General features: G+C 72.3%; 56 protein-coding genes. 30 read left to right on the top strand and 26 right to left on the bottom strand.

What is annotated here, in order from left to right; all coding sequences use genetic code 11:
- Positions 1-44: 44 nt before the first annotated feature.
- Positions 45-1,511, bottom strand: coding sequence for a sigma-70 family RNA polymerase sigma factor (locus tag ACIBKX_RS15380; RefSeq protein ID WP_363276151.1), 1,467 nt, complete (start codon positions 1,509-1,511; stop codon positions 45-47).
- Positions 1,512-1,719: 208 nt separating this feature from the next.
- Between ACIBKX_RS15380 and ACIBKX_RS15375 the strand changes: the two genes are divergently transcribed.
- Both ACIBKX_RS15375 and ACIBKX_RS15370 read left to right on the top strand, forming a co-directional pair.
- Positions 1,720-2,133 (top strand): SsgA family sporulation/cell division regulator, encoded by a 414-nt coding sequence (locus ACIBKX_RS15375; RefSeq protein ID WP_363276150.1) that lies wholly within the window; start codon positions 1,720-1,722, stop codon positions 2,131-2,133.
- An 84-nt stretch (positions 2,134-2,217) separates the two neighbouring features.
- Entirely contained in the window at positions 2,218-2,949 is a 732-nt protein-coding gene (locus ACIBKX_RS15370; protein ID WP_363276149.1) for a siderophore-interacting protein, read from the top strand.
- Here the strand turns inward: ACIBKX_RS15370 and ACIBKX_RS15365 are convergent.
- Positions 2,946-4,133 (bottom strand): serine hydrolase, encoded by a 1,188-nt coding sequence (locus ACIBKX_RS15365; protein WP_363276148.1) that lies wholly within the window; start codon positions 4,131-4,133, stop codon positions 2,946-2,948. The two genes, ACIBKX_RS15370 and ACIBKX_RS15365, sit on opposite strands and share 4 nt — an antisense overlap.
- Before the next feature lie 154 nt (positions 4,134-4,287).
- On the opposite strand from ACIBKX_RS15365, the gene ACIBKX_RS15360 reads away from it, so the two are divergent.
- Positions 4,288-4,569: a hypothetical protein gene (locus tag ACIBKX_RS15360; RefSeq protein ID WP_363276147.1), complete on the top strand. Its 282-nt coding sequence runs from the start codon at positions 4,288-4,290 to the stop codon at positions 4,567-4,569.
- A 16-nt stretch (positions 4,570-4,585) separates the two neighbouring features.
- On the opposite strand, the gene ACIBKX_RS15355 is transcribed toward ACIBKX_RS15360, so the two are convergent.
- Complete coding sequence (locus ACIBKX_RS15355) at positions 4,586-5,077, bottom strand: glutathione peroxidase (RefSeq protein ID WP_363276146.1); 492 nt, start codon at positions 5,075-5,077, stop codon at positions 4,586-4,588.
- Between the two features lie 97 nt (positions 5,078-5,174).
- Positions 5,175-5,957: an ABC transporter permease gene (locus ACIBKX_RS15350; protein WP_363276145.1), complete on the bottom strand. Its 783-nt coding sequence runs from the start codon at positions 5,955-5,957 to the stop codon at positions 5,175-5,177.
- Between the two features lie 139 nt (positions 5,958-6,096).
- Between ACIBKX_RS15350 and ACIBKX_RS15345 the strand changes: the two genes are divergently transcribed.
- The 3 genes from ACIBKX_RS15345 to ACIBKX_RS15335 all read left to right on the top strand — a co-directional run bounded on the left by ACIBKX_RS15345 (position 6,097) and on the right by ACIBKX_RS15335 (position 8,749).
- The gene (locus ACIBKX_RS15345) at positions 6,097-7,182 is read left to right on the top strand and encodes an S-(hydroxymethyl)mycothiol dehydrogenase (protein WP_363276144.1); all 1,086 of its coding nucleotides are present in this window, start codon (positions 6,097-6,099) and stop codon (positions 7,180-7,182) included.
- The gene (locus ACIBKX_RS15340) at positions 7,182-7,829 is read left to right on the top strand and encodes an MBL fold metallo-hydrolase (RefSeq protein ID WP_363276143.1); all 648 of its coding nucleotides are present in this window, start codon (positions 7,182-7,184) and stop codon (positions 7,827-7,829) included. The genes ACIBKX_RS15345 and ACIBKX_RS15340 overlap by 1 nt, the downstream gene beginning before the upstream one ends.
- Before the next feature lie 200 nt (positions 7,830-8,029).
- Positions 8,030-8,749, top strand: coding sequence for a DUF2470 domain-containing protein (locus tag ACIBKX_RS15335; protein WP_363276142.1), 720 nt, complete (start codon positions 8,030-8,032; stop codon positions 8,747-8,749).
- On the opposite strand, the gene ACIBKX_RS15330 is transcribed toward ACIBKX_RS15335, so the two are convergent.
- The gene (locus ACIBKX_RS15330; RefSeq protein WP_363276141.1) at positions 8,720-9,019 is read right to left on the bottom strand and encodes a DUF1232 domain-containing protein; all 300 of its coding nucleotides are present in this window, start codon (positions 9,017-9,019) and stop codon (positions 8,720-8,722) included. The genes ACIBKX_RS15335 and ACIBKX_RS15330 overlap by 30 nt on opposite strands.
- A 221-nt stretch (positions 9,020-9,240) precedes the next feature.
- On the opposite strand from ACIBKX_RS15330, the gene ACIBKX_RS15325 reads away from it, so the two are divergent.
- Both ACIBKX_RS15325 and ACIBKX_RS15320 read left to right on the top strand, forming a co-directional pair.
- Complete coding sequence (locus tag ACIBKX_RS15325; protein ID WP_363276140.1) at positions 9,241-10,464, top strand: amidohydrolase family protein; 1,224 nt, start codon at positions 9,241-9,243, stop codon at positions 10,462-10,464.
- Positions 10,457-11,038, top strand: a complete 582-nt coding sequence (locus ACIBKX_RS15320) for an isochorismatase family protein (protein WP_363276139.1) — start codon at positions 10,457-10,459, stop codon at positions 11,036-11,038. The genes ACIBKX_RS15325 and ACIBKX_RS15320 overlap by 8 nt, the downstream gene beginning before the upstream one ends.
- 22 nt (positions 11,039-11,060) lie before the next feature.
- Here the strand turns inward: ACIBKX_RS15320 and ACIBKX_RS15315 are convergent, their stop codons facing one another.
- Together ACIBKX_RS15315 and ACIBKX_RS15310 are read right to left on the bottom strand one after the other, a co-directional pair.
- The gene (locus ACIBKX_RS15315) at positions 11,061-11,858 is read right to left on the bottom strand and encodes an SDR family NAD(P)-dependent oxidoreductase (RefSeq protein ID WP_363276138.1); all 798 of its coding nucleotides are present in this window, start codon (positions 11,856-11,858) and stop codon (positions 11,061-11,063) included.
- Between the two features lie 8 nt (positions 11,859-11,866).
- On the bottom strand, positions 11,867-12,553 hold the full coding sequence (locus ACIBKX_RS15310; RefSeq protein ID WP_363276137.1) for a helix-turn-helix domain-containing protein: 687 nt from the start codon (positions 12,551-12,553) through the stop codon (positions 11,867-11,869).
- A 126-nt stretch (positions 12,554-12,679) separates the two neighbouring features.
- On the opposite strand from ACIBKX_RS15310, the gene ACIBKX_RS15305 reads away from it, so the two are divergent.
- On the top strand, positions 12,680-13,348 hold the full coding sequence (locus tag ACIBKX_RS15305) for a hypothetical protein (protein WP_363276136.1): 669 nt from the start codon (positions 12,680-12,682) through the stop codon (positions 13,346-13,348).
- On the opposite strand, the gene ACIBKX_RS15300 is transcribed toward ACIBKX_RS15305, so the two are convergent.
- The gene (locus ACIBKX_RS15300; RefSeq protein ID WP_363276135.1) at positions 13,345-14,520 is read right to left on the bottom strand and encodes a lactonase family protein; all 1,176 of its coding nucleotides are present in this window, start codon (positions 14,518-14,520) and stop codon (positions 13,345-13,347) included. The genes ACIBKX_RS15305 and ACIBKX_RS15300 overlap by 4 nt on opposite strands.
- A gap of 482 nt (positions 14,521-15,002) precedes the next feature.
- On the opposite strand from ACIBKX_RS15300, the gene ACIBKX_RS15295 reads away from it, so the two are divergent.
- The gene (locus ACIBKX_RS15295; RefSeq protein WP_363276134.1) at positions 15,003-15,353 is read left to right on the top strand and encodes an STAS domain-containing protein; all 351 of its coding nucleotides are present in this window, start codon (positions 15,003-15,005) and stop codon (positions 15,351-15,353) included.
- 46 nt (positions 15,354-15,399) lie between these two features.
- Here ACIBKX_RS15295 and ACIBKX_RS15290 read toward each other — a convergent pair whose 3' ends face one another.
- Positions 15,400-17,043, bottom strand: coding sequence for an amidohydrolase (locus ACIBKX_RS15290; protein ID WP_363276133.1), 1,644 nt, complete (start codon positions 17,041-17,043; stop codon positions 15,400-15,402).
- A 104-nt stretch (positions 17,044-17,147) separates the two neighbouring features.
- A complete protein-coding gene (locus ACIBKX_RS15285; protein ID WP_363276132.1) occupies positions 17,148-17,324 on the bottom strand; it encodes a hypothetical protein in 177 nt (58 codons plus the stop codon).
- 90 nt (positions 17,325-17,414) lie between these two features.
- Between ACIBKX_RS15285 and ACIBKX_RS15280 the strand changes: the two genes are divergently transcribed.
- Complete coding sequence (locus tag ACIBKX_RS15280; protein WP_363276131.1) at positions 17,415-18,872, top strand: cytosine permease; 1,458 nt, start codon at positions 17,415-17,417, stop codon at positions 18,870-18,872.
- A gap of 243 nt (positions 18,873-19,115) precedes the next feature.
- Complete coding sequence (locus ACIBKX_RS15275; protein ID WP_363276130.1) at positions 19,116-19,490, top strand: STAS domain-containing protein; 375 nt, start codon at positions 19,116-19,118, stop codon at positions 19,488-19,490.
- Between the two features lie 77 nt (positions 19,491-19,567).
- Here the strand turns inward: ACIBKX_RS15275 and ACIBKX_RS15270 are convergent, their stop codons facing one another.
- Positions 19,568-21,928 carry a LuxR C-terminal-related transcriptional regulator gene (locus ACIBKX_RS15270; protein WP_363276129.1) on the bottom strand — a complete coding sequence of 787 codons (2,361 nt, stop codon included), beginning with the start codon at positions 21,926-21,928 and terminating at the stop codon, positions 19,568-19,570.
- 272 nt (positions 21,929-22,200) lie between these two features.
- Between ACIBKX_RS15270 and ACIBKX_RS15265 the strand changes: the two genes are divergently transcribed.
- Together ACIBKX_RS15265 and ACIBKX_RS15260 are read left to right on the top strand one after the other, a co-directional pair.
- Complete coding sequence (locus ACIBKX_RS15265) at positions 22,201-22,872, top strand: TNT domain-containing protein (RefSeq protein ID WP_363276184.1); 672 nt, start codon at positions 22,201-22,203, stop codon at positions 22,870-22,872.
- Between the two features lie 7 nt (positions 22,873-22,879).
- Positions 22,880-23,137, top strand: coding sequence for a hypothetical protein (locus ACIBKX_RS15260; protein ID WP_363276128.1), 258 nt, complete (start codon positions 22,880-22,882; stop codon positions 23,135-23,137).
- Here ACIBKX_RS15260 and ACIBKX_RS15255 read toward each other — a convergent pair.
- Genes ACIBKX_RS15255 through ACIBKX_RS15245 form a run of 3 tightly spaced genes read right to left on the bottom strand, consistent with a single transcriptional unit; the run spans position 23,126 to position 25,183 of the window.
- A complete protein-coding gene (locus tag ACIBKX_RS15255) occupies positions 23,126-24,292 on the bottom strand; it encodes a GTP-binding protein (RefSeq protein WP_363276127.1) in 1,167 nt (388 codons plus the stop codon). The genes ACIBKX_RS15260 and ACIBKX_RS15255 overlap by 12 nt on opposite strands.
- 5 nt (positions 24,293-24,297) lie before the next feature.
- Positions 24,298-24,468 carry a 50S ribosomal protein L32 gene (gene rpmF / locus ACIBKX_RS15250; protein WP_363276126.1) on the bottom strand — a complete coding sequence of 57 codons (171 nt, stop codon included), beginning with the start codon at positions 24,466-24,468 and terminating at the stop codon, positions 24,298-24,300.
- A gap of 58 nt (positions 24,469-24,526) precedes the next feature.
- Entirely contained in the window at positions 24,527-25,183 is a 657-nt protein-coding gene (locus ACIBKX_RS15245; RefSeq protein WP_363276125.1) for an SDR family NAD(P)-dependent oxidoreductase, read from the bottom strand.
- A 150-nt stretch (positions 25,184-25,333) separates the two neighbouring features.
- Here ACIBKX_RS15245 and ACIBKX_RS15240 point away from each other — a divergent pair, with 150 nt between their 5' ends.
- Together ACIBKX_RS15240 and ACIBKX_RS15235 are read left to right on the top strand one after the other, a co-directional pair.
- Positions 25,334-25,711 (top strand): MerR family transcriptional regulator, encoded by a 378-nt coding sequence (locus ACIBKX_RS15240; protein WP_363276124.1) that lies wholly within the window; start codon positions 25,334-25,336, stop codon positions 25,709-25,711.
- Between the two features lie 50 nt (positions 25,712-25,761).
- Complete coding sequence (locus tag ACIBKX_RS15235; RefSeq protein ID WP_363276123.1) at positions 25,762-27,243, top strand: membrane-associated oxidoreductase; 1,482 nt, start codon at positions 25,762-25,764, stop codon at positions 27,241-27,243.
- On the opposite strand, the gene ACIBKX_RS15230 is transcribed toward ACIBKX_RS15235, so the two are convergent.
- Positions 27,230-27,601, bottom strand: coding sequence for a hypothetical protein (locus tag ACIBKX_RS15230; RefSeq protein WP_363276122.1), 372 nt, complete (start codon positions 27,599-27,601; stop codon positions 27,230-27,232). The two genes, ACIBKX_RS15235 and ACIBKX_RS15230, sit on opposite strands and share 14 nt — an antisense overlap.
- Positions 27,602-27,806: 205 nt before the next feature.
- Here ACIBKX_RS15230 and ACIBKX_RS15225 point away from each other — a divergent pair, with 205 nt between their 5' ends.
- From ACIBKX_RS15225 to ACIBKX_RS15185, 9 genes are all read left to right on the top strand, one after another.
- Positions 27,807-28,901 carry a substrate-binding domain-containing protein gene (locus tag ACIBKX_RS15225; RefSeq protein WP_363276121.1) on the top strand — a complete coding sequence of 365 codons (1,095 nt, stop codon included), beginning with the start codon at positions 27,807-27,809 and terminating at the stop codon, positions 28,899-28,901.
- 91 nt (positions 28,902-28,992) lie between these two features.
- Positions 28,993-30,324: an extracellular solute-binding protein gene (locus ACIBKX_RS15220; protein ID WP_363276120.1), complete on the top strand. Its 1,332-nt coding sequence runs from the start codon at positions 28,993-28,995 to the stop codon at positions 30,322-30,324.
- 74 nt (positions 30,325-30,398) lie between these two features.
- Positions 30,399-31,370 carry a sugar ABC transporter permease gene (locus tag ACIBKX_RS15215; RefSeq protein WP_363276119.1) on the top strand — a complete coding sequence of 324 codons (972 nt, stop codon included), beginning with the start codon at positions 30,399-30,401 and terminating at the stop codon, positions 31,368-31,370.
- Positions 31,367-32,230, top strand: coding sequence for a carbohydrate ABC transporter permease (locus ACIBKX_RS15210; protein ID WP_363276118.1), 864 nt, complete (start codon positions 31,367-31,369; stop codon positions 32,228-32,230). Before ACIBKX_RS15215 ends, ACIBKX_RS15210 begins: the two co-directional genes overlap by 4 nt.
- Before the next feature lie 59 nt (positions 32,231-32,289).
- Positions 32,290-33,306 carry a hydroxyacid dehydrogenase gene (locus ACIBKX_RS15205; protein WP_363276117.1) on the top strand — a complete coding sequence of 339 codons (1,017 nt, stop codon included), beginning with the start codon at positions 32,290-32,292 and terminating at the stop codon, positions 33,304-33,306.
- On the top strand, positions 33,303-35,195 hold the full coding sequence (locus ACIBKX_RS15200; RefSeq protein ID WP_363276116.1) for a DUF2264 domain-containing protein: 1,893 nt from the start codon (positions 33,303-33,305) through the stop codon (positions 35,193-35,195). Before ACIBKX_RS15205 ends, ACIBKX_RS15200 begins: the two co-directional genes overlap by 4 nt.
- A 6-nt stretch (positions 35,196-35,201) precedes the next feature.
- Complete coding sequence (locus tag ACIBKX_RS15195) at positions 35,202-35,864, top strand: helix-turn-helix domain-containing protein (RefSeq protein ID WP_363276115.1); 663 nt, start codon at positions 35,202-35,204, stop codon at positions 35,862-35,864.
- A 106-nt stretch (positions 35,865-35,970) separates the two neighbouring features.
- The gene (locus ACIBKX_RS15190; protein WP_363276114.1) at positions 35,971-36,810 is read left to right on the top strand and encodes a MerR family transcriptional regulator; all 840 of its coding nucleotides are present in this window, start codon (positions 35,971-35,973) and stop codon (positions 36,808-36,810) included.
- A complete protein-coding gene (locus ACIBKX_RS15185) occupies positions 36,807-38,018 on the top strand; it encodes a glycosyltransferase (RefSeq protein WP_363276113.1) in 1,212 nt (403 codons plus the stop codon). The genes ACIBKX_RS15190 and ACIBKX_RS15185 overlap by 4 nt, the downstream gene beginning before the upstream one ends.
- Before the next feature lie 31 nt (positions 38,019-38,049).
- On the opposite strand, the gene ACIBKX_RS15180 is transcribed toward ACIBKX_RS15185, so the two are convergent.
- The 3 genes from ACIBKX_RS15180 to ACIBKX_RS15170 form a co-directional block, all read right to left on the bottom strand.
- Positions 38,050-38,799: an SDR family oxidoreductase gene (locus ACIBKX_RS15180; protein WP_363276112.1), complete on the bottom strand. Its 750-nt coding sequence runs from the start codon at positions 38,797-38,799 to the stop codon at positions 38,050-38,052.
- Between the two features lie 116 nt (positions 38,800-38,915).
- Positions 38,916-40,565, bottom strand: coding sequence for an amidohydrolase (locus ACIBKX_RS15175; protein ID WP_363276111.1), 1,650 nt, complete (start codon positions 40,563-40,565; stop codon positions 38,916-38,918).
- A 60-nt stretch (positions 40,566-40,625) separates the two neighbouring features.
- Positions 40,626-42,131: a cytosine permease gene (locus ACIBKX_RS15170; RefSeq protein WP_363276110.1), complete on the bottom strand. Its 1,506-nt coding sequence runs from the start codon at positions 42,129-42,131 to the stop codon at positions 40,626-40,628.
- Between the two features lie 214 nt (positions 42,132-42,345).
- Here ACIBKX_RS15170 and ACIBKX_RS15165 point away from each other — a divergent pair, with 214 nt between their 5' ends.
- Positions 42,346-42,918, top strand: coding sequence for a TetR/AcrR family transcriptional regulator (locus tag ACIBKX_RS15165; protein WP_363276183.1), 573 nt, complete (start codon positions 42,346-42,348; stop codon positions 42,916-42,918).
- Positions 42,919-42,974: 56 nt separating this feature from the next.
- On the top strand, positions 42,975-43,211 hold the full coding sequence (locus ACIBKX_RS15160; RefSeq protein ID WP_363276109.1) for a hypothetical protein: 237 nt from the start codon (positions 42,975-42,977) through the stop codon (positions 43,209-43,211).
- A gap of 33 nt (positions 43,212-43,244) precedes the next feature.
- Here the strand turns inward: ACIBKX_RS15160 and ACIBKX_RS15155 are convergent, their stop codons facing one another.
- The gene (locus ACIBKX_RS15155; protein WP_363276108.1) at positions 43,245-43,532 is read right to left on the bottom strand and encodes a hypothetical protein; all 288 of its coding nucleotides are present in this window, start codon (positions 43,530-43,532) and stop codon (positions 43,245-43,247) included.
- Between the two features lie 133 nt (positions 43,533-43,665).
- Positions 43,666-45,126: a cytochrome P450 gene (locus ACIBKX_RS15150; protein WP_399375789.1), complete on the bottom strand. Its 1,461-nt coding sequence runs from the start codon at positions 45,124-45,126 to the stop codon at positions 43,666-43,668.
- Positions 45,127-45,245: 119 nt separating this feature from the next.
- Between ACIBKX_RS15150 and ACIBKX_RS15145 the strand changes: the two genes are divergently transcribed.
- Entirely contained in the window at positions 45,246-45,854 is a 609-nt protein-coding gene (locus ACIBKX_RS15145) for a TetR/AcrR family transcriptional regulator (protein ID WP_363276106.1), read from the top strand.
- A 97-nt stretch (positions 45,855-45,951) separates the two neighbouring features.
- Complete coding sequence (locus tag ACIBKX_RS15140; protein ID WP_363276105.1) at positions 45,952-46,815, top strand: alpha/beta hydrolase; 864 nt, start codon at positions 45,952-45,954, stop codon at positions 46,813-46,815.
- Here the strand turns inward: ACIBKX_RS15140 and ACIBKX_RS15135 are convergent, their stop codons facing one another.
- From ACIBKX_RS15135 to uvrA, 3 genes are all read right to left on the bottom strand, one after another.
- Positions 46,816-47,253: a hypothetical protein gene (locus ACIBKX_RS15135; protein WP_363276104.1), complete on the bottom strand. Its 438-nt coding sequence runs from the start codon at positions 47,251-47,253 to the stop codon at positions 46,816-46,818.
- Between the two features lie 5 nt (positions 47,254-47,258).
- Entirely contained in the window at positions 47,259-47,840 is a 582-nt protein-coding gene (locus tag ACIBKX_RS15130; RefSeq protein WP_363276103.1) for a hypothetical protein, read from the bottom strand.
- Positions 47,841-47,965: 125 nt separating this feature from the next.
- Positions 47,966-50,527: an excinuclease ABC subunit UvrA gene (gene uvrA, locus ACIBKX_RS15125; protein WP_363276102.1), complete on the bottom strand. Its 2,562-nt coding sequence runs from the start codon at positions 50,525-50,527 to the stop codon at positions 47,966-47,968.
- Positions 50,528-50,665: 138 nt separating this feature from the next.
- Here uvrA and ACIBKX_RS15120 point away from each other — a divergent pair, with 138 nt between their 5' ends.
- On the top strand, positions 50,666-51,397 hold the full coding sequence (locus tag ACIBKX_RS15120) for a MerR family DNA-binding transcriptional regulator (RefSeq protein ID WP_363276101.1): 732 nt from the start codon (positions 50,666-50,668) through the stop codon (positions 51,395-51,397).
- Here the strand turns inward: ACIBKX_RS15120 and ACIBKX_RS15115 are convergent.
- The 3 genes from ACIBKX_RS15115 to ACIBKX_RS15105 form a co-directional block, all read right to left on the bottom strand.
- A complete protein-coding gene (locus ACIBKX_RS15115; RefSeq protein WP_363276182.1) occupies positions 51,388-52,614 on the bottom strand; it encodes a GDSL-type esterase/lipase family protein in 1,227 nt (408 codons plus the stop codon). The two genes, ACIBKX_RS15120 and ACIBKX_RS15115, sit on opposite strands and share 10 nt — an antisense overlap.
- Positions 52,615-52,691: 77 nt before the next feature.
- Positions 52,692-53,264 (bottom strand): WHG domain-containing protein, encoded by a 573-nt coding sequence (locus ACIBKX_RS15110; protein ID WP_363276100.1) that lies wholly within the window; start codon positions 53,262-53,264, stop codon positions 52,692-52,694.
- Between the two features lie 144 nt (positions 53,265-53,408).
- Positions 53,409-53,819: a hypothetical protein gene (locus tag ACIBKX_RS15105; RefSeq protein WP_363276099.1), complete on the bottom strand. Its 411-nt coding sequence runs from the start codon at positions 53,817-53,819 to the stop codon at positions 53,409-53,411.
- Positions 53,820-53,905 lie beyond the last annotated feature (86 nt).

Here is a 53,905-nt window from a genome sequence, read left to right as displayed (position 1 = left end):
CTCCGGGTGGCCGCTGGGCTGTGGGGTGCGCCTGGAGGGTGTGTCTACGGGGAGTGGCAGATCTGGATGGGACCGATCCAGGGCTCGCAGACCGGGTCGGGCTCAGGCTCGGGCTCGGGGGTGGGCTCGACGGGGGTCGGCTGCGGGGGAGGGGTCGGCTCGACGGGGGTCGGGTCGACTGGAGTGGGGGTCGGAGTCGGGGTGGGCGGCTGCGGGGTCGGTGTCGGAGTGGGGGTGGGCGGCTGCGGTGTCGGCGTCGGTGTGGGGGCCGGGACCGTCGGCTCAGGGGGTGGTGTCGGTTCCACGGGCTCGACCGGCGTCACCGGCTCCGCGGGTTCCACGGGTTCGGCCGGGGCAGCCTCGGGTTGCTGCTGTTCAGGGGCGGGCGCGGGGGCTTGCTCCGGTGCCTGCTGCTCGGCCGGTGCCTCCTCCGCGGCCGGTGCGGGCGGCGGCTCGGCGGCAGGGGCCGGATTCCGGGGCTCCGGAACCGGCGCCTCGGCGGCCGGCGGCTGCGGTGCCTCGCTCTCCACGGCGGTGGCCTGCTGCGGCGGCACCGCATGCCCCGACCCGCCGAGCATGAGCCCGGCGGCCACCGCGGCGCCCGCCACGGAGGCGCCGACGACGCCGACCGCGGCGGCCTGCGCCTTTCCGCCTCCGGTCAGGACATGACGTACACCGTGCAGGAATCCCCCGTGCCCGCCGGAAGTCGAAGCCGAAGCCGAAGCCGCGCCCGCGGCCCCTGCGGACCCCGCCGCCAGCGGCAGGAGGAACTTCCCCGCGCCACCCAGGACGAAGATCAGCAGCGCCGGTCCCACCAGCGCGGGCAGCCGGTCGTTGGCGCGGGTGAGCAGCGCGAGCCTGGCCCGGCAGTCGGCGCAGCCGTCGAGATGGGCGACGAGCCGCTCGGACTGCCGGGCGGAGGCCTCGCCGCGTATATGGCCGGGTATCCGCTCCCAGTGCCGCTCGCACGCGGGATCCTCGGGCGTTCCGGGGTGCGCCCGCAGGAACGCCTGCCGCATTCCTTCGCGGGCCCGGTGCAGCAGCACGGCGGTGGCGCCCTGTCCCGCCCCGATCCGGCGGCCGACGGCCTCCAGCGGCTGGCCCTCCGCCTCCGCGAGCCACAGCGCCTTCACCCAGCGCTCGGGCAACTGGCCGAGGACCCGGCTCAGCAGATCCACGGACGATACGCGCTCGCCCGGATCGTCGGCGCCTTCGCTGCGTACGTCGACGCTCTCGACGGCATCGGTGATCCGCGGGTCACGCGGCGTCTCGCGCGCCGCGCCGCGCCCCACCGACGCGGCCAGGTGCCGCACGGTCGTCATCAGATACGCCGGTACGTTCTCGATCTCGTGCCCGGCGGATAGCCGCCGCCACACGCGGAAGTGCGCCTCGGCCACGAGGTCGTCCGCGACCCAGGCGTTGCCGGTCAGGGAGCGGGCGTAGGCGACGAGGCGCGGCTGCTCCTCCTGGTAGATGCGGGCGTACTCGGCCGTGGCTGGCACGTCGGTCATGGCAGGACACTCTCCCGTTCCCACTGCGGGGGGTTCGGACGAGTTCGAAACTCTAGGTCACAAATGTCGGACTTGTGAGAGTGGAGTGGCGTAGGTCACATCAATCGCCCCGCGTGTCTCCGTAATGCACTGCCTCGCCCCGGACTCGTACAGGCACGGAAGGAATCAGCACACGCAGCAGAAACGCGACGAGAAAGAGGAGCCGGTCATGGCCGTCACCCTGGAGCAGTCCGCCCGTGCCCGCCTGATCACCCCCGAGGGGCGGGAGCGCGCGCTGTCCGTGACCCTGCGCTACGCGTCGGCCGACCCCCTGGCCGTCCAGACCGTCTTCCCGTCCGAGGCCTCCCTCGACGGGGCCGAGGTCACCTGGATCTTCGCCCGGCAGCTCCTGGAGGAGGGGCTGCGTGCCCCTGCCGGGGGCGGTGACGTGCACATCTGGCCGTGCGGGCGGGCGCGGACGGTGCTGGAGTTCCATGCGCCGCAGGGTCTTGCCGTGGTGCAGTTCGACCGGGCCGTGCTGCAGAGGTTCCTGCTGCGCTCGTACGCCGTGGTCGGTGCGGGGAGCGAGGTGACCGGCCTGGACCTGGACCGGAATCTCGCCCGCCTGCTCGGCGGGGTCTGAGGCACTCCCCATCCAGCCCGCCATTAGGTTAGGCTGCCCTAATCTCAAGAGTGGCTTGTGGGTGTTCAGGGGAGGAGCGACGCGGTGGGACACGGCTGGGAGGGGGTGGTCCTCAAGCTATTCCGCGGCAAGGACTTCGAGTTCACGGTGACCGGAGCCGAAGACGTCACCGAGCACTACCGGCGTCTGCACCTGACGGACGGCGGCATGCTCGCGCTGACCGGGGTGCACCCGACGATGTGGGTGCGGCTGTGGTTCGACCGAGACGGCAAGAGCCACCAGCGGGCCTACACGCTGGTGAACCCCGATCCCGACGCCGGTACGTTCAGCCTCGAGTTCGCCCTGCACGACGGCCAGGCCAGCGAGTGGGCGCGCAAGGCCGCTCCCGGCGACACGATCGAGGCCACGGTGCAGGGCACCGGCTTCGAGGAGCCCGACCCCAAGCCGTCGCGCCTCCTCGTGATCGGCGACACGGCGGCCCTCCCGGCCGTCAACTCCCTCCTGACCGCGCTGCCCCAGGTGCCGGCGACGATCTGGTTCGAGACGCAGCACGCCGAGGACCACGACCTGGAGCTGCGCGTCGACCCGGCGCTGCACGACGTGCACCGGGTCGAGCGACGGGACTCCGGGCGGCAGCTGGTCGGCGAGGTCAAGGCCGCACTGCCCGCCCTGGTCCAGGACCCCGCCGACGTCTACGTCTGGATCACCTGCGACACCACGACCACCCGGACCCTCGCCTCTTACGTACGCAAGGAACTGGGCATCCCGAAGCACCGCGTGCACGCACTGGGCTACTGGCGCCCGGGCAAGCGCTAGGGCCGCCAGGCGCCGCCCGACGTCCGGCGCCTGACCACCACGACCGCGCCCGCGACCAGGGCCGCCGAGCCCGCCCCGACCAGCAGGATCGCCGTCCAGTCCGAGCCGTCCGACGCGCCGGGATCCGTGGTCGGCGCGGCCTGCGCGGCGACCGGTGCCGGACCCTGCGCCGTGCGCGAGCCCTTGCTGTCGGGGAGCAGCGAGCCGACCGGCCTGGCATGCCCCGCCGCCTTGAAGCCCCAGTCGAGCAGCGACCTCGCCTCCTCGTACACGGCGTGCCCGCCGCCCGCCTGAGGGTTCATCACCGACACGACCAGGGTGCGGCTGCCGCGCTGCGCCGCGCTGATCAGGGTGTTGCCCGCACGGCTGGTGTAGCCGTTCTTGATGCCGATCAGTCCGGGGTAGCGAGCGACGCCGTCGGCGCCGGTCAGCAGCCGGTTGGTGTTCTGGATGGGGTAGGACCAGTTGCCGTGCGGGAACCGGGCGACCGACGTCGAGCAGTAGCGGGCGAACTCGGGGTCCGCGAGACCGGCCCGGCCGAAGACCGCCAGGTCGTACGCCGACGAGACCTGCCCCGCCGCGTCATAGCCGTCCGGCGAGACCACATGGGTGTCGTGGGCGCCCAAGGCGCGGGCCTTGGCGCGCATCTGACGGACGGTCTGCTGCCAGCCGCCGTTGAGTCCGGCGAGCACATGGACGGCGTCGTTCCCGGAGCTGAGGAAGACGCCCCGCCACAGGTCGGAGACGCGGTAGCTGCGCCCGGCCGCCACGCCCACGAGGCTGCTGCCCTCGCCGACGTCCGCGAGCTCGCGCTCGGTGACCTTGTGGGTGGCGGCGGCGTCGAGGTGCGGCAGGGCGGTGAGGGCGAAGAGCGACTTGAGGGTGGAGGCGGGCGGCAGCCGGCGGTGGGCGTTGCGCGCCGCGAGCACCTCGCCCGTACGGGCGTCGGCCACCAGCCAGGCGAGTGCCGATACGTCCTTCGGTACGGCCGGGGCGCCGGCGCCGGGCCGGGCGTGGGTGCCGGGCCGGTCGAGCAGGGTCGAGGAGTACGCGGGGGCCGGCTTCGGCGGCGCCGGTTCGGCGGGGGCGGCCGCCGCGAAGGGTGTGGGCAGGAGGACCAGAGCAACGATCGCGAGGGCCGCGGAGCGGACGGATGAGGAGCGCGGAAGGTACCTGATGACCATTCAGCCACCGTAGGAGCAGGGGCAGAAGTCCGCAGGTCAGCTTGGTCCGGGTGGATGTATGGACTGGGCCGGGAGAGGGTGCCGGGGGCGGACCGCAACGCCCCGGCCGTCAAATGGCGGCTGCCGGCGGCCGGTTGCTCAGCCGCGCGGGTGGATGTGCAGATCCGGCCCGGTCGACCTGCCTAGCGCCGCCTTCCGGAGGATCTGGGACACCGGCGAGGTCGTGATGTGTGCGGCGGGACGCAAAGGGCTGCGCCACCCGGACGCCGGGCTGCTCACCCTCGACTTCGAGACCCTGCACGTACCGGCCGCGCCCGGCCAGACGGGCCTCGTGGTGCATGTGTTCAGCGCCGGCGAGGGCAGCGGGGAGGCCGCCGCCCTCGCCGGACTGGCCGAATCCTCCGCGGCGACCAGGCAGCAGGCCGCCGCGCTCTGAGGCGGTCGCGCCCGCGTCAGGCCGGGAGGACCTTCTCGATGGCGGCGACGAGCTCCGCGGCGTCCGGCTCGGTCTGCGGGGAGAACCGCGCGGCGACGGAACCGTTCGCGTCGATCACGAACTTCTCGAAGTTCCAGCGGATGTCACCGCTGTGCCCCTCGGCGTCCGCCGCGCCGACGAGGTTCTCGTACAGCGGGTGCCGCGCGTCACCGTTGACGTCGACCTTCTCGGTGAGCGGGAACGTCACGCCGTACGTCGCCGAGCAGAACTCGGCGATCTCCTCCGACGTACCGGGCTCCTGGCCCATGAACTGGTTGCACGGCACGCCCAGCACGGTGAACCCACGGTCCGCGTACTGCGCGTGCAGCCGCTCCAGGCCCGTGTACTGCGGGGTGAGCCCGCACTTGGAGGCGACGTTGACGATGAGGACGGCTTTGCCCTGGTACTGGGCCAGATTCGCGGGGCCGCCCTGAAGGGCGCCGATCTCTGCGTTCTCGTAGACAGACATGATGCGGAGCGTACGCCGCCGGGCGGCGGCGCTCATTCCCGGGGGCGTGCCGGGGCCGGGGGTGTGCACCACCCGGCGGTGAGCGAGCGGCCCCCGCTCACTGAGGCTCCGCCCTGTTCAGGCGGCCGTGTGCCACCAGCTCTACGGTCACTGCCACCGCGATCGCCTGCACCGCCATCAGGGCGATCAGCACGAACAGCTGGACCGCGCCCGCGAGGAGCGGGGACGCGCCGCCCAGGAGCATCCCCACGAACGCTCCGGGCAGCGTGACCAGGCCCACCGTGCGCGTCTGGTCGAGCCCCGGGAGCAGCGCGTCCGAGGCAGCGGGGCGGATCACCTCCAGGCGGGCGTCCCGGTCGGGCAGTCCCAGGGCCAGGCCCGCCTCGAACTCGCCCTTGCGGGCCTGGAGTTCGTCGAGGGCGCGGCGCCCGCCGAGCACCGTCGCCGTCAGCGCCCCGCCGATGAGGATGCCCGTCACCGGGATCATCGCGATGCCCCGCACCGGAAGCAGCCCGGCCAGCGTCAGCGCCGCCACCACCGGGACGACGGGAACGGCGATGGGCAGCGCCGCCCACCACCAGGAGCCGTTGGCGGTGATGCGCCGGCCCGCCGTGCGGGTGGCCACGGCGAACATCAGGAGCAGGAAGGCGAAGAGCGCCGCCAAGTGGTGGACGACCCAGCCGATCGCGAGGGACACCACACCCAGTTGGGCCGCCGCCCGCACCCCGGCCACCACGATCTCGCGGGCCCTGCCGTACGAACCGTCGGGGGAGAGCCGGAACACGGCGGCCGTCGTGGCGGCGACCAGCAGCAGCACGAGCAGCGCCGCACCGAGCGTCGCGTTGACCGGAAGCAGGGCCTGAGCAGCGAGATCACGCACCCGCCCACCCTAGGCCGCACAGGACCCGGGAGATCGGAATCCGCCCGCACAAGCTGCGCCAGCGGGTCGTCGCGCGGCTGTCCGGGATGTGAGGATGCACGCAGAACATGTGATGCCGAAGAAAAGAAGGGCTGACCTCATGGCGCAGCAGGTACAGGGCGTGATCGCCCGCGCGAAGGGCGAGCCGGTCAGGATCGAGACGATCGTCGTGCCGGATCCGGGGCCCGGGGAGGCCGTGGTGAAGGTGCAGGCGTGCGGGGTCTGCCACACCGATCTGCACTACCGGGAGGGCGGCATCAACGACGACTTCCCCTTCCTCCTCGGCCATGAGGCCGCGGGTGTCGTCGAGTCGGTCGGCGACGGCGTCACCGAGGTCGCGCCCGGCGACTTCGTCATCCTCAACTGGCGTGCGGTGTGCGGCCAGTGCCGCGCCTGTCTGCGCGGCCGGCCCCAGTACTGCTTCGCCACGCACAACGCGAAGCAGAAGATGACCCTCACCGACGGCACCGAGCTGTCGCCCGCGCTCGGCATCGGAGCCTTCGCCGAGAAGACCCTCGTCGCCGCAGGCCAGTGCACCAAGGTCGACCCGGAGGCATCGCCCGCCGCCGCCGGACTCCTCGGCTGCGGTGTCATGGCGGGCATCGGCGCCGCCATCAACACCGGAGAGGTGGGCCGGGGCGACTCGGTCGCCGTCATCGGCTGCGGCGGTGTCGGCAACGCGGCGGTCGTGGGCGCGCGGCTCGCCGGAGCCGCGAGGATCATCGCCGTCGACATCGACGACAAGAAGCTGGAGACGGCCAAGGGCCTCGGGGCCACCCACACCGTCAACTCCCGTGCCACCGACCCGGTCGAGGCGATCCGCGAGCTGACCGGCGGCAACGGCGCCGACGTCGTCATCGAGGCGGTCGGCCGCCCGGAGACGTACGAACAGGCCTTCTACGCCCGTGACTTGGCGGGTACGGTCGTCCTGGTCGGCGTGCCGACCCCGGACATGCGCATCGATCTGCCGCTGCTCGACGTGTTCGGGCGCGGCGGCGCGCTCAAGTCGTCGTGGTACGGCGACTGTCTGCCCTCCCGCGACTTCCCGATGCTCATCGACCTGTACCGGCAGGGCCGGCTCGACCTGGACGCGTTCGTCACCGAGACGATCGCCCTGGAGGACGTGGAGAAGGCCTTCGAGCGGATGCACCACGGAGACGTCCTGCGTTCGGTGGTGGTCTTCTGATGGCGGCCGGCAGCACGGGAGGCGCACGCGTCGACCACCTCGTCACGTCCGGCACGTTCTCCCTCGACGGGGGCACCTGGGACGTCGACAACAACGTATGGATCGTGGGCGACGACAGCGAGGTCGTCGTGATCGACGCCGCGCACGACGCGGACGCGATCGCGGCGGCCGTCGGGGAGCGCCGGGTCGTCGCGATCGTGTGCACGCACGCCCACGACGACCACATCGACGCGGCCCCCGCGCTCGCCGCCCGCACCGGCGCCCCGATCCTGCTGCACCCCGCCGACACGGAGCTGTGGAAGCAGAAGCACCCCGACCGGGCGCCCGACGGCGAGCTGGCCGACGGCCAGGAGCTGACCGTGGCGGGCACGACCCTGCGGGTGCTGCACACGCCCGGCCACTGCCTGGGCGCGGTCAGCCTGTACGCCCCGGAGCTCGGCACCGTGTTCACCGGCGACACGCTCTTCGCGGGCGGGCCGGGGGCTACGGGCCGCTCGTTCAGCGATTTCCCGACGATCGTCGAGTCGATCAGGGAGCGGCTGCTGACCCTGCCGCCCGAGACGGTGGTGCGGACCGGGCACGGCGACAGCACGACGGTCGGCGCGGAGGCGCCGCACCTGGAGGAGTGGATCGCCAGGGGGCACTGAGCCTGAACGGCAGTTGAGCCCGGACGCCAATGGGGTCCAGGCAACGGTCGAGCCTTCTTTCACGGCGGCGGCCTCGCGACTTCGCGGGGCCGCCGCCGGTCTTTCTGGCTTGAGCGGCGCTAGAACGTCGGCCCAGCCTGGTAGCACGGACACTTGATCTCCGATAAGTTAGGCAAGGCTTACCTAATGGAGGTTGACGAATGGGTGTCCGTCACATCAGCACGACCGTGCCCACCGCAGCGCAACGCGCGCGCTCACTGCTCGCCGCCGCGTGGTCCTGCGCGGTGACCACCGAGATCGGCAGGGACGAACTCGTCGGCGCGCACAGCGTCGGCGCGGACGGCACGGTCCTGCTGATCCCGCCGCGCGACAGCGCACTGGCCACCGCGATGATCTGCGCGCCGCGAGGGGAACCGTCCACGCTGCTCGAACTCGCCGATGTCGCTCCCGTGCCGGTCAGGGACCGGATCAGGGCCCGGCTGTTCCTGTCGGGGGCCCTCGTGCCCGAAGGCGACCGCTTCATCTTCGCGCCGACCTGCGCCGTCCTGCACGACGCCGACGGCGAACGGATCGGCATCGACCTCGACGAACTCGCCCTGGCCGCCCCCGATCCCCTCGCCGAGGCGGAGGCCCGCCTGCTCACCCATCTCGCGGATGCGCACGAGGACGCGGTCGAGCAGCTGACCCGGCTCGTGCACGCGGACAGCCTGCACGGCGTGGTGCGCGTACGCCCGCTCGCCATCGACCGGCACGGCCTCACCCTGCGCCTGGAGCGGGCCCGCAGCCAGGCCGACGTACGGCTGCAGTTCGACGAGCCCGTCGAGGACCTCGCCCAGGTGACCGAGCGCATGCACGTCCTGCTGACCAGGGCCCGGCACGTGCGCCGCCCGCTACTGCGCCCCGCGACCCCCGAGTCCTGAGCCCGCCGACGGCGTGGACCGCATCGACCGCAGCGCCAGCACGAGGACCCCGATGTCGTCGAGGAAGACCGGATCGGGCAGCAGATCAGCGGGCAGCACGAGATAGCAGACCGCACCCCAGAACACCCACCGGCGTTCCACCGGCAACCCCGCCCGCCGCAGACCACGGCGTGCCCGGACCAGGCGTACCAGCAGCATGACCGCGACCACGAGCGTCGCGGCCGCCAGGACCCCGGCGGCCACGAGGAGGACCGTGACTTCTGTGCTCATAAGACCCTGACCTCCCGTCCTGAACATCCCCAACATCCTGAACGTCCCGAACGGGCGCTGAGCCCCAGGCTAGACGCACCCGACCGGCAGCGCGCGCATGCGCCGTCCCCCGCCGTCCCCGACCGGACGGCCGCCAGAGCATCCCGCTCCGCCCTCCCATGACGGACGATGGAGGCCGGCATCACCGCCGGCTCCGCCAACTCCGTCCGGGAAAGGTCGAGATGAGCCAGACGTTGATCACGGCAGGGCGGGTTCTGACCGGCCCGAAGGGCGAGCACGTCACGGACGGGGCAGTGCTGACGGACGGCTCCGCCATCGTCGCGGCCGGCCCCCGTGGCGCCGTCGAGCCGATGGCGCCCGCCGGAGCACGGCGGCTCGCCCTGCCCGACACCACCGTGCTGCCCGGCCTCATCGACGCCCATGTCCACCTCGTCTTCGACGCGAGCAAGGACCCGGTGGCCGTCCTCGACGCCCACGACGACGGCACCCTGATGACGGCCATGGAGGAGCGGGCCCGCCAGTTCCTGCACAGCGGCGTCACCACCGTGCGCGATCTGGGCGACCGGGACCGCATCACCCTGCGGCTGCGCGCGGCGATCGCCGCCGGCAGCGTGCCCGGACCACGCGTTCTCGCCGCCACCACACCGATCACCAGCAAGGGCGGCCACTGCTGGTTCCTCGGCGGCGAGGTCGAGGGGGAGGACGAGATCCGCGCCCTGGTCCGCCGCAACGTGGAGCTCGGCGCCGACGTCATCAAGGTGATGGCCACCGGCGGCGGCCTCACCCACGGCGGACCCGCCGCCTGGCAGGCCCAGTTCGGCGCCCCCGAGATCCGCGCCGTCGTCCGTGAGGCGCACGGGGCCGGACTGCCGGTCGCCGCCCATGGACACGGCACCGCGGGGATCGTGGCCGCCGTGATGGCCGGCGTCGACACCATCGAGCACTGCACCTGGATGAACCGCAAGGGCATCGGCCTGCGCGAGGACGTCCTGGACGCCATCGTCGACAAGGGCATCCGGATCTGCCCCACCGTCAGCCCCGACTGGCGGATGCTCCCGATGTTCTTCGGCGCCGAGCGCGCCAAGGCGATGTTCGACCAGGTGCGCACCATGGCCGAGCACGGCGCACGCCTCATCGCGGGGACCGACGCCGGGGTGCAGCGCGCGGGCTGCGACGGACTCGCCCAGAGCCTCGGCTTCTACCAGCACCTGGGCCTCGCACCGGACCGCGTCCTCGACATGGCGACCACGGAGGCCGCCGACGCCCTGGGCATCGCCGACCACGTCGGACGCCTCGCCGCCGGCTACCGCGCCGACATCGTCGCGGTGGGCGGCGACCCCCTCAAGGACGTGGCCGCGCTGGAGGACGTACGCATGGTCATGGCGAACGGCGCGATCGTGCACGGCGCGGGCGGCATCGACGGCAAGATGGTGGACCGTGGATGAGAAGACACCGCGGACCGCGGAACCCGTTCAGGCACTGATCGTCGTCGACATGCAGTCGGCCTTCGTGACCGGCGAGGGCGCCGTGCCCGAAGCCGCCCGCGTCCTGGACCGCACGACCGACCTGATGACACGGGCCCGCGCCGCCGGCGCCCTGGTCGTCCAGCTCCAGAACGACGGCGAGCCCGGAACACCGGACGAACCCGGCACGCCCGGCTGGGAGATACACCTCCCGGTGGACACCGACCGGGGCGAGCGCGTCCTGCGCAAGACCGTCGACGACGGCTTCGAGGAGACCGAACTCGCCGAGCTGCTCCGCGAGTCGGGCGTGGACGCGGTCGCCGTGTGCGGGGTGATGTCGGAGATGTGCGTCATGGCGACCGCGCGTACCGCGCTCGACCTGGACTTCCGCGTCGTCATGCCGCACGACGCGCACGCCACGTACGACATCCGGGCCGCCGAGGGCATCAGCGACGTGGTCCCGGCGGCGATGGTGTCGCGGGTCGCCGAATGGGCCCTCGGCGACGAGATCGAGATCGTCGCGAGGGCCCGTGACGTGGACTTCACCAAGCCGTAGGACTTCGCCGAGCGGCAGGCCTTCACCGCGCGGTGTACGCGCCGTCCACCAGGTGGTAGCTGCCGTGGATGAACGAGGCGCGCTCCGACAGGAGGAAGACGATCAGCTCGGCGACCTCCTCGGAGTGCCCGAGCCGGCCCGCCGGGTGCAGGGCGACCAGGGAGTCGTACGCCTCCTTCGCCATGTTCTGCAGGAGCGGGGTCTCGATGAAGCCGGGGCCGACCGCGTTCACGCGGATGCCCTTGGCGGCGTACTCCGCGGCGGCCGTCTTCGTCAGCCCGACCACGCCGTGCTTGGCGGCCACATAGGCGGGGGAGCCCGCGAAGCCGACCGAGCCGAGGATCGAGGCGACGTTCACGATCGCGCCCGCGCCGGCCGCCTCCATGGCGGGGATTTCGTGGCGCATGGAGTAGAAGACGCCGTCCAGGTTCGTGCGCACGACGCGGTTGTATACGTCGATGTCGTACTCGCCCGTCGGCTTGCTCTCCCCGCCGATGCCCGCGTTGTTCACCGCGAGGTCGAGCCCGCCGAAGGTGTCGACGGCGAACGCCACCGCGGCCTCGACCGACGCGGGCTCGGTGACGTCCACGGCGACGGCCGCGGCCTTGATGCCCTCGGCCGCGAGGTCTTCGGCGGCCTTGCGCGCGCCGTCCGCGTTGTAGTCGGCGATCACGACGTTCGCCCCGCCCTGGCCGAGGCGGCGGGCCGTGGCCAGGCCGATGCCGGAGGCGGCGCCGGTGACCAGCGCGGTCTTTCCGGCGAACTCGGTGGCGTAGTCGGGGAGGGAGGGGACGGAGGAGGTGGCGGGGGTCGTGCTCATGGTGCTCTTCACTTTCCTTCTGCGGTGTGGGGGGCCGCGAGGGCGGCCTCCCCGGTCAGGACGGCGTAGGCCCGCTCCACATGCGCGGCGAGTTCCGCGTCGTCCTCGTGTCCGCCGCGTGCCCAGCTGCGCAGGGCGGCGGTCAGGACCCCGGCGGCGGCGCCGACGACGACGGCCGGGCGCTGGTCCCGGACGGGGTCGGTGCCGAGCCGGTCGGCGATGATCCGGACGGACTCGTCCTGGGCGTCGACCCGGACGCGTTCGTACGCGGCGAACAGTGCCGGTTCCGTGTCGACGAGCGCGAGCAGGGCCCGCGTCCGGGGGCGGCGGTGCCAGCCGGGGGTCTCGGGGTCGGCGAGCCAGTCCTGGACGGCCGCGCGGTAGGCGGCGAGCGGGGGCTCGTCGGCGGGGCGGACGCGCAGCGCCGCGTTGATCCGGTCGCCGTCGGCGCGGGTGAAGTCGAGTGCCGCGGCCTCCTTGCCCGTGAAGTGCCGGCTGAAGGTGCGGCGCGTGACGTCGGCGCGCTCGGCGATGGCCTCCACGGTGACGGCCGCGAGGCCGCGCTCCAGGATCAGGTCGAGCGCCGCGTCGGCGAGCGCCTCCCGCGTCCGGCGGGCCTTGCGCTGCCTGCGGTCCTCACCGCTTGGGCTGCGCTCCGGGGGCCGGGGCGTCTGGGTGGAATCCGTCGCCTTCATGTCTTCGACTGTACACCCATCACGTCCCAATGAGACATCTGTCCCTACGGGACGGAAACTGCGAAGCCCCGGCTGAGACGGGAGAGCCGTCGGTTGTCCCGCTGTCGGCCGGGGTAGGTCCGCACGGTGCTTTCCTTACCCTCTTACGCCCCGTCGTCGACTGCCCGGTTCGCCGCCGAGGGCTATCTGCGTCTGCGCTCGCTGGTTCCGCCGCGCCTGCTGGAGGAGCTCGACCGGGAGGTCGAGCGGCTCGAAAAGCTGGCCGTACGACGGGACTTCGCCATGGCGTCCATGGGTGACTCGCCCCGCCACATGACCACCCTCGGCGGTAACGCCATCGCCAGGGAATCCGTCCTGATCCCGCGTCTGTACGGCGACGTGGAACTCCTGGGCTGGCTCGGCCGGGTGGCGGACCTGCCCGTCGTCGCCGTCGCCGACCCGCTGGAGCGGCATGTCCTGAACGTCCTGCACCGCCCCGGCGACACCCACGGTGCCCACACCGACGACTACCCGCTGGCCCTCGTGCTGTTCACCGAGGCCCCCGCCGATCCGGCCGACGGCGGCCTGCTGCAGTACACCCCCGGCGCGAGTGCCCTCGACGCCCTGGAGGCCACGGCCGTCGAGGCCCATCACCGGCGCGGCGACGGCTACCTCCTGCGGGCCGACACCGCCGCCCACCGGGTCACCGCGCTGCGCAGACCCGGCCTCCGCCGTACCGTGCTGAACTTCGCCTACACCACCGCGGACCGGCAAGCGGTGCGCACGCCCTCCGCCACCCAGCTGTACGAGCCCTAGAGCGGCAGCGCGCACACGGCGACCGGAGCCGCGAACGGCTCGCCAGTCAGGCGCAGTTGCCCCTTCTTGCCCACCCGGAAGACACTCACCGTGCTCGACTTCTGGTTCGCCGCGAACAGCAGCCGCTGCGACGGAGAGAAGGCGATGTGCCGGGGGAAGTCCCCGCCGACCGGCACGGTGTCGAGCAGCCGCAGCCGGGCGCCGCCCGCCTCGACGGCGTACCGGGTCAGGCTGTTGTGCCCGCGATTGGCGAGGAAGGCGAAGTCGCCCTCGCGGGTGACGAGCAACTGCGCCGGATAGCTGGTCCCTTCGCCCGTCCCCGTGGGCTGCGGCTCGCCCGGCGTCAGCCGCCCGCTCGCCGGGTCGTACGCGCAGACGGCCACGGTGTTGTCCACCTCGTTCGCCAGATAGGCGAACCGCCCGGACGGATGGAAGGTGAGATGCCGCGGTCCCGCGCCCGGACGCACGGTGGCGTACGAGACCTGCCGCAGCGTCCCCGCCTTCGGGTCGAGGCGGTAGCTGTAGACGGTGTCGTTGCCCAGGTCCACGGCGAGCACATGTCCGCCGTCCGGGCTGGTCACGATCTGGTGCGCGTGCGGCCCGTCCTGGCCTGGGCCCGGCGGCGGCGCGGAGTGCGTGACCAGATCGGTCAGCTCGCCCAGGGCGCCCGAGCGTTGGATCGGATGGACGGACACGTTCCCGGAGAGATAGTTGGCGCTGAGCAGCCAGCGGCCGTCCGGGTGCACCGACAGATGACAGGGCCCGGCGCCGCCGGTGTCGCGCGAGCCGAGGGCTTCGGGGCCGGAGGGGGAGAGCGCGATCGCCGTCACGCCGCCCTGTTCCCGCTCATTGACGGCGTAGAGCGTCCTGCCCGAGGGGTGGAGACAGAGGTAGGAGGGGTCGGGTACGCCGGTCAGGGTGCCGGTGGCGGTGACGCGTCCCGTGGCATCGTCGTACGTCGCCAGGCCGAGGCCCGTGCCACCGCCGGGCTTGGTCGTGTACGTACCGAGGAAGAGCGGCCGTGTGAGACGTGGCCGCAGGGTCGGGGACAGGGCCGAGGCGGGCGCGGGCGAGGAGACTGCCGCGGCGGCAGCGGTGGCGGCGATCGCTCCGATGAATCCGCGGCGCCCCCAGCCGTTCGCCTCGGGCTCTCCGTCGGACGTCCGGTCCATGCCTGCCTCCATGTCCGTTCCTCATGTGCCGGGGGTGACGCATGTGAAAGACAGAGTGCGGCTCGGGGGCGGCACGGGCAAGAGGCGCAACAAGAGTTGCGTTCTGCGCAATGGAAGGGAGAGGCGTTGGCGGGCGCTCGTGCCGGCGCTATTGAAAGATATTGGAGTAGACCAATGGCGGATTGGGAAATCAGGCGGAACGCGCCCGCAGCGACCCGCCGGCATTGCTCACCTGCGACGTTTCCATCTGGGTGTTGAACAGACGAACGAGCGACTCGGCGCGCGGCTCTCGCGATCGTGAGCCGCCCATGGTATAGACATGTGAAGGAAGTACCCCTCGGCTTGTCCCCGATGCCGGGCGGCTTTCCTCCGGAAGGTCTGTTCTCGTGCACGCTCCCGATCACATCCCCGCTCACGCCCCTGCTCTCCACGCCGCGACGACGCGGAGTTCTCCCCTGCGGCGCTTTCGCCGACGCCTCCGCATGTCCGGCGCCGGCGCACGGCGCCGGAGGCGGGAGGCAGGCATCGCCCGCGTACTCGTCGCAGGCTGTCTGGTCCGTGTCTCGCTCCACGGCGAGATAACGGGACACCAGGCCGACTCGCTGGCAGCCCAGCTGCACCGACTCGTCCAGGACGGCTGCCGGCATCTCGTCGTCGACCTCTCCGAGGTGACCTACCTGGCGCGCGGCGGCGCGACCGTGTTCTTCGGAGTGCTGAGGTCGCTCAAGGACGTCGAGGGCTCCATGCATGTGCGGGGGGCCTGCCCCCGCACCGCCGACACGCTGCACTGTCTGGGGATGGGACGTCTCCTCGCCGACGGCGACGAGTCATAGACCTGATCCCACGACCACGCCCACACCCACGCGCGCACGCCTGGTCCTAGACCGCCTGAGCGCGATGCGTCGTGCGGCCGTCGAGGACGGTCAGCAGCACCGGCACGTCCGGCAGATCCGTGGCCTCGGTGGTCAGCGGGTCCTCGGCCAGCACGGTCAGGTCGGCGCGGCAGCCGACCGCCAGCCGCCCTGCCTCATGCTCGTCGCCCGCCGCGCGGGCCGCGTTCACCGTCATGGCCCGCAGCGCTTCCAGTGCCGTCAGCGCCTGTTCGGGGCCGTGCGGCGGCTGGTCCAGATCGCGGCTCGGGCGGCGGTGCCGGGCGCCAGCCAGCACTCCCAGCGGCGGGAAGGGCGCGATGGGCCAGTCGGAGCCGAGCACGACCGTGGCCCCGGAGTCCCACAGATCGCGGCAGCGCCAGGCGCGCGAGGCCCGCTCGTCGCCGAGGCGGCGCGACCAGTTGTCCGTGTGGTCCGCGCGCGTGAAGTCGCAGCAGTGGGTGGGCTGCATGGAAGCGATCACGCCGAGTTCCGCGAACCGGCGCAGGGTGTCGTCGGGCACCGTCTCGATGTGCTCGACCCGATGCCGTACGCCGTGCCCTCCGGCCGGCAGAGTCCTCTCCCCGGCCGTCATCGCCTTCTCGACGGAGTCGAGGACGTGCCGCACCGCCGCGTCACCGATCGCGTGTGTGGCCGTGGGCACCCCGGCACGGTGCAGCTCGCCGACGACGTCGGTGTAGACGGCGGGATCCGGCCAGAATGCGTGCGTGGACTCGCCGTGACAGTCGGGGCGTTCGAGCCAGGCGGTGCCGTTGTCGATGGTCCCGTCCATGAAGAGCTTGACGCCCTCGACACGCCAGAGCGCGCCACCCGTGCCCTGCTGCTCGATGAGCGCCCGCACCGCGTCGGAGTCGGCGCCCGGCTGGCACCAGGGCGCGACACGCAGCCGCAGCGGCAGCTCGCCGGCCGCGTCGAGTTCGGCGTACAGCGCGAGACTGTCCCCGTTGGCGTCCATCGCGTGCCCACCGGTCAGTCCGGACGCGGCCATCGAGCGCAGCGCGGCGGCGAGCCGGGCGCGCCGCTCGGCGTGCGTGGGCTGCGGGGCGGCGCGCTCGACCAGCTCGCAGGCGGCGTCCTCCAGGAGCAGCCCGGTGGGGCGGCCCGCCGCGTCGCACACCACCTCGGCGGCCTGGTCGAAGGAGCGCGGACCGTCGACACCGGCGAGTTCGAGCGCGCGCGGGCTCGCCAGCATCGAGTGCGCGTCGAACAGCTGGAGCAGCGCCGGTATGCCGTCGAGGACGGGGGAGAGGGCGTCGGCCGCCACCGGCAGGTCACCGAAGACGTTCGGGTCCAGACCCCAGCCGTGCAGCCACGCTCCGGGCGCCAGGGTGCGGATCTCACGGGCGAGCGCCGCGCGTACGTCGTCCAGGTCCGCGCAGCCGGACAGGTCGAGGCCGTGCGTCAGTTCCGCGCCCGAGACGGGGTGCAGATGCCCGTCGACCAGGCCCGGCGTCAGCACGGCGCCCTTGAGGTCGATCACCTCGGTCGACGCGTCCGCGAGCGCGCGGATCGCGCGGTCGTCGCCCAGCGCCGTGATCCGCCCACCGGACACGGCGAGCGCGGTGTCCGGCAGGAACCGGCCCGTGACCGGGTCGAGCAGACGGGCGGAGTGCAGGACGAGACGGCTGTGCACGGGAGACTCCTCGAAGTGCGGTGGTGCGCAGTGCGATGGCGCGACATGCGGTGGTGCGACGTGCGGTGGTGCGGGATTGTCCGGTAACGGCGCCACGCCGGGCGTCACTTCGCGTGTGCGAAGGGCCGGGCGAGGCTGCGAGCGGGCGTCGCGCCGGACCGGTCGGCCGGCAGCGGTGTGCCGTGCCCGGCGTTGCCCATGCCGCCGAAGGCGGTCGGCGCGACGGTGGCCGCCACGACGAATTCCGCACGTCGGGCGGCCGGAGATTTCCGAATTCGCATGCGCTGGACGCTTGACGACATGGCCTCAACGTTATTGAGTGTGCGACCAATAAGCAAGCAGTCGGGCACGACGAGCACCCGGAGGGCCTCATGGCGTCCACGATCCCCGACCCGCCGCACCCGGACACGGACGGCTCTGCCCGGGTGCCGGGGTCCGCGGAGCGCGCGGTCCGCATCGAGGCGCACGGCATCGACCACATTCCCGAACAGGAACGGCACGGCCGCCCGCGGGAATTGTTCTCCGTCTGGGCGGCGGCGAACGTCAACTACCTGAGCCTGGTCGTCGGCGGCGCCCTGATCCTCATGGGCCTGACCCTGTGGCAGGCCCTCGCGGTGCTCTTCGTGGGCAACCTCTTCTGGGCGCTCACCGGATTCCTCGCCGTCTCCGGCCCCGCCGCGGGCGCGCCGAGCGAGGTGATCACCCGTGCCATGTACGGAATCCGCGGCAACCGCGTCAACAACGCCGTCGTCGGCTGGATGATCTCCGTCTGCTACTTCGCCCTGAACCTGGCCGCCGCCTCGGTCGCGGCCTTCTCCCTCGTCGAGAAGGCCGGCATCACGCCGAACACCGGCGTCAAGATCGTCGTCATCATGGTCATCGCCGCGCTCACCCTGACCATCAGCGTCTTCGGCCACGCCATGATCATGAAGCTCTATCTCCCGATCACCCTGGCCCTGGCCGCCGCGTTCGCCGTCGTCGCCGTCAGCGTGATCGACCACACCGACTTCACCTACGTGCCCGCCGAGCCGCTGAGCGGCGTCGACCTCTGGGCGACCGTGATCGCCGGTGTCACGCTGATCGCCTCCGGGCCGCTCTCGTACACGACCAGCGCCGACTTCTCCCGCTATCTGCCCGGTACGACGCGGAAGAGGGCGGTCGTGGGCTGGACGCTCCTCGGCGGCTTCGTGCCCAGCATGACCGTCTGCTCCCTCGGGGTGTTCGCGGCGACCGCCGTCGACATGACCGACCCGCAGTCGGCGCTGGAGCAGATCCTGCCGAGCTGGTTCACCCCCGTCTTCCTGCTCGCCCTGATCCTCGGCACGATCTCCATCAACGCACTGACCGCCTACAGCGCCGGTCTCGCCCTGCAGGCCGTCGGGCTGCGCATCCGCCGTTCGTTCAGCGTCGTCATCGACGGGATCGCCGCCGTCTCGCTGACCCTGTACGGACTCCTGGCCTCCACCCTCCTCGACACCGTCAGCAATGTCCTCCAGCTCACGGTGGTCCTGCTCGGCCCCAGCACGGCCGTCTACGCCACGGACATCGTGCTGCGCCGCAACCGCTACGACGGGCTCGCCCTCACGGACGAGACCCGCGACAGCCCCTTCTGGTTCACCGGCGGCGTCAACTGGGCGGGCGCGGCGGCCCTCGCGGCCGGAGTCACCGCCGCCGCGCTGTGCGTGAACACCGCCTACACGGGCCCGGTCGCCGACGCCCTGGGCGGCGTGGACCTCGCCCTGCCCGCCGGTATGGTCGTGGCGTCCGTGGCCTATGTGTTCCTCACGCGGTACGCCCGTGACCGGTTCGCCGGGATGCCGCGGGCATGAGCCACCGGGCCCATTTCCCTCATCGGGCTACGGAGAGTAACTGGCGGAAATTCCCCGCCAACTTGCCCCCAACGGTGGCCAGTAGCGGAACCATGAGGCATGAATGGCATCTGAACGGGCAAGATGTAGATGCCATACTCGGTGCCGCCCCAGACCTCGGCGGTGTCCGTCTCGGTCGGGCAGGCCGAGTCGCTCACGATTTCGTCACTCTTCGTAGCGGGGAAGGGACTTTGGGGGTAGCCCATGGGCATATCCGACCCGAGCTTTGGGCTGCGTCACCGTGTGGTCGACGGACTGACCGTGCTGACCCTCCACGGTGAGCTGGACGCCTGGGCGGAGCAGGAACTTGAGCCGTGTTTAAGGGAGTTGCTGGACCGCTCGGGCTCCGACGTGGTCGTGGACCTGCGTGAGGTCACCTTTCTGGACGCCGGGGGGCTGCGCCTGCTGGTGCGGATCAGAAACCGGACGATCGCGGGAGGCCGCTCCCTCAGACTCGTCCGCACCCGCCCCCGCGTCTGGCGGGTGCTGCGCATCACCCGGCTCGACAGCAGCTTCACCGTCCTGGACACGCTCCCCGCCGAACTGGACGTCCCCGACGGCGACGACATCCCGGCGTGACGATGTGACGACATCCGACGTGACCACATCCCGGCGTGACGACGTCCGGGCCCGTCGCGCGTCGTGGGTCCGACGGCTCACTCGAGGCCGGTGATCTGCGTCCGCGAGGTCAGCCCCAACTTCGTCAGGATGTGCTCGACATGAGCGTCCACCGTCCGCTTCGAGACGACGAGCCGCTCGGCGATCTCGCGGTTGGTCAGCCGCTCGGCGACCAGCGCGGCCACCTCCCGCTCCCGATGTGTCAGCCCACCCGACCCCGACCGTCCCGCGGAGCGACCGCGCGCCGCGTCGCCCGCGGAGTCCTGCGCCGCCGGGACGGCGTCGGCACGGGGCAGTTCGTCCCTGTCGTCCACCGCGTACGTCACCACCGCCGCACCGTCCAGCGCCGCGCCACGCGCGTACAGATCCTCGTACGCCGTATCGCCGAGGGCGGCCCGCGCCGCCGCCGCTGCCGTGCGCTGCTCCTCCAGGAGGATGTCCATGCCGAACAGCGCGCAGCCGATCCGGTCCCAGATCGACTGGGCGGCGCCGAGCAGCCAGGCGGCCCGCTCGCCGCGCCCTGACTCCGCCGCCGACCAGGCGAGCAGCTCCAGGGCGATGCCCGTACCGAACTGGTCGTCGACCGCCTGCTTGAGGACGAGCACCTCGCCGAGCCGGTCCCGCTCGGCGGCCCGTTCGTCCGCCGACTCCGGGAACGCCGTCGGGCGGCCGCGGGCCCGCCACAGCGCCAACTGCCGGTACAGCAGGATGTAGCTGCGGGTCCAGCACTCTCCGGGCGCCGCGTCCAGTACCCCGAGACCCTCCCCGGACACCTTCCACGCGTGCTCGGGGTCGCCCGCCAACGCCGCCCCGAAGGTCTGCTCGAAGGCGGCGATCACAAGCCCGTCCAGATCCCCGAGCTTGCGGAACCTGCGGCGTGCCTCGTCCAGGTCGCGGTGCGCCTGGGGGAGTTGGACCCGCGTCATGGCGAGGGCGCCCCGGTACTGGATCGCGTACGCGGCGCCGTGCTCGTCGCCGATCCGCTCGGCCGTCGCGAGGGACTCCAGGATGCTCGACTCGGCCTCCTCGTTCGCCCCCACGCACATCTGGATCCAGCCGAGGCGGTGCAGTGCCTCGACCCGCTCGGGGCAGTCGTGTACGACCGTGCCCACGGCCTCCCGCAGCCACCGCTCGCCCTCCCGCAGCCGCCCCGCGGTGATCCAGTGGGTCCACAGCCGGGTGGCGAGGGCGAGCCCCCGCAGCGCGAGCGCGGAGTCGTCGGCGCCCACGGAGTGGTTCAGGGCGAGCCGGAAGTCCCGCATCCGCCGGCTGACGGCGGTGAGCCGCCGCGCCTGCGCGTCGGAGTGGAAGGGGCTGTCCGCGCGCTCGGCGATCTCCTCCAGGTGGGTGAGGTGGCGCAGCCGGTAGGTCTCTTCCTCGCCGCTTCCGGCGAGCCGCTCGGCGCCGTACTCGCGCAGGGTGTCGAGGAGCCGGTAGCGGGTCGGCTCGGCGTCGGTGCGCAGCACCACCGACTTGTCGACCAGGCCGATGAGCTGTTCGAGGACCTCCTCCGAAGGGAGCGCGCCGCCACCGCACACCGTCTCGGCGGCCTCGGCCTCGAAGTCCGACGCGAACACGGACAGCCGCCGCCACAGCAGCTGCTCCTGCGGCGTGCACAGGTCGTGGCTCCAGTCGATGGTGGCGCGCAGCGTCCGGTGGTGGCCCGGGGCCGCCCCGCGCCGTCCGCCCGTCAGCGCCTGGAGCCGTCCCTGGAGGCGGGCCGCCAGCTCGCCGAGCGACAGCGCCCGCAGCCGGACGACCGCGAGCTCGATGGCCAGCGGCATGCCCTCCACCCAGCGGCACACCGACACGACGTCCGGGCGGTTCGCCTCGGTCAGGGTGAATCCGGGCACCGCCGCAGCGGCCCGCTCCGCGAAGAGCCGTACCGCCTCGTCGTCGGTCGGCAGCGGTGTGATCGGCAGCGCGTACTCGCCGGGAACGTCCAGGGGTTGGCGGCTGGTGGCGAGGACCGTGACGCCGGGCGCGATCCGCAGCATCAGGTCGGCCAGCATCGCGCAGGCGTCGAGGAGATGTTCACAGGTGTCGAGGACGAGCAGCAGCCGGCGCTCGGCGAGATATGCGGCGAGCAGCCCCACGGGATCGCGGTCGCCCTGCTCGGAGAGCCCGAGCGCCCCGGCCACCGTGTGCGGGAGCAGCACCGGGTCGTGCAGCGACGACAGCTCCACGAAGCATGCCCGGTCGGGGAAGCGCGGCAGCGCCGCGCGGGCGGCCCGCAGCGCGAGGCGGGTCTTGCCGACGCCGCCGGGGCCCGTGAGCGTCACGAGCCGGGCCTTGCCCAAGAGAGCGCCGACCTCCCGCAGTTCACGCTCTCGCCCGATGAATCCGGTGACTTCCAGCGGTAACTCGCCGGCAGGCTCCCGGACATGTCCAAGCCGCATTCCCTGCTCGCCCCTCCGCTGCCCGCCGTACCCCCCGAGTGGGACCCCTCAAGGCTACGCCGTGCGGGCTGTGCCGTGACGCGGTTACGCACCGATCAGCCGGGCCGGGGGAGCTCCCGGACGTGATGGCCGGTTTCGGCTCGCCGCCACGGGAGTCGGCCACCGAGAGCCACCGCTCGGATACGGTGTGCGAGTTGTCGCCGTCCGGCGCCTCCTGTTCCATCCCCTGTCCCCGTGGACCCGCGAGGAGTTGTTGAGTGGACCGCAGTTCTGTGATCCGGATCCGTGCCGTGCTTGCCGCCCTGGGAGTCGCGACCGCCATGGCCGCCGCACCCGCCGCGACGGCGGCGGCGGAGCCCAAGGCCGCTGTGGCGTCGAAGCCGCACGAGCCCTGCACCGGTGAGTTCCAGGGCGACGCCAGGCTGGGCCCGAAGTGGCTGCCCAAGAAGTGGCAGGAGCCGGTCGGCCCGCTGCTCAAGGGATGGAAGCGGACGGGCGGCCTCGAGCCGTCGTCGTTCCTCAAGAAGTACTGGGAGGGACCCGCGGACTCGGGCAGCTGGAAGTACCCGCCGAACGACGGCTTCGGCACGGTGAACGGCCAGATCGACAAACACCCCGAGGAGCTCGAGGAAGGCGAGCTGCTCGACCGCTTCGGCTCCGAGTACGGTTCGTACCTGGCCCCGGCAGGCGACCCGTACGCCAAGCGCGCGCTGCCCCCGCAGAACCTCAACACCCGTGACGCCGCGGTCGCCTGCGACTACCGCGTCTACGAGGTGAGCAAGCCGTTCTATGTCTGGCAGGGCAGTATCGCGCCCTGGTTCGAGCAGCCCGGCGGCGGCCAGCAGATCAAGCTCGACCCGGTCTTCCTCGACCCGGGCGAGGGCCAGCGTCTGAACGTGAAGTGGCTCCTCGACCACGGCTACCTCGAGCCCGCGAAGAGCTAGTACGCCGATGGACGTCAGTGGACTGCCCGCGGACATCAGTGGACTGCCGGCCGCCCTGCGCGCGGCCGGTGTCGCCGACGGCTACTACTGGATCGAGGGCGTCCACGAACCGGTCCCCACGCCTCCCGACTTCGTGTACCTGCGGAGGACCGCGGGCGGCGGGGCGTGGGAGACGGGGACGTACGAACGAGGCACCTACGCGCCGCTCGCCCGGTACACGGACGAGGCGGCGGCCTGCGCGGCGTTGCTGCGGCTACTGGTGTGACACGGCGAGCACCTCGTGCTCGCAGGCGTCGTCGACGCCATAGGTGTCCCAGGCGGGGAACGAGTCGAGGGGCGGCAGGCTCTCGCCCTCGGCCATCAGGCAGCCGGCCAGCGCCGCACGCAGCGCCTCGGCGCGCAGCCCGGTGCCGATGAAGACCAGCTCCTGCCCGTGGAGGTCCTCCGCGTCGCGCGCGGCGGACGGCTCGAACCGGGCGACCGAGCCCGCCTGTGACCACAATCCGGTCACGTCCGGGCGACTGGCGAGCCAGAAGAATCCCTTGGAGCGCAGCACGTCCCCGAACGCCCCGCCGTCCATCTCCTGCGTGACGAAGTTCCACAGCCGGCCCGGATGGAAGGGCAGTTCGGAACGGAAGACGGTGCTGGAGATGCCGTACTCCTCGGTCTCCGGCACATGGTCCCCGTTCAGCTCACGCACCCAGCCCGGCGCCTGCTGGGCCCGCTCCAGGTCGAACAGGCCGGTCCCCAGGAGCTGGGCCGGCTCCACCCGGCCGTGGGTGGCGGTGACGACACGGGCGAGCGGGTTGAGGCGGGCGAGGGCCGCGCCGAGCCGCTCGGCGTCCCGCTCGTCCACCAGGTCGAGCTTGTTGAGGACGATGACGTCCGCGAACTCGACCTGGTCCACCAGCAGATCGCTGACGGTGCGCTCGTCCTCCTCGTACTGGTCGAGCCCCCGCTCGGCCAGACCGTCTCCGCCCGCCAGTTCCGGCAGGAAGTTGGCGGCGTCGACGACCGTCACCATCGTGTCGAGCCGGGCGAGATCGCCGAGGGTGGCGCCGTCGTCGCGCGGGAACTCGAAGGTCGCGGCGACCGGCATCGGTTCGGAGATGCCGCTGGACTCGATGAGGAGGTAGTCGAAGTTGCCCGCCCTGGCCAGCCGCTCGACCTCCTCCAGGAGATCGTCCCGCAGGGTGCAGCAGATGCACCCGTTGGTCATCTCCACGAGCCGCTCCTCGGTGCGGGAGAGCGCGGCCTCGCCGCCGCGCACCAGGGCGGCGTCGATGTTGATCTCGCTCATGTCATTGACGATCACCGCGACGCGGAGGCCTTCGCGGTTGCCCAGGACATGGTTGAGCAGGGTCGTCTTGCCCGCGCCGAGGAAGCCGGACAGGACGGTGACGGGCAGGCGCTCGGTCATTCCCGTCAGCCTTCGGGGCGCAGCAGGCCGCGCTCGTAGGCCTTGGCGAGGCGCTGGGGGACGAGGTAGGAGGAGCCGTCGACGGTGACGGGCACGAGCTGCGGGGTGCTGGCCTTCCACTGGGCGCGGCGGTGGCGGGTGTTGCTGCGGGACATCTTGCGCTTGGGCACGGCCATGGGTTCTCAGGTCCTTTCTCGGTGCTGCGCCGCAGACGCTATATGAAAATGGGTCCCATTACGAATTAGCGCCGTGCAGGACTTCCCGCTGCCAGTCGGGACGCTTCTGGGTGTGCAGGCGCCAGTAGTGCTCGGCGATGTCGTCGGGATCGAAGGCCGTGCCAGGGGCGACGGGGCCGGCCACCGTCACACTGGCCACGTGCACACCGCTGGGCCCGTATTCGAGGTCGAGGAGGCGTACCAGCGTCCGCACTCCGGCCTTGCCCAGCGAGAGACTGACGTACTGCGGCTTGGGCTCGGGCATGCCGCCGGTCACGAGGAACGACCCGCTTCCGCGCGCGGCCATCACGGGCGCGACGTGCGCGGCGGCGGTGAGCGCGCCGACCACATTGACCGCCCAGGTGTCCATGTGTGCCTGGACCGACAGTTCACTGGGTGCGTCGGGCCGGATCGCGGCCGCGTTGTACACCACCGCGTCCGGCGGGCCGAGTTCGGCGGACGCCGCGTCCAGGGCGGTCCGCAACGCCGTCTCGTCGGTGCTGTCGGCGGTCAGTGGCACCACCGGTACGCCGAATCCGGCAAGGGCGGCGGCCGACTCCTCCACCGTCGCCCGGGAACGCGCCAGCAACGCGACCGGCAGCCCCTCCCGTGCGAAGCGCCGGGCCACGGCCCGGCCGATTCCGGGGCCCGCCCCGATGATCACCACTCCTGACATCGCTGTCCCCTCTCGCTGATGGCTGATGGCCGATGGCCGATGGCTGGCGGCTCACGGCCGATGACTGATCGCTGATCTCCGATCGCCGACAATGGGGAAGCTAAGGCCTGCCATTGATGTGAAGGTCAACCGTGGGAGCGGGGGAGTCGCATGCGGATCGGTGAACTGGCGGCGCGGTCGGGAGTAAGCCGACGGCTGCTGCGCTACTACGAGGAGCAGGGGCTGCTGCGGCCGGTCCGGGGGCTCAACGGCTATCGCGACTACGCCGATTCGGACGTCGCCACGGTGCGCAACATCCGCGCGCTGCTCGACGCGGGACTGCCCACCGCGGTCATCGGCAAGATCCTGGACTGCGTCCACGAAGACGGTGAGCGGCTGGTTCCCGCGCCCTGCCCCGGCATGGTCGATCACCTCAACCGTGAACACGCCCGGATATCCGATTCCATCGCCGGGCTCCAGGCCTCCCAGCGGGCACTGGGCACCCTGCTGTCCGCCGCCGTGCGGCCCACGGAGCCGGGGAAATCCTGATCCCGGACCGGAGTTGACAGCCCGAACACGACCGCGACAGCATCCCGCCGATGGAGATCATGGACCTGACCCCGGCGGAACGACGTGTGTGGCAGGCGTTTCCGCTGGGCGAGGGCGTCGACTTCCGCGAGAGCGCGGACGACGACCCCCGCGACGGTGGGTCCTGGGGCCCCGAACGGACCGTGCGCGCCCATGTGCTGCGTGCGCTGCTGCTCAACGGGCCCGCCCAGGAAGGCGAGATAGCCGGCCTGAAGGTGTGGGGCGCGCGCATCACCGGGACGCTCGACCTTCGATACGGGACCGTCGAGCACCCCGTCCGGCTGCGGTCCTGCCACTTCGAGGAGACGCCGAATCTGTACGGGGCCCAGCTCCGCGCCCTGGTGCTCAGCGACTCGGCCCTGCCGGGGCTGACCGCGGGTACCCTCCGCGTCGATCTGGTCCTGCGGATCAGCTGCTGCCGGATTCCGGGGCCCGTACGGCTCGCCGGAGCGCAGATATCCGGCGCCCTCTTCGCCAACGGGGCGGAGCTCGGCACGCCACGCGCCGCCGATGAGACGGGCGAGCCGGAGGCGGCGCTGCAGCTCAACCACGCGACGATCGGCACCGACGTATGGGCCGTCGGCCTGATCGCCCACGGCCAGGTCCGGCTGAAGGGCGCCACCGTCGGCGGCCAGGTCAATCTCGACGACGCCGAACTCAGTGCCCCCGGTGAGGTGGCCCTGCACGCCGAGACCCTCTCCGTCGGCACCGATGTGCGGGCCATGCGGCTGCGGGCCGACGGAACGGTCGATCTGAGCGGCGCCAGAATCCCGCGGCACGTCAATCTCGCGTACGCCCGGCTCTCCCACCCCGGCGGCTCGGCGCTGCGGGCCAGCAGTTGCGTCATCGGAGAGCTGTGGCTGCGGGAGGCCGCGCGGATCGACGGGGCGGTGAATCTGCGCCGCTCCCAGCTGGATCTGCTGCACGTCCCGCCGGAGGTCTGGCCCGACCAGGTCAAGCTCGACGGCCTGGTGTACGGCAGGCTCGCCCCGCACCTGCCCGCCGAGCGGCGCCTCCCGCTGCTCGAACGCGAGGCGGCGGGCTATCCCCCGCAGGGCTACGAGCAGTTGACCGCCGCCTACCGCACCGTGGGCGACGAGGCCGCCGCCCGTACCGTCCAACTGGCCAAGCTCCGCCGCCACCGGCGCACCCTGCCCCCGTACGCCAGGGTCTGGGGTCACCTCCAGGACGTGACCGTCGGCTACGGCTTCCGTCCGATGCGCGCGGCCTGCTGGCTGATGGTGCTGCTGCTCACCGGGGCGCTCGCCTTCGCGCTCAGGAATCCGCGCCCGCTGAAGTCCGGCGAGGCCCCGGACTTCAACCCGGTGTTCTACACCCTCGACCTGCTCCTGCCGATCATCGGCTTCGGCCAGGAGTCGGCGTTCGCCCCGCAGGGCTGGTACCAGTGGCTCTCGTACCTCCTGATCGCCACCGGGTGGGTCCTGGTCACCACGGTCGCCGCGGGCATCTCGCGCTCGCTCAGCCGGCAGTGACACCGGTGACCGCGAGCGCCCAGGCGATGTAGGCGGCGTTCACGGCGAGACGGCCGGCCACGCCCCAGGGGCTGCCGAGGAATCCCGTACGCGTACGGGTGTGGAAGGCGGCGTCGATGTGCGAGACCTGGAAGACGCAGAGCAGCGCGACGGCGGCCCAGCCGCCTGCCGTGCGGCTCGCGGGCGTCAACAGCAGCCCCGCCGTGGCCAGTTCGGCCAGCGCGCTCCCGACGACGAACGTGGCGGGGGAGGGCAGCCAGAGCGGAACCAGGCCGCGGAAGTAGCCGGGGAACAGGAAGTGCGTGACGGCCGTGACGGTCAGGAGGGCCGCGAGTGCCGGGGCTGCGAGATCGGACATGCGGCGATGATCGGGGCGGCGACGCCATCACGTATTGAACAGAACGCGCGCGATCGTCCGCTGGGACCACCGAACGAACGGCATCGTCGTCTTGGGCGCAACGCGTGCGATCGCCGCTCTGGACACGGCCGGGGTACCGATCGATATCCTCCGGCGAAACGCTCAAACGAACACCCGATGGGCACGTCGCGAGGGGGTCGGCAGCATGCGGGAGCCGAGGGATGTCAGGCGGCAGCGGATCCTCGCGGTCGTGGAGTCACGCGGGGAGGCGCGGCTGAGCGATCTCGCCGAGGACCTCGAGGTGTCGGTGATCACCGTGCGCCGCGACGTCGAGGACCTCGCACGCGAGGGCAGGCTGCGGCGCGGCCACGGCGTGGCGCGCTCGGTCGGACCGGTGGAGCGGACCGCCCCGGCCGCCGAGCCGGTGATGGACGGCGAGGCCGTGGCCCTGATGGTGCCGGAGCGGCACACCTATCTGTACGAGACGATGCACGGGGCCCGCGGCGCCCTGACCGAGGCCGGCGTCCGCGTCGCCCTGCACATCGCGCCGCAGGTGGCGGGCGCCGAACGGCCGTTGGTGGAGCGGGTGTTGGCCGAAGGCGTACGAGGGCTGCTCATCGCCCCGCGCTGGCGCACCGCGGCCGAGGAGGAGGCGGACTACGCCTGGCTCGCCGAGACCGGTGTGCCCACGGTGGTGATGGAGCGGCGGCCCCGCACGGGCAGCGTCCTGCACGCGATGGACGCCGTCTGCACCGACCACTGGTACGGCATCCATCTCGCCGTCGACCACCTCGTCCGGCTCGGACACCGCAGGATCGTCCTCGCGGCGCGGGACGACAGCCCCACGGCCCGCGCGCTGCGCACGGCCTTCACCGAGATCGCCGCGGCCCGGCCGGAGATCGAGGACTGGACGGTGGTGCTCAGCGCCCGCGACGCCGGCCCCGGCAGGGCGCGCGAACCGCTCGACCTCGCCGCGCTGTTGCGTGAACGCGGGGCCACGGCCGCCGTGCTGCACGGCGACGTCGACGCGCTGATGCTCGTCCAGCAGCTCATCGACCACGGCGTACGGGTGCCGCAGGACTGCTCGGTGGTGGCGTACGACGACGTGGTGGCCGCGCTCGGCAGCACCCCGCTGACCGCCGTGTCGCCGCCGAAGCACCAGGTGGGACGGGTGGCGGCCGAGCTGCTGCTGCGCAGGCTCGGCGAGCCGCGGGAGCCGGGTGCGGTGGGGACGCGGCGAGTTGAGCTGCTGCCGGAGCTGAAGGTGCGGGGATCCACCACCCGGCGCGCGATCGTTTGACCGCTTAAGTTTCTTTTGATCGGTGTATTGACCGGCATCGTTCACGCGATCAGGATTCCCGTGTCCCGAACAAGAGCCGCGGGAGGCACCCATGCCCGGTCGACCGAGCCGCCGGTCCCTGCTCGCCGTGACAGCCGTGGTTCCCGCGGCGGGCGCGCTGAGCGCCTGCTCCGGCAGCAACGGCCGTACGTCGCGCACCAAGGGCGGCACCACACGCATCACCTTCTGGTCCGCGCTGCGCGGCAGCCAGGAAGTGGTCGACGCGTTCAACAAGAGCCACGACCGCATCCAGGTCGATTTCCAGCAGATCCCGTCGGGGGCGCAGGGCGGTTACGCCAAGCTCAGCAACGCCGCACGGGCCGGCAACGCCCCGGACGTCGCCACCCTCGAATACCCGCAGGTCCCCGGCTTCGCCATCGACGGCGTCGCCAGGGACATCACCGGGCTGCTGTCCGACCGGCTGCGCACCAAGCTGCTGCCGCAGGCCCTCGGCCTCACCACGTTCGAGAAGCGGGTCTTCAGCGTTCCGCTCGACGTCGAACCGATGGTCCTGCACTACCGCACCGACCTGTTCGACCGGTTCGGACTCCAAGTGCCGCGCACCTGGGACGAGTTCAGCCAGACCGCGCGCACGGTCCGCGAGAAGTCCCGCGACCGGAGGCTCGCGCTCTTCCCCACGGACGGATTCACCCAGTTCGCCGCGTGGGCGTGGCAGGCCGGCGCCCAGTGGTTCGACACCCGTGGCGGTGCCTGGAACGTGTCGCTCGCCGACCGGCCGACCCGGAAGGTCGCCGCGTACTGGCAGCGGCTCATCGACGAGGAGCTGCTCCTCGTGAACGCCTCGGAGAGCAGACAGTCCGACGCCCAGATCGGGCAGGGTCTCGTCCTGACCCGGCTCAGCGGCGCCTGGGACGCGGGCGCCCAGATGAACGCGCGGCCGGGCCAGAAGGGCCAGTGGGCCATCGCACCGCTCCCGCAGTGGGACCCCGCGCACCCGGTCGTCGGCACCCACGGCGGTTCCACCTTCGCCGTCACCAAGGACAGCCGCAGCCCCGAAGCGGCCATGGAGTTCATCGAGTGGCAGGTCTCGCACCCCGACGCGCTGCGTGCCCGCCTCTCCAGCGGTACCAGCAGCCAGTACCCCGCCGTGCCCGGCCTGGTCTCCGTGGGCCGCGCCGCCTTCGACCGCGGCTACTACTCGGGCCAGGACATCTACCGCCTCTTCGAGGAACAGGCCGCCACGATCGGCGACGGCTGGGTCTGGGGACCCCGGATGACCGCGACCCAGCGCGTGATGCAGGACGGCTTCGCCCGCGCGGGCGGCGGCCAGGGCTCGCTCATCGACGCCGTACGCGCCGCGCACGACGGCACCATGCCCGACCTCAAGGCCCTCGGCCTCGCCACCTCCGAGCACAGCACATGACCGGCCCGCGGACCGACCGTCGCGGCCGCCCGTACGCCGCCGCCGTACCCCGACAGAAAGGCAGGTGACCCCCGATGACCACGACCGCGCCCCCGGCCCGCGCCACCCGCACGGCCGCCGCCGCACCCGCCGGACGCGGTGCCCGCGCCAGTGCCCGCCGCCGCGAACACCTGGCGTGCGGCGTCCTGATGACCCCCTTCCTCGTCCTCCTGGCGACCGTCTTCCTGATCCCCGTCGGCACCGCCGTCTGGCTGAGCTTCTTCAGCGACGACCAGCCGGGCCTCGGCTTCGGCCCGGAACGCACCGTCTTCGTCGGCCTGCGCAGCTACACGGCCGTCCTCACCGACCCGACCTTCCTCGGCAGCCTCGGCGTGGTCGCCCTCTACTGCCTCATCTACATCCCGCTCATGGTGATCGGTGCCCTCGCCCTCGCGCTGCTGCTCGACTCGGGTGTCGTACGCCTGCGGGCCTGGGCGCAGTTGAGCCTCTTCCTGCCGCACGCGGTGCCGGGCATCATCGCCGCACTCATCTGGCTCTACCTCTACACGCCGGGACTCAGCCCGGTCGTCGAACTGCTCGCCAAGGGCGACATCACCGTTGACTTCCTCGGTGTGCACACGGTGCTCCCGTCCATCGTGAACATCGCCCTGTGGAGCAACCTCGGCTACAACATGGTGATCTTCTACGCCGCCCTGCAGGCCGTGCCCCGCGAGGTCATCGAGGCGGCCGTCGTCGACGGCGCGGGACCGGTGCGCACCGCGCTCCAGGTCAAGGCGCCGCTGGTGCGCTCCTCGATCGTGATGGTCGCCATGTTCACCCTGATCTGGGCGCTCCAGCTGTTCACCGAGCCGATGCTGCTCAGCCAGTCGTCCCCGATGATCAACTCGCGCTTCTCGCCCTCGATGTACATCTACGACGCCGCCTTCACCCGCAACAACTACGGCCTTGCCGCCGCGGCCTCGGTGATCCTGCTGCTCTGCACGGTCGCCCTGTCGTACGGCGTCACCCGCTGGACGAACCGCTCCCAGAAGGAGGCCGCGCGATGAGCGCCGACACCCTCACCGCCGGACGCCCCCGCCTCCTGGGCCGCACCGTCGTCAACACCGTGGTCGGCATCGCGGTGCTCTACACGCTGCTGCCCGTCCTGTGGCTGGTCCTCGCCGCGTCCAAGAACCGGGACGCGCTGTTCGGCAGCGACTTCTTCTCGCCGGCCGACTTCTCCTTCGTACAGAATCTGCGCGACCTCTTCGCGATGGACGGCGGGCTCTACGGCCGCTGGTACACCAACAGCCTGCTGTACGCGGTGCTCGGCGCCGCGCTCAGTGCCCTGATCAGCGTCGCCTGCGGCTACGCCTTCGACAAGTACCGCTTCCGGCACAAGGAGAAGGTGTTCGGCCTGGTGCTCGCGGCGGTGATGGTGCCGCAGACGGTGCTCGCGCTGCCGCTGTATCTCATGGCATCGGCGACCGGCGTCGTCGACACCTTCTGGGCGGTGTTCATACCGGTCCTGTTCAACCCGTTCGGCGTGTATCTGGGGCGGATCTTCAGCCAGGGATACGTTCCCGACGAGGTGCTCGAAGCGGCGCGGGTGGACGGCGCGGGAGAGCTCACCACCTATGTGCGGGTCGCCCTGCGGATGCTCGGGCCCGGACTGGTGACGGTGTTCCTCTTCCAGCTGACCGCCATCTGGAACAACTTCTTCCTGCCCATGGTGATGCTGTCGGACGAGAAGCTGTATCCCGTCAGCCTCGGCCTCTACACCTGGAACAGCTCCGCCAGCGTCTCGCCCGAGTACTACCCCGTGGTGATCATGGGCTCGCTCCTCGCGGTCCTCCCGCTCATCCTCGCCTTCGTCCTGCTCCAGCGGTTCTGGAAGTCGGGCCTCACCGCGGGATCGGTCAAGTGAGCCATGGGACCGGCCGAGTGAGCAACGGGACCGGTCAAGCGAAAGGGAATGACCCCCACATGAACCGCAGCCCCCGTCCCCGCACCACCCTCGCCATGGCGAGCGACGCGGCGACGGCCGTCCTCACCCCGGCGGCCCTTGCCGCGCTCGGCCAGGTCTGCGATCTCGTGCCGGACACCGTCCTGGACGACTTCACCACCGAGCGGGCCCGCTCCGTCCTCGCGGACGTGGAGGTCCTGGTCACCGGCTGGGGCTGCCCGCCCCTCGACGCCGCCGCGCTCGCGGCCGCACCCCGGCTGCGGGCCGTCGTGCACACGGCGGGATCGGTACGCGGCCACATCACCCAGGAGTGCTGGGAGCGCGGCATCGAGGTGTCGTCGGCCGCGGCGGCCAACGCGCTGCCGGTCGCGGAGTACACCGTCGCGATGATCCTGCTCTCCGGCAAGCAAGTCCTCGAACGGGCAAGGGAGTTCGGCGTCACCCGCCGCCGCGACGACTGGCTGGGTATCTCGCGGGGTGTGGGCAACTACGGCCGTACGGTCGGCATCCTCTCCGCCTCGCTGATCGGCCGGCGGGTGATCGAACTCCTCCGCCCGTACGACTTCCGGGTGCTGCTGCACGATCCGTACGTCTCCGAAGCGGCGGCCGAGGCCCTCGGCGTACAACTCGTGGGAATCGAGGAGCTGTTCGCGGCCAGCGACGTCGTCAGCGTGCACACCCCGCTGCTGCCCGCCACGCGCGGCCTCGTCGGCCGTGAGCTGTTCGCCGTGATGCGGGACGACGCGGTGCTCGTCAACACCGCACGCGGCGCGGTCCTCGACCAGGACGCCCTCACCGAGGCCGCCACGGCCGGGCGCATCCGGGCCGTCCTCGACGTCACCGACCCCGAAGTCCTGCCGCCCGACCACCCGTTGTGGGAGTGCGACAACGTCGTCATCACCCCGCATCTGGCCGGCTCCCAGGGCAACGAATGGGGGCGCCTCGCCGATCTCGCCGTCGCCGAGGTCGGCCGCTGGGCCGCGGGCGACGGATTCGCCCATCCCGTACGACGCGAAAGGCTGGCCTACCTCGCATGAGCATCCCCGGACTTCCCGATGACAACCGGGAGTTGAGCCCGTACACCGGCTACACGCGCGACCACTGGGAGGCCGCCGCCGACGGACTCCTCGGCGCCGCCTGGCGGTGGGCCACCCCGGAGGGCGCCCTCCTCGACCTGCCGGGACGTCCCTCCGCGTCGGGCGTGCGGTCGGACGGACTCGAGGGGTACGCCCGTACCTTCCTCGCCGCGGCCTTCCGGGTGGCGGGCGCCGAGGGCAAGGATCCGCACGGCTGGCTCGACCGGTACGCGCGCGGGCTCGCGGCAGGCACCCGCACGCCGGGCCGTGACGACACCGAGTCCTGGCCGCTCATCCTGGACCACCACGTCCAGGGCCAGCCGATGGTCGAGTCCGCCTCCGTGGCCCTCGGCCTGCGGCTGACCCGCCCCTGGCTGTGGGACCGCCTCGACGACGACGTGCAGGACCGGGCGGAAGAGTGGCTGCGCGGCGCGCTCCGCCACACCCCCGCGCCCAACAACTGGTACCTCTTCCCCTACACCGTGGCCGGATTCCTGGAGTCGGTGGGCCGCGGCGACGCCGAGACGGCCAGGATCCGCGAGCGCGCCCTGGAGCTGCTGGCGGGCTGGTACCGGGGGCAGGGCTGGTACGCCGACGGGGACGGCCGTGCCTTCGACCACTACAACGGCTGGGCGCTGCACCTGTACCCGACGCTGGACGCCCATCTCGCCGACGATCAGGGCGAGTCGGCGTGGCACGGCCCGCGGCTGCGCCAGCATCTGGAGAGCTTCGGGCTGCTCTTCGGGGCGGACGGCGCGCCGATCCACTTCGGCCGCTCCCTGACCTACCGCTTCGCCGCCGCCGCGTCGGTGGCCCTCGGCGCGCTCACCGGCCACACACCGCTGACCCCCGGCACCTCGCGCCGCCTGGTCAGCGGATCGCTGCGCTACTTCCTCGACCGCGGCTCCGTCGGCGAGGACGGACTGCTCAGCCTCGGCTGGCACGGCCCGCACGAGGCGACCCTGCAGAACTACTCGGGGCCCGCCTCGCCGTACTGGGCGTCGAAGGCGTTCGTCTGCCTGCTCGCCCCGGCCGCACATCCGCTCTGGACGGCGACAGAGGAATCCGCCCCCAGCGAGCGCCGCGACCACGTCCTGGCGCTGCCCGCGCCGGGTCTGCTGGTGCAGAGCACCCGCGCCGACGGCATCGTCCGGCTGCACAACCACGGCAGCGACCACGTCCGCCCGCACGAGGCAGACTCCGCGGCCGTGCAGGACCCGCTGTACGCCCGCCACGCCTACTCCACGCGCACGGGCCCCACCGCAGTCGGCAACACCCCGGACAACCACTTCGCCGTGGAGGTGGCGGGCGCCCGCAGCGCCCGCTGCCGCATCCGGCCGCTGGGCGCGGGCCACGCGGCGGGCTGGGGCTGGGCTGCGTCCCGGCACACCCCGGTCTTCGCGAGCGGGCCGCCCACGGTGCCGGGGCTGCGCGTGGACAGCGTCACGGTGGTCAAGGGCCCGTACGAACTGCGCGCGCACCGCGTCACCGGCGCACCGCACGGCGCCCGCGTCACGCAGACGGGCTGGGCGACGGGAGCGGAGGAGTCCCTCCACTCGGCCCTCCACCCGCTGCACGGCTGGACCGGCCGGGACGAACAACGCGCGCCCCAGGGCACCGCGTTCACCCGGTGGGCCCGCATGCCACGCCTCAACGCGGACGCGGTGGGGACATCCCTGCACGTGGCGCTGGCGCTGCTCACCGAGGGGCCCGCCTCCCTGGACGACGTGGTGACCGACGTGAGCGCGACGGACGACGTGGTCGAGGTGCGCTGGGCCGTCGACGGCTCGGTGACGCGGATCGCGTTCGAGCCCCTGGTCGTGGAGCACCTGGAGGCACCGGCAGACTGACGGTCCATGGGGAAGTTCACCGCCGGGCGCGAGATCACCGTCTTCGCCGAATCCCGTCCGTACGAGGTGCCCAGGCACCGGCATCCCGCCTGGAAGCTCGTCCTGCCGGCCGGCGGGCAGGTGACCGTGGGGGAGCGCGGTGGACCGGGTGTGCTGGTGCCGCCGCAGTGGGAGCACGGCTGCGGCACCAGGTCCGGCTTCGTCGCGGTCTTCCTCGAACCGTGGTGTCTGCCCCACGCCGCACGGCCCGAGTGGCTCGACGCGGCACAGGCCGGCCGGCTGCGGGACGCTTTGGGGCCGGACCTGGACGCCGCCGCGCTGCACGCCGAACTGACGGCGTTCGCCGGCCCGCCGACCGTCGTCGACCCACGGGTGGCGTACGCGGTGCGGTCCTGCGGCGCGGCCGACCGGCTCGACTCCGTCGCCGCCGACGTCGGGCTCTCCCCGGCGCGGCTGCGCTCGCTGGTCCGCGCCGAGGTGGGCATTCCGCTCGGCACCCTGCGGCAGTGGGCGCGGCTGCGGGCCGCGGTCGAATCGCTCGTGGTGGGCGGCGCGGCCGTCGCGGAGGCGGCGGTCACTGCCGGGTTCGCCGACCAGGCGCACCTCAGCCGCACCGTCCGCAGGCTCGTGGGCCGGACGCCGGGGTCGCTGGGGCGGGTGTCGGTTTGAGCCGCAGGGATCCGCTGGCCCGCGGGGATCCGCTGGCCCGCGGGGGTCCGCTTGACCCTCACGTCGCGTCAGGCTGCAGGCTGTGGGGCGACGAAAGGCGAGGTCCATGAGTTACACCGTGGGGCAGGTCTCCGGTTTCGCCGGGGTGACCGTCCGCACCCTGCATCACTACGACCGGGCCGGTCTGCTCACCCCCAGCGAGCGCAGCCCCGGCGGCTACCGGCTGTACGGCGAGGCCGATCTGGCCCGGCTGCAGCAGATCCTCTTCTACCGCGAACTCGGCTTCGCCCTGGAGGAGATCGCCGAGATCCTCGCGGACCCGCAGGCCAACGCGCTGGACCAGCTGCGGGCCCGGCACAAGGCGCTGGTCGAGCAGATCGGCAAGCTGGGGCGCCTGGTGGAGGTCGCCGAGCGGGCCATGGAGGTGCAGCAGACCGGTGTACGGCTCAGCCCGCAGGAGCGGTTCGAGGTGTTCGGGGAGATCACCTTCGACCTGAGCTACGCCACCGAGGCCGAGCTCAAGTGGGAGGGCAGCGCCGGGCACCGCGAGGCGATGAGCAGGGCCGCCGCCCACTCCAAGGAGGACTGGGCCCAGCTCATGGGGGAGGCGGCCGAGTGGCGCGAGCGGCTCGTCGGGGCGTTCGACCGGGGAGAGCCCGCCGATGGGCAGTGCGCGAGGGCCCTGGCGGAGGAGCACCGGAGGCACATCACCCGCTGGTTCACGCCCTGCCCGCCCGACATGCACCGGCGGATCGCCGACGACTTCGCCACGGACCCGAGGGCGTTCGCACTTGTCGTGCCGCCCTCGCAGCAGCGGCCCGGACTCGCCGATTTCCTCCGCGCGGCGGTGCACGCGAACGCCGCCGCCGACCCTCAAGGTAAAGCTAAACCTGAGGTTGAGAGTACGGCCGAGGCGGGCGACGGGGAGAGCGAGCGAAGCCGATGAAGATTCTGATCACCGCCGCCGGTTCGTACGGAGATGTCGCCCCGTACACCGGACTCGGCGCCCGGCTGCGCGAGGCCGGCCACGAGGTCGCCCTCGCCACGCAGGACACCTTCGCGCCGCTCGTCCGGGGCGCCGGACTCACGTTCCGTGCGCTGCCCGCCAACCCCTACGCGTCCGGGGGCGGCGGCGCCGGAAAGCGGGAGCTGATGCGGACGGCTGCGTCGTTCGTCCGCGAGCTGGGGGCCGGCCTGGTCGACGCCGCCGAGCACGGAGCGGACGTACTGCTGCTGTCGACGACCACGGCCCCGCTCGGCTGGCAGCTGGCCGAGGCGACGGGCATCCCCGTGCTCGGCGTCTATCTGCAACCGACGCACCCCACCGGTGAATTCGCGCCCGTGGTGAGCGGCGCCCGATCCCTCGGCCGCTTCGGCAATCGCGCCATGGGCCGCTTCTCGCTGCGGATGGCGGACCGCGTCTACGCCGACGCCGTCACGGACCTGCGGGCGCGGCTCGGCCTGCCGCTCGCCGCGCCGCACACCGTCAGGCGCCGCCAGGAGACGGCCCGGTGGCCCGTCCTCCACGGCTTCAGCGAGGCCCTGGTGCCCCGCCCCGCCGACTGGCGTGCGGGCCTGGACGTCGTGGGCAACTGGTGGCCGCACCACGACCCGCGGCTGCCCCTGCCCCCGGCCTTCGAGGACTTCCTGCGGGCGGGACCGCCGCCCGTCTTCATCGGCTTCGGCAGCATGGCCGCCGGCGAGGGCGAGCGGCTGAGCGAGATCGCCGTGGCCGCCCTGCGCAGGGCCGGGCTGCGGGGCGTGCTCCAGGAGGGGCGCGCGGGTCTGATGGCGTACGGCGACGACATCCTCACCGTCGACGAGGTGCCGCACGCGCTGCTCTTCCCGCGGATGGCCGCGGTCGTCCACCATGCGGGCGCGGGCACCACGGCGGCCGCGCTGCGAGCCGCAGCCCCCGCCGTGCCCGTCCCCGTCATGGCGGACCAGCCCTTCTGGGCCGCCCGCCTCGCCGCGTCGGGCGCCGCGACCGCCCCGATCCCGTTCAAGGAGCTGACGGCGGAACGCCTCGCCGAGCAACTCCGGTGTGCGGTTGGCGAGGAGACGTACCAGGCGGCCGCCGGGGCGATAGCCCGCCGGATGGGCACGGAGGACGGCGCGGGGCAGGTGCTCAAGGCGGTGGAGGGGCTTTCCTGAAGGAGACGGGCACCGATCCCCGAGAGCCCCGCTAGTCCACGATCGCCCCGCACGAGATGTTGACATCGGTCGCGGTGATCGTGCGGGCCTTGTCCGATGCCACGAAGGCCGCGATGTCGCCCACGTCCGCGAGCGTCGCCGTGCGTCCCAGCTGTGTCGCCTGTTCGAGGCCGGCGATGATCTCCGCCGCCCCGGCGAACCCCGTCGGGAGCGACTCGGGCACGCCGCCCGACTTGAGTGTGACCACGCGGATGCCGGACGGGCCCAGCTCGCAGGCCCACTGCCGGCGCAGCCCTTCGAGCGCGTCCAGCGCGACCTTGAAGCCGCCGAGGCCCGGCATCGTCTGCGGGCCGCCCCCGCCGAACGCGAGGATCACGCCCGACCCGCGTGCCGTCATATGGCGGGCGGCGGCCCGGGTGGTGAGGAACTGGGAGCGCATCGCGTTCGTGATCGGCCGGAGGAAGTCGGCCACGGAGATCTCCGTCAGCGGCTGCTGCACATCGCCGTACCCGATGAGGTTGCAGGAGATGTCGATCCGGCCCTCCTGCTCGGCGATGCCGTCGACGAAGGCGTCCACCGCCTCCTCGTCCAGCGCGTCGACGACCGCGGCCCGCGCCACGCCGTGCTCCGCGCGGATGGACTCGGCGAGTTCGTCGAGCGTCTTGCGGGTACGTCCGGTGAGGTGAACGCGTGCGCCCTCACGGGCGAACGCGCGCGCCACCGCGCCACCGATCGAGCCCGCGGCCCCGTACAGCACGGCCACCTTGTTCTCGAGGAGCATGTCCCGATCCTTGTCTCGTCGTACGAGTCCGGTCTGAACCGGCTTGCGCAAGGTACGTCGGGACGGGCCGCCGGATTTCGACATCCGGCGGCAGGTCCTTGTCACACTGCCCGTTCTCACACCACCCGCGTACCACCCACCACGACGATCTCCGCCCGCGTGCCGGGGATGTCCTCGGGCTGTGCGCGCAGGATGTCGCGGGAGAGGACGACGAAGTCGGCGAGCTTGCCCACGGTCAGCGAGCCCCGGTCGGCCTCGAGGAAGTTCGCGTAGGCGGAGCCCATCGTGTAGCCGTGCACCGCCGTCTCCACGCCGAGCGTCTCGCCGGGCTGCCAGGGCTCGCCGCCGCCGAGCGGGCGGCGGGTGAGCGCCGTGTAGATGCCCGCCATCGGGTCCATCTCTGCCACGTTCCAGTCACTGGAGAGGGCGAGGACCGCGCCCGCCTCGTGCAGGCTGCGCATCGGCCACGCCTTGTGCCAGCGGCCGGCGCCGACGTTCTCCGCCCAGTCCTGGCCGGGGCCCGCGATCTCCGGGGCGCAGTGCCGCGGCTGCATGCAGGCGACGACGCCGAGTTCGGCGAAGCGCGGGGTGTCGGCGGGGTCGAGGCACTCGACGTGGACGATCTGATGGCGGGCGTCGCGCGGTCCGTTGAGCGCACGGGCGTGCTGCACGGCGTCCAGGACGGTGCGGATGCCCCGGTCGCCCGTGGCGTGCACGAAGCACTGGAAGCCCCGCGCGTCGAGCTTCGCGAGCAGCTCCGCGAACTCGTGCGCCGGATAGAACGTGTCGCCCCGGTGCTGCCCGCACCCCGCGTAGGGCTCCAGGAGCGCGGCCGTGCGCGGTTCGACCACGTCGTCGATGTACAGCTTCAGCGGGCCCACCCGCAGCCGGTCGTCGCAGAACCGGCGCGCGGCGGCGGCGAAGTCGTCCAGGTCCGCGTCGGACGTGCCGCGCGGGTGGAAGAGCGCGGCGACGACACGCGAACGCAGCCTGCCCTCGGCGCGGGCGCGGGTGAAGAGATCCAGGTCGTCCAGGGAGTTCTGCGGCTCGACGACCGTGGTGATGCCGTAGCCGATCGCGTCGTCGAGGCTCTTGGCGAGCCGGCCGTACTGCCGGTCGGGCGACGCCCACGGCACGCCGAGCGCGCGCAGCGCCCGGTGCCCGTCGCGGGAGAGGCCCTTGACCGCGAAGTCCTTGACGAAGCCCGTGGGTTCGCCGGTCGCCGGGTCGGTCTCGGCGCGGCCGAACGGCAGCGACGTATGGTCGCGGTCGACGCCGAGCCGGGCCAGCGCGGCGGTGTTCAGCCAGGCGGTGTGTACGTCGTAGCTGAGCACGAAGGCCGGGGTGTCACCGGTGACGGGGTCGAGATCGGCGGCGTTCGGCATACGGCCGCCGGGGATCGCGGAGTAGTCGAAGGCCTCCGCCTCGATCCACTCGGCATCCGGATGCTCGGTGCGCCAGGCGCGGATGCGGTCGTGGATCTCGGCGAGGGTACGGGCACCGGCGAGCTGTACGCAGGCGTCGTCGGAGCCGAGCCGGACATGGTTGTGGGCGTCGATGAAGCCGGGCAGGACGAGGCGCCCCTGCCCTTCGACGACCTGGGTGTCCGGGCCCGTCCAGGAGTCCGCCTCCCGGTCGGGGCCGAGCCACACGATGCGCCCGTCCCGCACGGCGAGGGCCTCGGCCGAGGGGAGATCGGCGTCGACGGTGTGGATACGGGCGTTGCGCAGGACGAGGTCGGCGGGGCCGGGGGTGGTGCTGGTCATGAGAGGCGAACTCCTGGGGGGTGGTGCGGGTGTGCTGTGTGTCGTGCGTACGTCGGTGCCTCAGGCCGAGGCCGAGGCGGAGGCGGGATCGGGGGTCGCGGCGGGCACGTTGCGACGGGCGAGCGCCCAGTACACGAACCCGGCGACCACCGAACCGAGGAGGGTCAGGTCGCCGCCGCCCAGCGGCGCGACCAGCGGTCCCGTCCACAGCTCCGAGTCGCAGGTCAGCGCGGCGAAGGCCATACCGGCGAGGAGTGCGGCCATTCCGGCGGGGTGGAATCCGGCGCGGTACCAGTACGCCCCGTCGCGTCCGGTGGTGTGCAGGGCGTCCGTGTCGTAGCGGCAGCGGCGCAGCAGCATGTCGGCGAGGAACACCCCGCCCCACGGCGCGAACACGATGATCAGCAGGGAGAGGAAGCTGAGCAGCGACGCGGTGAAGTCGGTGAGGAAGAGCGCGCCCAGCGAGCCGAGCGCGGTGACGACGACGCTGATGACGATGGCCTTCGCGCGGCTCCAGGGGATGCCGAGCACCTGGAGGTTGAGGCTGGAGGAGTACAGGGTGAGGATCGAGTTGGTGACCGAGCCGCCGAGAACGAGCAGCAGGAACACCGCCTTGAACCAGCCGGGCAGCAGCGTCGACACCCCGGCCACGGCGTCCGTCATGTCGGTCTGCGTGGCCGCCGCGACGCCCGCGACACCGAGCGCGACGGAGGAGACGAAGCCGCCGAGCGCTCCCGTGACCGTGATGGAGCGCAGAGACGTGTGCCGGGGCAGATAGCGGGTGTAGTCGGCGGGCATCGGCAGATAGGAGAACGGCCCCGCCAGCATCACTACGAACGCCAGGCTCCAGCCGGAGAAGCCCGCACCACCGCCCGAACCGGCACCGAAGTCGGCGTCGGGCAGCACGAACACGAGCAGTACGCCGAAACCGGCCGCCAGGACGTACGCCATCCAGCGCTCGGCGAGCTGCACGGTCGCATGCCCCCACATGGCCACCGCGAAGGTCATCACCAGGGTCACGGCGAGCGCCAGCGCGCGGGCCGTGTCCCCGCCGCCGGCCCAGCCGAGATCGGCGAAGAGCGCTTCAAGGGCGAGCGTGCCCACCACCGTGTTGACGATGGTGTAGCCGATGGAGACGACCCAGTTGAGCAGCCCGGCGGGGAAGTTCCCGAGCATGCCGAAGGCCGCGCGGGAGATCACGAGGGTGGCGGTGCCGGTCCTGATGCCGCTGAGGCCCGCCGCGCTGATGACGAAGAACGCCAGGCCGCCGATGACGACGACCGCGGTGGCCTGCCAGAAGCTGAGGCCGAAGCTGACGGCGAGGGCGCCGTTGATGACGTACGTGAAGGTCAGGTTGGAGCCGAACCAGAGCCAGAACAGGTCCTTGGCGCTGCCGTGGCGGTCTGCGTCGGGGATCGGGTCGATGCCGTGGGTCTCGACCCGGAACACCTCGTCGCTGGTGACTCCCGTGCCGATCCCGGCCGTCGGACCGGTGGCCGCACCAACCGTCGTACCGTCCGTCGAATCGGCAGCTGTCCCGGCGGAAACCGGGGTCTGTCGGGCCATGCGGGCACCTCGCTCTCCGGCACCCAGAGTTTGAATGCCGTTCTATAACTTAGAACGGCATTCAAAATGCGCCATGGGTGGACGGCCGTCAAGACCCTGCGCGAAATCGTCATGGGCGGGCCCGGATAGGCTCGACCGCGTGGAGCGGGACGCGGGGACCGGAACGGGAGCAGGCGTGGCACGACGGCGGGACGGGCAGGTCGCGCGGGACCGGATGCTCGAGGAGGCGATGACGGCGATCGCCGAGAACGGCCTCGCCGCGCTCACCATGTCCGCCCTCGCCGAGCGGCTCGGCACCAGCGGCGGCCACATCCTGTACTACTTCGGCAGCAAGGACCGGCTGCTCCTGGAGGCCCTGCGCTGGAGCGAGGCGGCACTCGCCGACGAGCGCAGCGCACTCCTCGCGGGGCGGGCGGCACCGGCCCGCAAGCTCGACCGTTATCTGCGCATGTATCTGCCGAGCGGGCCGCGCGACCCCCGCTGGATGCTGTGGATCGAGCTCTGGGCGCGCGCGGGGTCGAACGAACCGCTCCGGACGGCCCAGGACGAGCTGGACGACGGCTGGCAGCGGGACCTGGAGGCGCTCCTCGCGCAGGGCGCGGACCGGGGCGCCCTGCCCGGCGTCGACGATGCCGCGGGCCGCGCCGGTGAACTCCTCGCGCTCCTCGACGGCCTGAGCACCCGCGTCGTCCTCGGGCAGCGCGGCGCGGACCGCAAGGGGGCGCTGGCCGCCGCCCGCTCGGCCGCCGAACGCCTCGTGGGGCGGCCCGAGCGCACCGGCCCGTAGCCCGAGCGGCCGAACGGGCAGGTCATGAGGGGGCCGGAGCGTGGCAATCTCCTGGCATGACCGAAAGCGCGAACCTCCATGTGGCCCACCCTCGGATCACGGTCCTTGGCGTCAATCCCGGCCGGCCCCCCTTCCGCATCGTGGAGATCGACGGCGAGGTGGTCGGCGAGGCCACGCAGCTCGTCGACGTCCTGGAGGTCGCCGCCCGGGCGGGCATCGTCGTGCACGACGCGGACGACCCGGAGGTCGTGCACTGGGTGGGCGGCGACAAGTTCAAGTGGAAGCCGAGCTAGAGAACCGCAAGAGGAAGCCGGGCCGGCGAGCCGTCAAGTGGAGGCCGAGCTGGAGACCGCGGAACCGGGGGAGGGGAAGCCGTCCTCCCCCGGCTCCGTGCCAGGGCCGGGATCCAGGTCGTAGATCCGCTCCAGGAGCGCGGCCTCGTTGCCCGTCAGTCCCGCGCGGCGCAGCGCCTCGTCCGCCTCCGCCATCGGCCCGGCGAGCAGCGAGGCCGCCGTGGCGGAAGGGACGGTGCCGGTCAGCGCGGCGCGTGCGGTGTGCAGCAGCCGCAAGCAGGCCTGGGCGGCGGCCAGTTCGGGCGTCGGCGTGCTGGTCATGTCGAGAGCTCCTCTGCGCGGGTCGGACCGTCCGGTGGCGGACACCGGTGGACCCTCCACTCTTGCGCATGGGTCTGACAATCGCGGTCCCACGCGGCCGTTGCGCGCTGCTGCACGGCCGTCGGTCGTGCTCTTATGCGGCAATGGCACGGCGGCCGAGCCGCAGAGTCAGCCCGTCCGGCATCAGGGTGAGCCGCTCGACGACCCGCAGCCGGTAGTCCGGATCGGGGTGCAGGTCGTAGCGGCGCAGCAGCATCCCGAGGACCAACGTGGCCTCGTGCAGCGCGAACTGACGGCCGATGCAGGCCCGCGCGCCGGTGCCGAACGGCTTGAAGACATGGGCGGGCCTGGCCCGCACGGCCGCCGGCGCGAACCGGTCCGGGTCGAACTCCTCGGGCCGCTCGCCCCACGCCGTCGGATCGCGGTGCAGCAGCGTCGCGAGGACCAGCGCCCACGCCCCCTCCCGCATCGGGTGCGTGCCGCCGAGCGTGGTGTCCCGCGTGGCCTGCCGGGAGAAGCCGGGCGCGGTCGGCCACAGCCGCAGCGACTCGTCCAGGACCCGGCGCAGATAGCGGAGCTTGGCGACCTGCTCGTACGCCGGTTCCGCCACGTCGCCCCAGACCTCGTCGACCTCGGCCTGCGCACGGGCGAGTACCTCGGGGGAGCGCGAGAGGTAGTGCAGCGCGAAGGACAGGGCGCCCGAGGTCGTCTCGTGCCCGGCGATCAGGAAGGTGATGACCTGACGCCGGATGTTCTCGGCGGAGAGCCGCTCGCCGGTCTCGGGGTGCGCGACCTCCAGCATCCGGTCCAGGAGGTCACCGGTGCCCTGGCCGGGCGCCGCGCGGCGGGCCGCGACGACGTCGTCGACGGTCCGGTTGAGATAGGCCATGTCGGCCGCGTTGCGCCGGGAGGCGCGGCGCAGCACGAGCGGGGCCAGCGCGGGCGGCACGACGTTGCGGCGCTGGGCGTAGGAGAGCGTGCCGACCATCGCCGTCACGAACGGGTGCGGGCGCGACCGCTCGAAGGACCCGAAGTCGTGCCCGAAGCCCGTGCGGGAGATCGTCTCCAGGGTCAGCTTCGTCATGTCGCCCGGCACGTCCACGGGCCGGCCCGCCGCCTCCCGCTCGTCCCAGCGGGCGGTCAGCTGCCGGGCCACGTCCAGCATCAGCGGGTGGTACCCGGCCATCGCGTCCCTGCTGAATCCCGGCGCGAGGATGTCGTGCGCCAGCTGCCAGTTGGGTTCGTGGTTGTACGCGGTGAACAGGCCGTCGCCGGCCACCGGCCGCAGATTGGCGATGCCCAGCCCCACATGCTTGGCGAACCGCGACTCGTCCGCCAGCTCGGCCGCGAGTCCGGCGCCCCAGACGAACACGATCTCCTTGCCGAGCGCCTTGCGGCGGAAGATCGGTCCCAGGGACTCGCCGATCCGCATCGAATCCTGCACCGGCGTGCGGACGTCGGCACCCAGGATGTCGCCTATCAGGGGCAGCCGCCGCGGGGGATGCGGAATGAGGTCGAGCCGGGGCCAGTCGAGCTCGGCGCTGCGGAACCCCTTCGGCACGGGGGCACCCTTCGGCTCCGCCACCTGAGACATCTGCGCCATGAGTGCCATCTCCCTTGTGCCACGTGCTCGTTGAGCCTGTTGTACGCGGATTCAATAAGGCGATCCCAGTCTGATCCCACTGTTGAATCCACGTCAAGTAAGGTGCTTCCATGGCCGCGAACCCGCAGCAGCGCACCCGCCGCAGACTGAGCACCGAGGAGCGGCGCGAGCAGCTGCTGACCGTCGGGGCGCGGCTCTTCGCGGAGAATCCGTACGACGACGTCTGGATCGAGCGGGTCGCCGAGATCGCCGGGGTCTCCCGCGGCCTGCTGTACCACTATTTCCCGACCAAGAGCGACTTCTTCGCCGCCGTGGTCCAGCGCGAGAGCCGCCGCATGCTGCGGCTCACGGCCGCCGTCCCCGGCATGCCCGTACGCGAGCAGGTCGCCACCGGACTCGACACGTTCCTCGCCTACGCGGAGGCGCACGCCGAGGGCTTCCGCGCCTTCCACCGGGCCGAGGCGACGGGCGACCCCGCCGCGCGCGAGGTCTACCGGGAGTGCCTGGCGGCCCAGGAGCACCAGATCCTGGAGGCGCTCGCGGCGGACCCCGACGCGGGCGCCGGTCTGCGTGACGCGCCCACCCTCCGCCTGGCCGTGCGCGGCTGGCTGGCCTTCATGGTGGCCGTCTGCCTGGAGTGGCTGGAGCGGCGGGAACTGTCACGGGAACAGGTGCGGGACCTGTGCGCGCGGGCGCTGCTCGGCGCGATCTCACCCTGAGGCGGACCGCCCCGGCCCCCGGCATCCGCCCCGCCCGCCCCGAAGCGGATGCCGGCACTCCGCCCCGTCGCCGATCTCCGCGTGTCAGGCTGACCCGATGCGTGTGCGTATCGGAGACATCCGCCTCTACTTCGACGTCGACGGCTGCCAACTGACGCCCGAGGGGCCGGGCATGACCAGGCGGCCCACTCTCGTCCTGCTGCACGGCGGCCCAGGCGCCGACCACTCGCCGTTCAAACCGGCCTTCGTGCGGGCGACGGAGTTCGCCCAGGTGATCTATCTGGACCAGCGTGGCAGCGGCCGCTCCGACCGGGGCGGTCCCGACAGCTGGTCCTGGGAGCAGTGGGCCGACGACGTCGTCGGCTTCTGCGATGCCCTCGACATCGAGGATCCCGTCCTGGTCGGCACATCCGCGGGCGGCTGGGTCGCCCTGATGGCGGCCGTCAGACACCCGGACCGTGTGTCCCGCCTCGTCCTCGACAGCGTCATGCCGGGCCTGACCGAGGAGCGCCTCGACGTCTTCGAACGCCTCGGCGGCGCCACCGCCCGCGAGACGGCGCGGCGCTACTGGCGCGGGGAGGCCGCGGAGACGATCCAGCGGGAGTGGGAACGCGTCTGTCTGCCGCTCTACTCGCGGCGCACCGACGGCGACCCGGACGGCGAGCACCGGCTGCGCCGCATCGAGTGGAACCACGAGGTCCTCGAACACTTCCGGCACCACCTCGCCGACCACTTCGACGCCTGGGACCGGCTCGACGAGGTGACCTGCCCGACGCTCGTCCTCGCCGGCGAACACGATCCCGTGGCGACGGCATCGGCCGCCGAGCGGCTCACCGCGGGCCTCACGAACGCCAAGACGGACCTGCATGTGCTGCCCGACACCGGACACGGCGTCTTCCGGGAGAGCCCCGACCGGGCCTTCGCCCTGCTGCGCGCGTTCGTGGACGGGCACGACGGCTGATCAGGACGGCGGGAACCCGGCCCTGAAGTGGGCGAGGAGCGCGGCACGGGAAGCTTCGTCCACGAGCCTGCCTGCGACCCAGAGCGTGAAGTCGTCGGCCTCCTCGTCGATCGCGTCGTACGTCGGGTCGAAGGGGCCGGAGTCCGGGGCGGGACAGGGCAGTTCGACCATCGGTCCGCCCGGCCCGTCCTCGACCGACAGGAGGCGGCTGCCGTCCGGGCGGGCGATCCGCCGGACGGTCACGGTGGCGCAGTCCCAGCGGCGGGGGCCGTGCTGCAGCCACAGGGCGACTGCGTCGGCGTACAGAGAAGTCGCCGTCTCCGCCTCCGCACCCGTCCGGACGAAGCCATGGCAACGGCCGGACGCGGGGGAGAGGACCCCGCTCCCGGGGTCCAGGTCCCACGTCCGGCCGTGGCGGTCGTAGTCACGCAGCAGCATGGAGGTCAGTCGCGCGGCGGGATGCCGAGTTCCTGGTCGACGGCGGCGCTGCTGCGGGTCGACGCCTCGATGACCTCGGCCCAGCTGCCGTACTTGGCGTAGAGCTGGTCCGCCGTCGGGCCCAGCGGGTTGCCGTACTTCGCCATGTTCCGCTGCTCCAGGGCCTCGACGGCCTCGGGGGACATGCCGGCGCGGGTGATGTCCTTGGCCTGGTTGCGCATCTCGACCAGGACGCGGGCGATGTCCTCGTCCGAACGGCCCTCCTCGTGCATGTGGTCCGCCACGACCTCCATGGTGTCCAGGAGCTGGTGGTAGCGCAGCCGCACCTCGCGCGCCTGCTCACGCTCCTCCGGGCTCATCTGCCGGATCAGGCAGACCGCGGGGTCCTTGCTGGTGCACGCCTCGTCCGCGGCCGGCGGCGGGGCGAGCAGGGTCGTAACGGACGACGCGTGCGGCACCGGCGCGTCCGCGTGGGCGTGCGCCGGTGCGAGCAGCGCGGTGCCGAGCACCGTGAGGAGGGGGAGGAGGAAGAGGGCGACGAGCCGGGGCAGGAAGCGGGGGTGCGACTTCATCAGGGGCTGATTCATCGAAAGCTGCGGTTCCTCTGGGTCAACGGACCGGGACGAAGGGGACGTTACGGCGAGAAGCCGCCCCCGCACGGCCCTCGCCGCCGCGCGTCCGGGTGATCGTCCCGGCCGGGGTGCCGCCGGTCTCACCCTCCGTCGAGGAACGTGCCGGTCCGTGAGGCGGGCATCCGTGTGAGCTCCTTCGGCGTTCCCTCGGCCACGATCTCGCCGCCCGCCGCGCCGCCCTCGGGGCCCAGGTCGACGACCCAGTCGGCGGCACGGATCACGTCCAGGTTGTGCTCGACGGCGATGACGCTGTTGCCCGCGTCGACCAGCCGCTGCAGCACACGGAGCAGCCTGGCCGTGTCGACGGGGTGCAGACCGGTGGTCGGCTCGTCCAGGAGGTACAGCGTGCGGCCGGTGGCGCGGCGGCCCAACTCCTTGGCCAGCTTCACGCGTTGGGCCTCGCCTCCGGAGAGCGTCGTCGCCGGCTGGCCGAGCCGAAGGTAGCCGAGGCCGACGTCGGACATCCGCTGGAGCCGCGTCGCCGCGCCCGGCACGGCCGCGAACACGGAGAGCGCCTCGTCGACGGTCATCTCAAGGACCTGGGCGATGTCGTGCCCGGCGTACCGCGCACCGAGCACCTCCGGCCGGAAGCGCCGCCCCCGGCAGGCCGGACAGCGCACCTCCACCTCGGGGAGGAAGTGCATCTGTACGGTGAGCACCCCCGCGCCCGAACACCGCTCGCACCGGCCGCCCGCCACGTTGAACGAGAAGTGCCCGGCGCTCAGCCCTCGCTCACGGGCCCCGTCGCTCGCGGCGAACGCCTCGCGGATCGGGGTGAACGCGTCCGAGTACGTCGCCGCGTTCGACCGCGGCACCCGGCTGACCGGCTGCTGGTCGATGGTCACGACCTTGTCGAGATGCTCCCAGCCGTCGATGCCGTCGTGGGCGCCCGGAGCGTCGCTCGCGCCGTGGAAGCGCTGCCGTGCCGCCCGGCCCAGAATGCCGAGGATCAGCGACGACTTGCCCGAGCCCGAGGGGCCGCTGACCGCGATCAGCCGCCCGAGGGGCAGCCGCGCGGTGACGTTCCTGAGGTTGTGGGACCGCGCCCCGCGGATCACCAACTCCTTGCCGGTGGACGGCCGATGAGCCGCGGGCAGCGGCATCGGAACCCGCCCCGAGAGACAGTCGCCGGTGGCCGAACCGGGGGTCGCCGCGACCTCGTCCGGCGTTCCCTCGGCCACGATGCGTCCGCCGTCGCGGCCTGCTCCGGGCCCGACGTCGACGACATGGTCGGCCGCGCGCAGCACATCCAGGTCGTGCTCGATGACCAGGACCGTGTTGCCCAGGTCGCGCAGCCGCCGCAACACGTCGACCAGCCGGGACGTGTCCGCGGGGTGCAGCCCGATCGTCGGCTCGTCCAGGACGTAAAGGACCCCCGTGAGCCCGGAGCCGAGCAGCGAGGAGAGCCGCAGCCGTTGGGTCTCGCCCGCCGAGAGGCTGGGCGTGGCCCGCTCCAGGGTCAGATAGCCGACCCCGACGTCGACGAGCCGCCGCACGCGCTCGCGCAGGTCGTCGACGACGGGCTCGGTGACCTGCCACGCCTCGGGATCGGTGACGTGGTCGCGCAATCCTCCGATCCACCCGGCGAGTTCGTCGAGCGGCAGGCGCGCCGCGTCCACGATCGTCAGACCGGCGACGGTGACGCGACGGCTCTCGGGACGCAGCCGCGTGCCCTCGCAGTCCGGGCAGACGTCGTTCACGAGGAACTTCTCCGCCTTCTCGCGATAGGCGGTGTCGTCGACCCGCTCGGCGTACCGGCGCAGCACGGCCGTCACCACGCCCTCGAAACGGCCGCCGGCGACCGTGGCAGGCGGCGCGAGGTCCGGGAAGCGGCGGCGGAACACGTCGCTCTCGACGCCGTGCAGCAGCAAGTCGCGTGCGGCGTCGGACAGTTCGCGTACGGGAGTGTCCGCGTCGAAGGTGAGGCCGAAGTGGTCGGCGGCGGCCCGCAGGACCGGGATGTTGCGCGCGGTGAGCACGGGAACCCAGCCGAGCACCGCGCCCGCGGCGACGCTCAGTCCGTCGTCGACCAGCCGGGACACGTCGGCCTGGAAGACGGTGCCGATGCCGGTGCAGGTGGGGCAGGCACCGGCGGGCTTGTTGAAGGAGAAGGTGCCCATCACCATGCCGGGGACGGGTGCCGCGCAGTGCGGGCAGGGCAGCGCCGGAAGACCGTCGGAGCCGTCGGCGGACTCGCCCGCGGGCGGCTCGTCGTCCCAGATCTCCTCGCCGCCGACGTGGTAGTCGGGCGGCACGTCGTGCCCGCACGCGGGGCAGGGGCGGTGGCCGATGCGGGCCCAGAGCAGCCGCAGATAGGTGAAGACCTCGGTGACCGTGCCGACGGTCGAGCGGGGGCTCCGGTTGGTCAGATGCTGGTCGACGCTGATCGAGGGGGAAAGACCGGTGATCGAGTCGACCGCGGGCTTGCTGACGAAGGTGGTGACGAGGCCGAGCGACTCCAGATACTGCCGCTGGCCCTCCCGGTGCAGGGTGTCGAAGGCGATCGTCGACTTGCCGGAGCCGGAGAGCCCCGTCAGGACGACGAGCTTGTTCTTGGGAATCGTGAGCGAGACGTTCTTGAGGTTGTGCAGGCGCGCGCCCTTGATGCGCATGACATCGGCGCCGGAGAGGCTGGCATCCATGGCTTCAAGTGTTCCATTGAAGTCCTTGTTGAGAGTTTTGAGCGGCAAGGGCGTGCACAGCCGGTGAATTGGCCCGCTAACCTTCAACTCGGAGTGGCATCCACATCGCGCTCGAAGCACAGAAGGGGCCGTCGATCCATGAGCCGAGCCGAGACCGCACTGCGGCCCGTCGACCTGGCGCGCGCCGCCGGAATCTCCACCCAGCAGATCCGCAACTACGCCGACGCGGGCATCCTGCCGCCCGCATCGCGCACACCCGCCGGGTACCGCAGATTCGACACCGGCCACCGCCGCGCGCTGCTCGCCTACCGCGCCCTGCTGCCGGGCTACGGCCTGTACGCGGCCCAGGCGATCATGCGGGCCGTGCACGCCGACGACCTTCCCCTCGCCCTCACCCTCATCGACGAGGGCCACGCCGCCCTGCACGAGCAGCGGCGCGCCCTGCACGCCGCGGGCGAGGCCCTGGAAGCGGTCGCGAAGGAGACCCCGGAGGACGCTTCGCAGCCCTCGGAGTCGTCACACCTGCGGATCGGCGAGGTCGCCGCCCTCCTCGGCGTGCGCACATCGGCGCTGCGGGTGTGGGAGTCCGCGGGCCTGCTGGCCCCGCAACGCGAACCGGGCACCCACTACCGCTGGTTCGGCCCCACCGACGTACGCGACGCCCGCATCGTCAGCATCCTCCGCCAGGGCCACTACCCGCTGCCCCAGATCCAGGCGGTCCTGGACGGCCTGAGGGAGACCGGCAGCCCCGACGCGCTGCGCGCGGCCATCGCGCAACGCCTCGCGGCACTCACCCGGCGGGGCGGCGCCATGCTGGAGGCCTCGGGACTGCTGCACGCGTACGTCGCGGGGGAGCCGGATCAGGAGTGAGCGGGGGCGCCCTTCTCGGTGAAGGCGCCCTTCGCCGCGAACGCGCCCTTGTCGGTGAAGGCCAGCTGCGCGAAGCGTTCGCCGATACGACGATGGGTCGCGGCGTCCGGGTGCAGCGCGTCGGGCAGCGGCAGTTCGGCGTGGTCCGCCTCTCCGTAGAGCTCACGGCCGTCGAGATGGTGCAGGTTCGGGTCCTGGGTCGCGCGCTGGGCCACGATCCGGGCCAGCTCGTCCCGGATGACGTTCAGCGTCAGCTTTCCGCTCGCGGTCTCCGCCGGGTCGCCGGTGGCCATGAACCGCAGCTGCCCGGTGCCGAGACCGCTGAAGTCGGGCGCACAGGGGCCCGGGGTGTCCTCGTGGATCGGGCACAGGATGGGCGAGACGACAAGCAGCGGCGCGGTGGGGTGGCCCTCGCGGATCGTGTCGAGGAAGCCGTGCACCGCCGGGGTGAAGGCGCGCAGCCGCATCAGGTCGGCGTTGACCACGTTGAGCCCCAGCTTGACGCTGATCAGGTCGGCCGGGGTGTCCCGCAGCGTCCGCGCGGTGAACGGGTCGAGCAGGGCGCTGCCGCCGAAGCCCAGGTTGATCAGCTCGACGCCGCCGAGGGAGGCGGCGAGCGCCGGCCAGGTCGTGGTGGGGCTCGCGGCGTCCGAGCCGTGGCTGACGGAACTGCCGTGGTGCAGCCACACCCTGCGCTCCGAGGCCGGCGCGGGCTCGACGGGGGCGTCGGTGCGCAGCGCGACCAGTTCGGTGGCCTCGTTGTGCGGCAGCCAGATCTCGACGTGCTTCAGGGAGCCGGAGAGCTCGGTGAAGCGGAGGGTGCCGGTGGATCCCGGCTCCGTCTCGGCGCTCCCCTTGGCCATGTCGATGGTGAGGGTGTTGCCGCCCGCCACACTCGCCTGACCGGTGAGACGGCCGTCGACCACCAGGTCGTACACACCGTCGGGCCGGGGCGGAGCGCCCACGTAGACCCTCTTCGTGGGCAGGGTCTCCAGCTCGACGGCGGTGGCCCTGGTGCGGAACACCAGCCGTACGCCCGAGGGCTGGGCCTCGGCCATGGCGAGCTGCCCGTCCGCGTACTGCGCGCGGGCCCAGGCGGGCAGCCGGTGCGGGCGCACGCCGCGTTCGGTGCGCTCCAGGTCGATGGCACCCCGCAGGAGGTCCGCGGTGAGGGGGGTGGTGATCCAGTCGTACGCGTACGGGTCTGTGGCGTTCATGTCCGTGGTGCTCAAGTTCTTGGAGTTCATGGTCTCTGCCTGTCGGTCGACGTGACGGGGGTGTGGCGCGGCCGGTGTCACGGCGCGTCCGGCCAGTTCCGCAGCAGCGCGTCGAGGGCGTCGAGGATCCGCGGCCAGGTCTCCTCCGCGTCGGGGGCGCTGTGGCTGAACCCGCCCGCGAGCTCCAGGCTGACGTAGCCGTGGAAGACGCTGCCGAGGAGGCGGACCGCATGGGTCTGGTCCGGCTCCGTCAGGTCGTAGCCGCGCAGGATGGCCCGCGTCATCTGGGAGTGCCTGCCGCCCGCACTGGCGGCCGCCGCCTCCGGGGTGAGCCTCATCTGGCCCGCCGCATAGCGGCCGGGGTGCTCGCGGGCGTAGTCGCGGTAGACGTTCGCGAGGGCGGTCAGCGCGTCCTTGCCCGCGCGTCCGGCCAGGGCGGCGGTGCCCCGGTCGGCGAGTTCCTCCAGGGCCAGCAGGGCGATCCGGGTCTTGAGGTCCTGGGAGTTCTTCACATGCGAGTACAGACTCGCGACCTTCACGTCGAACCGCCTGGCCAGCGCGGAGACGGTCACCTGCTCGAAGCCGACCTCGTCGGCCAGCTCCGCGCCCGCCAGGGTCAGGCGTTCCGTGGTCAGTCCCGCGCGCACCATGTCGCACCCCTCTCATCCGAAAGCGATTATGCATTTGCCTAATACTTTTAGGCAAATTTGCGAGAGCTTTCGGATGAGAGGGGTGCGACAGTGCCCGAGCGGAGAGGGGCGTCAACGCTCAGTGGCGCGCGCCCGCCTGCCGGGTCAGCGGACCGTCACATGGACGACGGGCGAGACCGCGCCCCCGCCGACGATCCGCAGGGCGTTGTGGCCCTTGAGGCCGAGCTTGACGCGCATGCTGTACGTCGCGGTGGGCGTCGTGCTGACCGTGGCGGGCAGCGACACCCACTGCTTGCCCTGCTTCTCCTGGAGCGTGACGCGCGTCCCGGTCGGGAGATGGCGGCTGACGCCGTTGATGCGGAACTCCTGCCAGGCGCGCACGCTGGCCGCGGTCGCCTTCGCCGAGAGGGTGGGACGCGGGGCCGCGGTCGGAGCGGCGGGTGCCTGCGGTGCGGCGCCGGACGGCGGCGGCGTGTCGGCACCGGCCACTGCCGGGCCCGTCACGACGGCCACGGCCGCCAGCCCCGCCACCGACGCGTACTTCAACCGATTCATCGTCAACTTCCTGTCTCCGTCTCTCTGTTGGTTGCCGTGGAGTGGTGGTGGAGTGGTGGATGGCTTCGGGCGGGCCCGGCCGTCGC

This window comes from Streptomyces sp. NPDC050658 (assembly GCF_044457025.1).
Lineage (GTDB): Bacteria > Actinomycetota > Actinomycetes > Streptomycetales > Streptomycetaceae > Streptomyces.
The sequence above is the reverse complement of the archived record's forward strand: the minus strand, read 5'-3'. Positions and strand labels throughout refer to the sequence as shown.

Bases quoted from the DNA above. Each gene is read 5' to 3' on its own strand.
- ACIBKX_RS15380 (WP_363276151.1), bottom strand. From the start codon at position 1,511: ATGACCGACGTGCCAGCCACGGCCGAGTACGCCCGCATCTACCAGGAG.
- ACIBKX_RS15105 (WP_363276099.1), bottom strand. From the start codon at position 53,819: ATGAATCGGTTGAAGTACGCGTCGGTGGCGGGGCTGGCGGCCGTGGCC.
- ACIBKX_RS15270 (WP_363276129.1), bottom strand. From the start codon at position 21,928: ATGCGGCTTGGACATGTCCGGGAGCCTGCCGGCGAGTTACCGCTGGAA.
- ACIBKX_RS15225 (WP_363276121.1), top strand. From the start codon at position 27,807: ATGCGGGAGCCGAGGGATGTCAGGCGGCAGCGGATCCTCGCGGTCGTG.
- uvrA (WP_363276102.1), bottom strand. From the start codon at position 50,527: ATGGATGCCAGCCTCTCCGGCGCCGATGTCATGCGCATCAAGGGCGCG.
- ACIBKX_RS15140 (WP_363276105.1), top strand. From the start codon at position 45,952: ATGCGTGTGCGTATCGGAGACATCCGCCTCTACTTCGACGTCGACGGC.
- ACIBKX_RS15340 (WP_363276143.1), top strand. From the start codon at position 7,182: ATGGCGGCCGGCAGCACGGGAGGCGCACGCGTCGACCACCTCGTCACG.
- ACIBKX_RS15115 (WP_363276182.1), bottom strand. From the start codon at position 52,614: ATGAACGCCACAGACCCGTACGCGTACGACTGGATCACCACCCCCCTC.
- ACIBKX_RS15165 (WP_363276183.1), top strand. From the start codon at position 42,346: ATGCTCGAGGAGGCGATGACGGCGATCGCCGAGAACGGCCTCGCCGCG.
- ACIBKX_RS15235 (WP_363276123.1), top strand. From the start codon at position 25,762: ATGGAGATCATGGACCTGACCCCGGCGGAACGACGTGTGTGGCAGGCG.
- ACIBKX_RS15335 (WP_363276142.1), top strand. From the start codon at position 8,030: ATGGGTGTCCGTCACATCAGCACGACCGTGCCCACCGCAGCGCAACGC.
- ACIBKX_RS15220 (WP_363276120.1), top strand. From the start codon at position 28,993: ATGCCCGGTCGACCGAGCCGCCGGTCCCTGCTCGCCGTGACAGCCGTG.
- ACIBKX_RS15285 (WP_363276132.1), bottom strand. From the start codon at position 17,324: ATGCGAATTCGGAAATCTCCGGCCGCCCGACGTGCGGAATTCGTCGTG.
- ACIBKX_RS15130 (WP_363276103.1), bottom strand. From the start codon at position 47,840: ATGAATCAGCCCCTGATGAAGTCGCACCCCCGCTTCCTGCCCCGGCTC.
- ACIBKX_RS15365 (WP_363276148.1), bottom strand. From the start codon at position 4,133: ATGGTCATCAGGTACCTTCCGCGCTCCTCATCCGTCCGCTCCGCGGCC.
- ACIBKX_RS15205 (WP_363276117.1), top strand. From the start codon at position 32,290: ATGAACCGCAGCCCCCGTCCCCGCACCACCCTCGCCATGGCGAGCGAC.
- ACIBKX_RS15315 (WP_363276138.1), bottom strand. From the start codon at position 11,858: ATGAGCACGACCCCCGCCACCTCCTCCGTCCCCTCCCTCCCCGACTAC.
- ACIBKX_RS15175 (WP_363276111.1), bottom strand. From the start codon at position 40,565: ATGACCAGCACCACCCCCGGCCCCGCCGACCTCGTCCTGCGCAACGCC.
- ACIBKX_RS15345 (WP_363276144.1), top strand. From the start codon at position 6,097: ATGGCGCAGCAGGTACAGGGCGTGATCGCCCGCGCGAAGGGCGAGCCG.
- ACIBKX_RS15195 (WP_363276115.1), top strand. From the start codon at position 35,202: ATGGGGAAGTTCACCGCCGGGCGCGAGATCACCGTCTTCGCCGAATCC.
- ACIBKX_RS15280 (WP_363276131.1), top strand. From the start codon at position 17,415: ATGGCGTCCACGATCCCCGACCCGCCGCACCCGGACACGGACGGCTCT.
- ACIBKX_RS15180 (WP_363276112.1), bottom strand. From the start codon at position 38,799: ATGCTCCTCGAGAACAAGGTGGCCGTGCTGTACGGGGCCGCGGGCTCG.
- ACIBKX_RS15255 (WP_363276127.1), bottom strand. From the start codon at position 24,292: ATGACCGAGCGCCTGCCCGTCACCGTCCTGTCCGGCTTCCTCGGCGCG.
- ACIBKX_RS15135 (WP_363276104.1), bottom strand. From the start codon at position 47,253: ATGCTGCTGCGTGACTACGACCGCCACGGCCGGACGTGGGACCTGGAC.
- ACIBKX_RS15230 (WP_363276122.1), bottom strand. From the start codon at position 27,601: ATGTCCGATCTCGCAGCCCCGGCACTCGCGGCCCTCCTGACCGTCACG.
- ACIBKX_RS15210 (WP_363276118.1), top strand. From the start codon at position 31,367: ATGAGCGCCGACACCCTCACCGCCGGACGCCCCCGCCTCCTGGGCCGC.
- ACIBKX_RS15170 (WP_363276110.1), bottom strand. From the start codon at position 42,131: ATGGCCCGACAGACCCCGGTTTCCGCCGGGACAGCTGCCGATTCGACG.
- ACIBKX_RS15200 (WP_363276116.1), top strand. From the start codon at position 33,303: ATGAGCATCCCCGGACTTCCCGATGACAACCGGGAGTTGAGCCCGTAC.
- ACIBKX_RS15310 (WP_363276137.1), bottom strand. From the start codon at position 12,553: ATGAAGGCGACGGATTCCACCCAGACGCCCCGGCCCCCGGAGCGCAGC.
- ACIBKX_RS15155 (WP_363276108.1), bottom strand. From the start codon at position 43,532: ATGACCAGCACGCCGACGCCCGAACTGGCCGCCGCCCAGGCCTGCTTG.
- ACIBKX_RS15295 (WP_363276134.1), top strand. From the start codon at position 15,003: ATGTCCGGCGCCGGCGCACGGCGCCGGAGGCGGGAGGCAGGCATCGCC.
- ACIBKX_RS15160 (WP_363276109.1), top strand. From the start codon at position 42,975: ATGACCGAAAGCGCGAACCTCCATGTGGCCCACCCTCGGATCACGGTC.
- ACIBKX_RS15300 (WP_363276135.1), bottom strand. From the start codon at position 14,520: ATGGACCGGACGTCCGACGGAGAGCCCGAGGCGAACGGCTGGGGGCGC.
- ACIBKX_RS15360 (WP_363276147.1), top strand. From the start codon at position 4,288: ATGTGCAGATCCGGCCCGGTCGACCTGCCTAGCGCCGCCTTCCGGAGG.
- ACIBKX_RS15150 (WP_399375789.1), bottom strand. From the start codon at position 45,126: ATGTCTCAGGTGGCGGAGCCGAAGGGTGCCCCCGTGCCGAAGGGGTTC.
- ACIBKX_RS15275 (WP_363276130.1), top strand. From the start codon at position 19,116: ATGGGCATATCCGACCCGAGCTTTGGGCTGCGTCACCGTGTGGTCGAC.
- ACIBKX_RS15325 (WP_363276140.1), top strand. From the start codon at position 9,241: ATGAGCCAGACGTTGATCACGGCAGGGCGGGTTCTGACCGGCCCGAAG.
- ACIBKX_RS15215 (WP_363276119.1), top strand. From the start codon at position 30,399: ATGACCACGACCGCGCCCCCGGCCCGCGCCACCCGCACGGCCGCCGCC.
- ACIBKX_RS15120 (WP_363276101.1), top strand. From the start codon at position 50,666: ATGAGCCGAGCCGAGACCGCACTGCGGCCCGTCGACCTGGCGCGCGCC.
- rpmF (WP_363276126.1), bottom strand. From the start codon at position 24,468: ATGGCCGTGCCCAAGCGCAAGATGTCCCGCAGCAACACCCGCCACCGC.
- ACIBKX_RS15260 (WP_363276128.1), top strand. From the start codon at position 22,880: ATGGACGTCAGTGGACTGCCCGCGGACATCAGTGGACTGCCGGCCGCC.
- ACIBKX_RS15355 (WP_363276146.1), bottom strand. From the start codon at position 5,077: ATGTCTGTCTACGAGAACGCAGAGATCGGCGCCCTTCAGGGCGGCCCC.
- ACIBKX_RS15330 (WP_363276141.1), bottom strand. From the start codon at position 9,019: ATGAGCACAGAAGTCACGGTCCTCCTCGTGGCCGCCGGGGTCCTGGCG.
- ACIBKX_RS15145 (WP_363276106.1), top strand. From the start codon at position 45,246: ATGGCCGCGAACCCGCAGCAGCGCACCCGCCGCAGACTGAGCACCGAG.
- ACIBKX_RS15375 (WP_363276150.1), top strand. From the start codon at position 1,720: ATGGCCGTCACCCTGGAGCAGTCCGCCCGTGCCCGCCTGATCACCCCC.
- ACIBKX_RS15245 (WP_363276125.1), bottom strand. From the start codon at position 25,183: ATGTCAGGAGTGGTGATCATCGGGGCGGGCCCCGGAATCGGCCGGGCC.
- ACIBKX_RS15190 (WP_363276114.1), top strand. From the start codon at position 35,971: ATGAGTTACACCGTGGGGCAGGTCTCCGGTTTCGCCGGGGTGACCGTC.
- ACIBKX_RS15185 (WP_363276113.1), top strand. From the start codon at position 36,807: ATGAAGATTCTGATCACCGCCGCCGGTTCGTACGGAGATGTCGCCCCG.
- ACIBKX_RS15110 (WP_363276100.1), bottom strand. From the start codon at position 53,264: ATGGTGCGCGCGGGACTGACCACGGAACGCCTGACCCTGGCGGGCGCG.
- ACIBKX_RS15240 (WP_363276124.1), top strand. From the start codon at position 25,334: ATGCGGATCGGTGAACTGGCGGCGCGGTCGGGAGTAAGCCGACGGCTG.